Annotated in this window: 55 protein-coding genes and 1 tRNA gene (1 of these 56 only partly in view); 34 read left to right on the forward strand and 22 right to left on the reverse strand. The window is 70.9% G+C overall.

The window, feature by feature from the left end; translation table 11 throughout:
* Positions 1-585, reverse strand: partial view of a biotin transporter BioY gene (locus WFI00_RS12785; RefSeq protein ID WP_336633184.1) — the 5' portion only. It extends 48 nt beyond the left edge of the window; 585 of the gene's 633 nt are visible here — the first part of the coding sequence; it begins with the start codon at positions 583-585; the stop codon falls past the left edge of the window.
* A gap of 272 nt (positions 586-857) precedes the next feature.
* Here WFI00_RS12785 and WFI00_RS12790 point away from each other — a divergent pair, with 272 nt between their 5' ends.
* Positions 858-2,456 carry an ABC-F family ATP-binding cassette domain-containing protein gene (locus tag WFI00_RS12790; RefSeq protein ID WP_336633183.1) on the forward strand — a complete coding sequence of 533 codons (1,599 nt, stop codon included), beginning with the start codon at positions 858-860 and terminating at the stop codon, positions 2,454-2,456.
* A 12-nt stretch (positions 2,457-2,468) separates the two neighbouring features.
* Here the strand turns inward: WFI00_RS12790 and WFI00_RS12795 are convergent, their stop codons facing one another.
* From WFI00_RS12795 to WFI00_RS12810, 4 genes are all read right to left on the reverse strand, one after another.
* Positions 2,469-3,374 (reverse strand): SURF1 family cytochrome oxidase biogenesis protein, encoded by a 906-nt coding sequence (locus WFI00_RS12795; RefSeq protein WP_336633182.1) that lies wholly within the window; start codon positions 3,372-3,374, stop codon positions 2,469-2,471.
* Complete coding sequence (locus tag WFI00_RS12800; protein ID WP_336633181.1) at positions 3,371-3,601, reverse strand: hypothetical protein; 231 nt, start codon at positions 3,599-3,601, stop codon at positions 3,371-3,373. Before WFI00_RS12800 ends, WFI00_RS12795 begins: the two co-directional genes overlap by 4 nt.
* Entirely contained in the window at positions 3,598-3,960 is a 363-nt protein-coding gene (locus tag WFI00_RS12805) for a DUF3099 domain-containing protein (protein WP_336633180.1), read from the reverse strand. The genes WFI00_RS12800 and WFI00_RS12805 overlap by 4 nt, the downstream gene beginning before the upstream one ends.
* Positions 3,961-4,021: 61 nt before the next feature.
* The gene (locus tag WFI00_RS12810) at positions 4,022-4,609 is read right to left on the reverse strand and encodes a DUF4190 domain-containing protein (protein WP_336633179.1); all 588 of its coding nucleotides are present in this window, start codon (positions 4,607-4,609) and stop codon (positions 4,022-4,024) included.
* An 82-nt stretch (positions 4,610-4,691) separates the two neighbouring features.
* Here WFI00_RS12810 and WFI00_RS12815 point away from each other — a divergent pair, with 82 nt between their 5' ends.
* Positions 4,692-5,402, forward strand: a complete 711-nt coding sequence (locus WFI00_RS12815; RefSeq protein WP_336633178.1) for a beta-ketoacyl-ACP reductase — start codon at positions 4,692-4,694, stop codon at positions 5,400-5,402.
* A gap of 52 nt (positions 5,403-5,454) precedes the next feature.
* Here the strand turns inward: WFI00_RS12815 and serB are convergent, their stop codons facing one another.
* Both serB and glgC read right to left on the reverse strand, forming a co-directional pair.
* Positions 5,455-6,090, reverse strand: a complete 636-nt coding sequence (gene serB / locus WFI00_RS12820) for a phosphoserine phosphatase SerB (RefSeq protein ID WP_336633177.1) — start codon at positions 6,088-6,090, stop codon at positions 5,455-5,457.
* 57 nt (positions 6,091-6,147) lie between these two features.
* Positions 6,148-7,392 (reverse strand): glucose-1-phosphate adenylyltransferase, encoded by a 1,245-nt coding sequence (gene glgC, locus WFI00_RS12825; RefSeq protein WP_336633176.1) that lies wholly within the window; start codon positions 7,390-7,392, stop codon positions 6,148-6,150.
* Between the two features lie 47 nt (positions 7,393-7,439).
* On the opposite strand from glgC, the gene glgA reads away from it, so the two are divergent.
* The 3 genes from glgA (at position 7,440) to WFI00_RS12840 (ending at position 9,758) form a co-directional block, all read left to right on the forward strand.
* Positions 7,440-8,633 (forward strand): glycogen synthase, encoded by a 1,194-nt coding sequence (gene glgA, locus WFI00_RS12830; protein WP_336633175.1) that lies wholly within the window; start codon positions 7,440-7,442, stop codon positions 8,631-8,633.
* 9 nt (positions 8,634-8,642) lie between these two features.
* Positions 8,643-9,428 carry an ABC transporter ATP-binding protein gene (locus WFI00_RS12835; RefSeq protein ID WP_336633174.1) on the forward strand — a complete coding sequence of 262 codons (786 nt, stop codon included), beginning with the start codon at positions 8,643-8,645 and terminating at the stop codon, positions 9,426-9,428.
* Between the two features lie 78 nt (positions 9,429-9,506).
* On the forward strand, positions 9,507-9,758 hold the full coding sequence (locus WFI00_RS12840; protein WP_336633173.1) for a type B 50S ribosomal protein L31: 252 nt from the start codon (positions 9,507-9,509) through the stop codon (positions 9,756-9,758).
* 54 nt (positions 9,759-9,812) lie between these two features.
* Here the strand turns inward: WFI00_RS12840 and WFI00_RS12845 are convergent, their stop codons facing one another.
* On the reverse strand, positions 9,813-10,631 hold the full coding sequence (locus WFI00_RS12845; RefSeq protein ID WP_336633172.1) for an exonuclease domain-containing protein: 819 nt from the start codon (positions 10,629-10,631) through the stop codon (positions 9,813-9,815).
* A gap of 66 nt (positions 10,632-10,697) precedes the next feature.
* Between WFI00_RS12845 and WFI00_RS12850 the strand changes: the two genes are divergently transcribed.
* Positions 10,698-11,597, forward strand: coding sequence for an alpha/beta fold hydrolase (locus WFI00_RS12850; protein ID WP_336633171.1), 900 nt, complete (start codon positions 10,698-10,700; stop codon positions 11,595-11,597).
* On the opposite strand, the gene WFI00_RS12855 is transcribed toward WFI00_RS12850, so the two are convergent.
* Positions 11,557-12,117, reverse strand: a complete 561-nt coding sequence (locus WFI00_RS12855; RefSeq protein WP_336633170.1) for a CGNR zinc finger domain-containing protein — start codon at positions 12,115-12,117, stop codon at positions 11,557-11,559. The genes WFI00_RS12850 and WFI00_RS12855 overlap by 41 nt on opposite strands.
* Positions 12,118-12,209: 92 nt before the next feature.
* On the opposite strand from WFI00_RS12855, the gene WFI00_RS12860 reads away from it, so the two are divergent.
* Positions 12,210-13,268: a DMT family transporter gene (locus WFI00_RS12860; protein WP_336633169.1), complete on the forward strand. Its 1,059-nt coding sequence runs from the start codon at positions 12,210-12,212 to the stop codon at positions 13,266-13,268.
* Here the strand turns inward: WFI00_RS12860 and WFI00_RS12865 are convergent.
* Positions 13,216-13,689 (reverse strand): Lrp/AsnC family transcriptional regulator, encoded by a 474-nt coding sequence (locus tag WFI00_RS12865; RefSeq protein ID WP_336633168.1) that lies wholly within the window; start codon positions 13,687-13,689, stop codon positions 13,216-13,218. The genes WFI00_RS12860 and WFI00_RS12865 overlap by 53 nt on opposite strands.
* Positions 13,690-13,853: 164 nt before the next feature.
* On the opposite strand from WFI00_RS12865, the gene pdhA reads away from it, so the two are divergent.
* Genes pdhA through WFI00_RS12880 form a run of 3 tightly spaced genes read left to right on the forward strand, consistent with a single transcriptional unit; the run spans position 13,854 to position 17,420 of the window.
* Entirely contained in the window at positions 13,854-14,978 is a 1,125-nt protein-coding gene (pdhA, locus tag WFI00_RS12870; protein ID WP_442928324.1) for a pyruvate dehydrogenase (acetyl-transferring) E1 component subunit alpha, read from the forward strand.
* Position 14,979: 1 nt separating this feature from the next.
* Positions 14,980-16,005, forward strand: coding sequence for an alpha-ketoacid dehydrogenase subunit beta (locus tag WFI00_RS12875; protein WP_336633166.1), 1,026 nt, complete (start codon positions 14,980-14,982; stop codon positions 16,003-16,005).
* Positions 16,002-17,420: a dihydrolipoamide acetyltransferase family protein gene (locus tag WFI00_RS12880; RefSeq protein WP_336633165.1), complete on the forward strand. Its 1,419-nt coding sequence runs from the start codon at positions 16,002-16,004 to the stop codon at positions 17,418-17,420. Before WFI00_RS12875 ends, WFI00_RS12880 begins: the two co-directional genes overlap by 4 nt.
* Before the next feature lie 8 nt (positions 17,421-17,428).
* Here the strand turns inward: WFI00_RS12880 and WFI00_RS12885 are convergent, their stop codons facing one another.
* Positions 17,429-18,046 (reverse strand): TetR/AcrR family transcriptional regulator, encoded by a 618-nt coding sequence (locus WFI00_RS12885; protein ID WP_336633164.1) that lies wholly within the window; start codon positions 18,044-18,046, stop codon positions 17,429-17,431.
* Positions 18,047-18,182: 136 nt separating this feature from the next.
* On the opposite strand from WFI00_RS12885, the gene WFI00_RS12890 reads away from it, so the two are divergent.
* Both WFI00_RS12890 and WFI00_RS12895 read left to right on the forward strand, forming a co-directional pair.
* Complete coding sequence (locus WFI00_RS12890; protein ID WP_336633163.1) at positions 18,183-19,373, forward strand: acyl-CoA dehydrogenase family protein; 1,191 nt, start codon at positions 18,183-18,185, stop codon at positions 19,371-19,373.
* Positions 19,374-19,462: 89 nt separating this feature from the next.
* On the forward strand, positions 19,463-20,272 hold the full coding sequence (locus tag WFI00_RS12895) for an HpcH/HpaI aldolase/citrate lyase family protein (RefSeq protein WP_336633162.1): 810 nt from the start codon (positions 19,463-19,465) through the stop codon (positions 20,270-20,272).
* 11 nt (positions 20,273-20,283) lie between these two features.
* Here the strand turns inward: WFI00_RS12895 and WFI00_RS12900 are convergent, their stop codons facing one another.
* Both WFI00_RS12900 and WFI00_RS12905 read right to left on the reverse strand, forming a co-directional pair.
* Positions 20,284-20,895 carry a histidine phosphatase family protein gene (locus WFI00_RS12900; protein ID WP_336633161.1) on the reverse strand — a complete coding sequence of 204 codons (612 nt, stop codon included), beginning with the start codon at positions 20,893-20,895 and terminating at the stop codon, positions 20,284-20,286.
* Positions 20,896-20,940: 45 nt separating this feature from the next.
* Positions 20,941-21,792 carry a Sir2 family NAD-dependent protein deacetylase gene (locus WFI00_RS12905; RefSeq protein WP_336633160.1) on the reverse strand — a complete coding sequence of 284 codons (852 nt, stop codon included), beginning with the start codon at positions 21,790-21,792 and terminating at the stop codon, positions 20,941-20,943.
* A 59-nt stretch (positions 21,793-21,851) separates the two neighbouring features.
* On the opposite strand from WFI00_RS12905, the gene WFI00_RS12910 reads away from it, so the two are divergent.
* Complete coding sequence (locus WFI00_RS12910) at positions 21,852-22,661, forward strand: TrmH family RNA methyltransferase (RefSeq protein ID WP_336633159.1); 810 nt, start codon at positions 21,852-21,854, stop codon at positions 22,659-22,661.
* 6 nt (positions 22,662-22,667) lie between these two features.
* On the opposite strand, the gene WFI00_RS12915 is transcribed toward WFI00_RS12910, so the two are convergent.
* Complete coding sequence (locus WFI00_RS12915) at positions 22,668-23,537, reverse strand: SGNH/GDSL hydrolase family protein (RefSeq protein ID WP_336633158.1); 870 nt, start codon at positions 23,535-23,537, stop codon at positions 22,668-22,670.
* 85 nt (positions 23,538-23,622) lie between these two features.
* On the opposite strand from WFI00_RS12915, the gene WFI00_RS12920 reads away from it, so the two are divergent.
* The 11 genes from WFI00_RS12920 (at position 23,623) to WFI00_RS12970 (ending at position 35,875) form a co-directional block, all read left to right on the forward strand.
* Positions 23,623-25,488, forward strand: a complete 1,866-nt coding sequence (locus tag WFI00_RS12920) for a DEAD/DEAH box helicase (RefSeq protein WP_336633157.1) — start codon at positions 23,623-23,625, stop codon at positions 25,486-25,488.
* A gap of 89 nt (positions 25,489-25,577) precedes the next feature.
* The gene (locus WFI00_RS12925; RefSeq protein ID WP_336633156.1) at positions 25,578-26,663 is read left to right on the forward strand and encodes a VIT1/CCC1 transporter family protein; all 1,086 of its coding nucleotides are present in this window, start codon (positions 25,578-25,580) and stop codon (positions 26,661-26,663) included.
* 69 nt (positions 26,664-26,732) lie between these two features.
* Positions 26,733-26,817 (forward strand) — tRNA-Leu (locus tag WFI00_RS12930).
* A 221-nt stretch (positions 26,818-27,038) separates the two neighbouring features.
* A complete protein-coding gene (locus tag WFI00_RS12935) occupies positions 27,039-28,085 on the forward strand; it encodes a FecCD family ABC transporter permease (protein WP_336633155.1) in 1,047 nt (348 codons plus the stop codon).
* Complete coding sequence (locus WFI00_RS12940) at positions 28,082-28,885, forward strand: ABC transporter ATP-binding protein (RefSeq protein ID WP_336633154.1); 804 nt, start codon at positions 28,082-28,084, stop codon at positions 28,883-28,885. The genes WFI00_RS12935 and WFI00_RS12940 overlap by 4 nt, the downstream gene beginning before the upstream one ends.
* A gap of 14 nt (positions 28,886-28,899) precedes the next feature.
* On the forward strand, positions 28,900-29,922 hold the full coding sequence (locus tag WFI00_RS12945) for an ABC transporter substrate-binding protein (RefSeq protein ID WP_336633153.1): 1,023 nt from the start codon (positions 28,900-28,902) through the stop codon (positions 29,920-29,922).
* Positions 29,919-31,601, forward strand: a complete 1,683-nt coding sequence (locus WFI00_RS12950) for an ABC transporter ATP-binding protein/permease (protein ID WP_336633152.1) — start codon at positions 29,919-29,921, stop codon at positions 31,599-31,601. Before WFI00_RS12945 ends, WFI00_RS12950 begins: the two co-directional genes overlap by 4 nt.
* Positions 31,598-33,250, forward strand: coding sequence for an amino acid ABC transporter ATP-binding/permease protein (locus WFI00_RS12955; protein WP_336633151.1), 1,653 nt, complete (start codon positions 31,598-31,600; stop codon positions 33,248-33,250). Before WFI00_RS12950 ends, WFI00_RS12955 begins: the two co-directional genes overlap by 4 nt.
* Before the next feature lie 50 nt (positions 33,251-33,300).
* Positions 33,301-33,504: a hypothetical protein gene (locus tag WFI00_RS12960; RefSeq protein ID WP_336633150.1), complete on the forward strand. Its 204-nt coding sequence runs from the start codon at positions 33,301-33,303 to the stop codon at positions 33,502-33,504.
* Between the two features lie 216 nt (positions 33,505-33,720).
* Positions 33,721-35,031, forward strand: coding sequence for a M20/M25/M40 family metallo-hydrolase (locus tag WFI00_RS12965; protein WP_336633149.1), 1,311 nt, complete (start codon positions 33,721-33,723; stop codon positions 35,029-35,031).
* A 10-nt stretch (positions 35,032-35,041) separates the two neighbouring features.
* Positions 35,042-35,875 carry an undecaprenyl-diphosphate phosphatase gene (locus WFI00_RS12970; protein WP_336633148.1) on the forward strand — a complete coding sequence of 278 codons (834 nt, stop codon included), beginning with the start codon at positions 35,042-35,044 and terminating at the stop codon, positions 35,873-35,875.
* 10 nt (positions 35,876-35,885) lie between these two features.
* Here WFI00_RS12970 and WFI00_RS12975 read toward each other — a convergent pair whose 3' ends face one another.
* A complete protein-coding gene (locus WFI00_RS12975; protein ID WP_336633147.1) occupies positions 35,886-36,761 on the reverse strand; it encodes a PAC2 family protein in 876 nt (291 codons plus the stop codon).
* Between the two features lie 153 nt (positions 36,762-36,914).
* On the opposite strand from WFI00_RS12975, the gene WFI00_RS12980 reads away from it, so the two are divergent.
* From WFI00_RS12980 to lnt, 9 genes are all read left to right on the forward strand, one after another.
* Positions 36,915-37,583, forward strand: coding sequence for an HAD family hydrolase (locus WFI00_RS12980; protein ID WP_336633209.1), 669 nt, complete (start codon positions 36,915-36,917; stop codon positions 37,581-37,583).
* Positions 37,580-38,611 (forward strand): tRNA (adenine-N1)-methyltransferase, encoded by a 1,032-nt coding sequence (locus WFI00_RS12985; protein WP_336633146.1) that lies wholly within the window; start codon positions 37,580-37,582, stop codon positions 38,609-38,611. Before WFI00_RS12980 ends, WFI00_RS12985 begins: the two co-directional genes overlap by 4 nt.
* 4 nt (positions 38,612-38,615) lie before the next feature.
* Positions 38,616-39,542 (forward strand): peptidylprolyl isomerase, encoded by a 927-nt coding sequence (locus tag WFI00_RS12990; RefSeq protein ID WP_336633145.1) that lies wholly within the window; start codon positions 38,616-38,618, stop codon positions 39,540-39,542.
* Positions 39,543-39,586: 44 nt separating this feature from the next.
* The gene (locus WFI00_RS12995; protein WP_336633144.1) at positions 39,587-40,579 is read left to right on the forward strand and encodes a helix-turn-helix transcriptional regulator; all 993 of its coding nucleotides are present in this window, start codon (positions 39,587-39,589) and stop codon (positions 40,577-40,579) included.
* A complete protein-coding gene (locus WFI00_RS13000; RefSeq protein WP_336633143.1) occupies positions 40,576-41,535 on the forward strand; it encodes a helix-turn-helix transcriptional regulator in 960 nt (319 codons plus the stop codon). Before WFI00_RS12995 ends, WFI00_RS13000 begins: the two co-directional genes overlap by 4 nt.
* A gap of 82 nt (positions 41,536-41,617) precedes the next feature.
* Entirely contained in the window at positions 41,618-41,878 is a 261-nt protein-coding gene (gene tatA / locus WFI00_RS13005; protein WP_336633142.1) for a Sec-independent protein translocase subunit TatA, read from the forward strand.
* A 67-nt stretch (positions 41,879-41,945) separates the two neighbouring features.
* A complete protein-coding gene (gene tatC, locus WFI00_RS13010; RefSeq protein WP_336633208.1) occupies positions 41,946-42,701 on the forward strand; it encodes a twin-arginine translocase subunit TatC in 756 nt (251 codons plus the stop codon).
* Complete coding sequence (locus WFI00_RS13015) at positions 42,698-45,172, forward strand: DEAD/DEAH box helicase (protein WP_336633141.1); 2,475 nt, start codon at positions 42,698-42,700, stop codon at positions 45,170-45,172. Before tatC ends, WFI00_RS13015 begins: the two co-directional genes overlap by 4 nt.
* On the forward strand, positions 45,169-46,719 hold the full coding sequence (lnt, locus tag WFI00_RS13020; RefSeq protein ID WP_336633140.1) for an apolipoprotein N-acyltransferase: 1,551 nt from the start codon (positions 45,169-45,171) through the stop codon (positions 46,717-46,719). Before WFI00_RS13015 ends, lnt begins: the two co-directional genes overlap by 4 nt.
* 69 nt (positions 46,720-46,788) lie before the next feature.
* Here the strand turns inward: lnt and WFI00_RS13025 are convergent, their stop codons facing one another.
* The 4 genes from WFI00_RS13025 to WFI00_RS13040 form a co-directional block, all read right to left on the reverse strand.
* Positions 46,789-47,166 (reverse strand): RNA polymerase-binding protein RbpA, encoded by a 378-nt coding sequence (locus tag WFI00_RS13025; protein WP_336633139.1) that lies wholly within the window; start codon positions 47,164-47,166, stop codon positions 46,789-46,791.
* A gap of 91 nt (positions 47,167-47,257) precedes the next feature.
* Complete coding sequence (locus WFI00_RS13030; RefSeq protein WP_336633138.1) at positions 47,258-48,046, reverse strand: glycerophosphodiester phosphodiesterase family protein; 789 nt, start codon at positions 48,044-48,046, stop codon at positions 47,258-47,260.
* Between the two features lies 1 nt (position 48,047).
* A complete protein-coding gene (locus WFI00_RS13035; protein WP_336633137.1) occupies positions 48,048-49,160 on the reverse strand; it encodes an SPFH domain-containing protein in 1,113 nt (370 codons plus the stop codon).
* Positions 49,160-49,666 (reverse strand): NfeD family protein, encoded by a 507-nt coding sequence (locus tag WFI00_RS13040; protein WP_336633136.1) that lies wholly within the window; start codon positions 49,664-49,666, stop codon positions 49,160-49,162. Before WFI00_RS13040 ends, WFI00_RS13035 begins: the two co-directional genes overlap by 1 nt.
* A gap of 120 nt (positions 49,667-49,786) precedes the next feature.
* On the opposite strand from WFI00_RS13040, the gene WFI00_RS13045 reads away from it, so the two are divergent.
* The gene (locus WFI00_RS13045; protein ID WP_336633135.1) at positions 49,787-50,551 is read left to right on the forward strand and encodes an SDR family oxidoreductase; all 765 of its coding nucleotides are present in this window, start codon (positions 49,787-49,789) and stop codon (positions 50,549-50,551) included.
* 60 nt (positions 50,552-50,611) lie between these two features.
* Here WFI00_RS13045 and WFI00_RS13050 read toward each other — a convergent pair whose 3' ends face one another.
* The 3 genes from WFI00_RS13050 to WFI00_RS13060 form a co-directional block, all read right to left on the reverse strand.
* A complete protein-coding gene (locus WFI00_RS13050; RefSeq protein WP_336642367.1) occupies positions 50,612-51,163 on the reverse strand; it encodes an HdeD family acid-resistance protein in 552 nt (183 codons plus the stop codon).
* 103 nt (positions 51,164-51,266) lie between these two features.
* Positions 51,267-52,187 (reverse strand): AEC family transporter, encoded by a 921-nt coding sequence (locus WFI00_RS13055; protein ID WP_336633133.1) that lies wholly within the window; start codon positions 52,185-52,187, stop codon positions 51,267-51,269.
* Between the two features lie 631 nt (positions 52,188-52,818).
* On the reverse strand, positions 52,819-54,756 hold the full coding sequence (locus tag WFI00_RS13060) for a hypothetical protein (protein WP_336633132.1): 1,938 nt from the start codon (positions 54,754-54,756) through the stop codon (positions 52,819-52,821).
* Between the last annotated feature and the right edge of the window lie 358 nt (positions 54,757-55,114).

Consider the following 55,114-nt stretch of genomic DNA (forward strand, 5'->3'; position numbering starts at 1 on the left):
GGGGATCAGCACGGCGGCCAGCGCCGCCTTGACCAGACCGCCCACGATGAAGGGCCACAGGCCGAAGTCGAGGATCTGCGCGAACGCGTAGTCGCCGCCGCCCACGACGTTGAGGATGAGCGCCATGTACGGGATGCCGAAGGCGAACGGGATCGCGCTGGCGGCCACGAAGCCGACGAAGGCGAGCAGCGGCTTCCGGTCCCACGCGCGCTCGGCGAACCAGCCGGCGACGAAGGCGGCCACGACGAACCCGAGGATGAAGCCGAAGCTCGGCTTGGCCACGGCGGCGATCGAGCCGGTGAAGCCAGCGAAGACGGGGAGGCCCGCGAGGCCCGCTCCGAGGTAGGCGAGGAGGGCCGCGGCGCCGCGACGCGCGCCGAGGGCGGCGCCGACGACCACGACCGCGAGGGTCTGGCCCGTGATCGGCACCGGCCACAGCGGAACCTCGACCTGCGCGAGCGCGGCCACGAAGGCGGCACCGGCCGCCACGAGGGCGGCATCGAGGGCGAAGGCCCGCGCGCGACCCGTGGGTCGGGAGATGAGGTCGGCGAGGACGGGGCGGCGGGCCGGGACGGCGAGGGACATGGGGGCTCCTTGGCGATGTGTCGGTCGCGCGGTGCGCGATGAGCGGGGTACAGCCGCTCGGACGGACTCAGCCTAGGGGGACGGCGGCGGGAGTTCTTGGACGCCGTCCACTGAGGTTTGCTCCGGTCGTTGTGGAGGTCCCACCACCGCGCGGCGGAGGGCACGGCGAGCGACGGCGCCGCGACTCGTCGGACGCTCCGCCCGGGGCCGCTAGACTGGGGGGCTGGCCCGCATCCGGGCCGTTCCCACCCTTCGACGAACGGACGTCCGCTGTGCTCGCCGTGCACGACCTCGAGATCCGCGTGGGTGCCCGCACCCTCATGTCGGAAGTGTCCTTCCGCGTCTCGGACGGCGACAAGATCGGCCTGGTCGGACGCAACGGCGCCGGCAAGACGACCCTCACGAAGGTACTCGCGGGCGACCTCATCCCCGCCGACGGCAAGGTGGAGCGCTCCGGCGAACTGGGGTACCTGCCGCAGGACCCGCGCTCCGGCGACCCCGAGATGCTCGCCCGTACCCGCATCCTCGATGCCCGCGGGCTCGGCACCCTGGCTCTGCAGATGCACGAGGCCTCGCACGAGATGGGCGACGCCGACGAGAAGGTGGCGGCCAAGGCCATGCGTCGCTACGGCAACCTCATGGAGCGCTTCGAGGCGCTCGGGGGATATGCCGCCGAAGCCGAGGCCGCGTCGATCGCGCACAATCTCTCGCTCCCCGACCGCATCCTCGACCAGCCGCTGAAGACCCTTTCGGGCGGTCAGCGACGCCGTATCGAATTGGCGCGCATCCTGTTCTCGGATGCCCAGACGATGATCCTCGACGAGCCCACCAACCACCTCGACGCCGACAGCGTCATCTGGCTCCGCGAGTTCCTGAAGAACTACAAGGGCGGCCTCATCGTCATCAGCCACGACGTCGAGCTCGTCGGCGAGACCGTCAACCGCGTCTTCTACCTGGATGCCATGCGCCAGGTCATCGACGTGTACAACATGAACTGGAAGAACTACCTGCGCCAGCGGGTCGCCGATGAGGAGCGCCGCAAGAAGGAGCGCGCCAACATCGAGAAGAAGGCGACCGCGCTGCAGCTGCAGGCCGCGCGCTTCGGCGCCAAGGCCTCGAAGGCCGCCGCCGCGCACCAGATGGTCGCGCGTGCCGAGAAGATGCTGTCGGGCCTCGAGGAGGTGCGCCAGGAGGACCGTGTCGCCAAGCTCCGGTTCCCCAAGCCGGCGCCCTGCGGCAAGACGCCGCTCATGGCCAAGAACCTCTCGAAGTCGTACGGGTCGCTGGAGATCTTCACCGACGTCGACCTCGCGATCGACCGCGGCTCGAAGGTCGTCGTCCTCGGTCTCAACGGCGCGGGCAAGACGACGCTGCTGCGCATTCTGGCGGGCGTGGACGAGCCCGACACCGGCGTGCTCGAGCCCGGCCACGGGCTCAAGATCGGCTACTACGCGCAGGAGCACGAGAACCTGGACGTGCACCGTTCGGTGCTCGACAACATGATGTCCGCCGCCCCCGACATCACGGCCACCGAAGCGCGCAAGGTCCTCGGCTCGTTCCTGTTCACCGGCGACGACGTGCTGAAGCCTGCGGGTGTCCTCTCCGGCGGCGAGAAGACGCGTCTTTCGCTCGCGACGCTCGTGGTCTCCAGCGCGAACATGCTGCTGCTGGACGAGCCGACCAACAACCTCGACCCGGCGTCGCGTGAGGAGATCCTCGGTGCGCTCGCCCACTACGAGGGTGCCGTCGTCCTGGTGTCGCACGACTCCGGCGCGGTGCAGGCGCTCAACCCCGAACGGGTGCTCATCCTGCCCGACGGCGTCGAGGACATCTGGGGTCGCGACTACGTCGATCTCATCGAGCTCGCCTGAGCCCGCCCGGCCCTACCGCCGCCCGGCTTCGTCCAGGAGGGCGTCCTCCTCCTGCATGTCGCGGTCGCGCGGACGGCCGTCGCGGCGTGGGCGGCGTGCAGGCTCGACGGAGGCGGGCGGCGCAGCCGGCAGCGCGGGGTCGGCGCGCGTCGGCGCCTTCGCCGCGCTCTCGGCCGCGTCTTCCGCGTCCTCCCTGCGGTGGCGCAGCTCGGTGCGGATCATGTACCAGATGAACACGAAGCCCATCACGGCGAAGAGGATCCACTGGATCGCGTAGGAGAGGTGGGGGCCGGGATCCTCCGACGGCGACTCCAGCGGATTGGGTGCCGCCGCGGGCGCCGGGTCCTCCGTGACCATGAGCCCGTACGCGCCGTCGACCAGCTCGTCGATGCCGGTCGCCTCCGCGATCAGCGGGAGGTTGATGGTCGGAACCTGTCCTTCCGGTGCCGACTGCGTGGCGTTGCGCAGCACCTCGCCGGGCATGAGCCGCGCGACGACCGTCACCGTCCCGGAGGGGGGAGCGGGCACGTGGTCGGGGTCCGGCCGGTCGGCACCGGGCGGGAGCCAGCCGCGGTCGACGACGAGGACGGCGCCCGTGTCGACGCGGAAGGGCACGAGGACCTCGAACGCGGCGGTTCCCCCGTGCGCACGATTCCGGGCGAGCAGCGTGTGGTCGGTCAGGTACTGTCCCGTGACGAGCACCGGGCGCCACTGGTCCGCGGGATCCAGCGCGCCGTCCGGGCCGACGAGGTCGGCGAGCGGCACGGGGGCGGCGTCGTAGTTCGCGGCGATGAGCGTGAGCTGGCGCTCCCGCTCGGCGTTGCGGGTGAACTGCCAGTTCGACAGGAAGGCGCAGGCCACGGCGAAGGCGATCGCTACGGCGACCCACACGCTCCAGCGCACGGCCGTCCGGTTCATGCCGACGCCTCCTGCCCACGGGCGAGGGGCGCGGTGTCGACCGGGAAGTCGCGCGCGGCGAGGTAGTCGCGCAGGTAGTCGACGTGTGCGTCGCAGGCCGCCCAGACCTTCCGGCGATCCGCCGAGTGGATGCGCGGATTTCGCCAGATCACCTGCCACCTCGCGTCGGCGCGGCAGCCCGCGCGCGAGCACTGGGCGACGGGTGTCGGCGGGTCGGCGGGGCTCACGCGGGGTCCTCGTGCTCGGGCGCGGGGCGAGATTCCGTGATGCGGATCACGCCCGTCGGTGCGGGTCGGTCGGGAGGCGGAGCGGCATCGCGGGGCGCCTCGAGCGCACGCTCGGGGGGCACGGCTCGCGACGCCGGTGCCACCGCCACGTTGGCGATGACGACCGCGAGGTAGGGCAGGAAGATCGCGCCGATCGCGAACAGCCAGGTGTACCAGCTGTACGGCTGGACCACCACCATCAGCACGAAGCAGACGACACGGACGGTCATCATCGTGAAGTACTTCGTCATGCGCGTGTGGGCGTCGTCCCGCGGCGCACGCGGCAGCGACGTCGCGGACTGGGCGGAGGTCTTCTTCACGGTGCGTTCAGCCTACGCCGCCTCCGGCGCGAGGGCGCCCGTCCGGAGCGTCCGGAAAGGGTCAGGCGCCGTAGCGTCCCGACGATGCGGACGACCACACCCCGGCGAAGACGAGCAGGACGACGAAGGCGACGATGAGGGCGACCCCGGCCCAGCCGACGATGATGCCGGCGAGAGCCATCCCGCGGCCGCCCTCGCCCGTCCGGGCGATCTGTCGCAGGGCGAAGTGACCCATGATGGCGCCGATGAGCCCGCCCACGAAGGGGAGGATCCACACGAACCCGACGATCGAGAGGATCATCGAGGCGATCGCGAGGCCGTTGGTCTTCGGGGCCGCGTAGGCGCCGTAGCCGTACGGGGCGACGGGCGGGGCGCCGGGCGTGGTCTGCACCGGATACGAGGCGCCGTACGGCGACGGTGCGGCGTACGGCGATGCGGCCGGAGCGCCGTACGCGGGCGCCGGATAGGCGGGGGGAGCGTAGGCCGGAGGCTCGGGCGGGCTCGGATACGCCGCGGTGTCGTACGCGGGAGCCTGCGGTGCGACGTAGGGCGAGGCGTCGTACGCCGGCGGAACGGGGGGAACGGGGGGAACGGGCGGCACGTCGGGGGTGGAGGCGTCCTGCGGCGGCGTGTTGGTCGGATCGGTCACGGTGGCTCCTCTCGCCTGCCGTCAGCCTATCCGGATCGCCCCGCCGACTAGGCTGGGTGCCGTCCTCGAAGATCGGAGCAGCATGTCCAGCGAGAGAGTCGTCCTCGTCACCGGCGGGAACCGGGGCATCGGCCGCGCGATCGCGGAGCGGTTCGTCGCGGCCGGCTACCGGACGGCGGTGACGGCGCGCTCCGGTGAAGGCCCGGAAGGCACGCTGACCGTCCGCGCCGACGTCACGGATGCCGCGTCGCTGGACGCCGCCTTCGGCGAGGTGGAGCGCGAGCTCGGCCCCGTGGAGATCGTCGTCGCCAACGCCGGGATCACGAAGGACACGCTGCTGCTGCGGATGACGGAGGAGGACTTCGACTCGGTCGTCTCCACGAACCTGGGCGGCACCTTCCGCGTCGTCAAGCGTGCCTCGAAGGGGATGCTGCGTGCCAAGTGGGGACGGGTCATCCTCATCTCCAGCGTCGTCGGGCTCTACGGATCGCCCGGCCAGATCAACTACTCCTCCTCCAAGGCCGCGCTGGTCGGCTTCGCACGCTCGCTCACGCGCGAGCTCGGCGGACGCGGCATCACCGCGAACGTGGTCGCACCCGGGTTCATCGAGACCGACATGACGGCTGCGCTGCCCGATGAGACCCAGGCCGAGTACAAGCGCACCATCCCCGCCGGGCGCTTCGCGACCCCCGACGAGGTCGCCGGCGTCGTCACCTGGCTGGCGTCGGACGACGCCGCCTACATCTCGGGCGCGGTCATCCCCGTCGACGGCGGCCTCGGGATGGGCCACTGACGCGCGGACGCGGATGACGCCGCACGCGCGGTCGTCGCTCGCGCGGGCGCCGTCAGGGCAGGAGCGGCACGACCTCGCGCAAGTCCACGGGGCCGACGACGAGGTCGGCCTCGGCGCGGACGGCCGGCTTCGCGTTGAAGGCGAGCCCGAGGCCGGCGACGGCCATCATCCGCAGATCGTTCGCCCCGTCGCCGATCGCGATGGTCCGGGACTGCGGCACACCGAGCTCGGCGGCCCACGCGAGCAGCGACGCGGCCTTCGCCGCGGCGTCCACGATGTCGCCGTCCACGACGCCCGACAGGGCGCCCTCGGCCACGGCCAGCCGGTTCGCTCGCCAGCGGTCGACGCCGAGAGGCGGCGCGACGTGATCCAGGACCTCGTGGAAGCCGCCCGAGACGACGGCGGCGACGCCCCCGCGCTCGTGGATGGCGGCGATCAGCTCGGCGGCTCCGGCGGTGGGCTCGACACGCGCGCGCACGCGCTCGAACGACGTCAGCGGCACCCCCTCGAGGGCACGCACCCGCGACCGCAGGCTCGTCGCGAAATCGACCTCGCCGCGCATCGCGGCTTCGGTGGCCGCCGCGACTTCGGCACCGCGGCCGGCCTCGTCGGCGATCAGTTCGATCACCTCGTTGCGCAGAAGCGTGGAATCGGCATCGAAGACGGCGAGGAAGCGGGCGTCAGGCACGCGTCCAACCTACCGGTGTCGCCGACGGGTCCCTTCCACCCGCACGTTCCGCGGCGGTCAGCGGCTGACGCGTGCGTTCTTGCCGACGACGGTGATCCCGGTGTCGGTGACGGTGAAGCCGCGCGCCAGGTCGAGCGCGCGGTCCACGCCCACGGTGGCTCCCGGCTCGAGCACCACGTTCTTGTCGAGGATCGCCCGGTGCACGCGCGCCCCCGCCCCCACGTCGACGTGGTCGAACAGGACGGAGTCGGTGATGGTCGAGCCGCCGGCGGCCAGCGTCCAGGGCCCCACGACGGAGCGTTCCAGGTGCGTGCCGGACAGCACCGACCCGAGCGACACGATCGAATCGATCGCGTTGCCCATGCGTCCGACGCCGTCGCGCACGAACTTCGCGGGAGGCGAGTTCACGGCCTGGGAGTGGATCGGCCAGTCCATGTTGTACAGGTTGAAGACCGGCAGCGTGGAGATGAGATCCATGTGGGCGTCGAAGAACGAGTCGATCGTGCCCACGTCGCGCCAGTAGTCGCGGTCGCGATCGGTCGATCCAGGAACGTCGTTGCGCTTGAAGTCGTACACCGCCGCCTCGCCGCGACCGACGAAGTAGGGGATGATGTCGCCGCCCATGTCGTGATTCGATCCGGGCAGCTCGCCGTCCGCCTCGACGGCCGCGATGAGCGCGTCGGCGTCGAAGATGTAGTTGCCCATCGAGGCCAGGACCTCGTGCGGCGCGTCGACGAGACCGGTGGGGTTCTGCGGCTTCTCCAGGAACTCCCGGATGGTGACGTTGTCGGCGGGGTCGAGGTCGATCACGCCGAACTGGTTGGCGAGCGAGATCGGCTGGCGGATGCCCGCGACCGTCGCCTTCGCCCCCGACTCGATGTGCGCCTGCAGCATCTGGTCGAAGTCCATGCGGTAGACGTGGTCCGCACCGATGACCATCACGATGTCCGGCTTCTCGTCCTGGATCAGGTTGAGCGACTGCAGGATCGCGTCCGCCGAGCCGGAGAACCATCGCTTTCCGAGTCGCTGCTGCGCCGGCACCGAGGCGACGTAGGAGTTCAGCAACGCCGACATCCGCCAGGTCTGCGAGATGTGGCGGTCGAGGCTGTGCGACTTGTACTGCGTGAGCACCACGATCTGGCGAAGGCCCGAGTTGATCAGGTTGGAGATCGCGAAGTCGATCAGTCGGTACTGGCCGCCGAACGGAACGGCGGGTTTGGCGCGATCCACGGTGAGGGGCATCAGTCGCTTCCCCTCGCCCCCGGCGAGGACGATTCCGAAGACCTTTGGTGCTGCTGGCATGGCCCCACACTATGCCCCCCGCGCGCCGTTGTACTAGCGTTCCCGACATGCGCGTCGACATTGTCACCAAGGAGTATCCGCCGGAGATCTACGGGGGTGCCGGTGTGCACGTGACCGAGCTCGTCCGGGCGCTGCGCGGCGCCGTCGAGGTGCAGGTGCGCGCCTTCGGCGAGGGACGCGACGAGGCGGACACGACCTCGTACGGCGTGCCCGCCGAGCTGTCCGCGGCGAACCCCGCGGTGCAGACCCTCGGCGTGGACCTCGAGATCGTCGGCGACGTGGCGGGGGCGGACGTCGTCCACTCGCACACGTGGTACGCGAACTTCGCGGGCCACCTCTCCTCGCTGCTGCACGGGATCCCGCACGTCATCACCGCCCACTCGCTGGAGCCGCTGCGTCCGTGGAAGGCCGAGCAGCTGGGCGGCGGATACGCGGTGTCGAGCTACATCGAGAAGACGGCCTACGAGCACGCGGCGGCGGTCGTGGCCGTCAGCGAGGGGATGCGCCGTGACATCCTGCGCAGCTATCCGGACCTCGATCCCGACAAGGTGCGCGTGATCTACAACGGCATCGACGTCGAGTCCTGGCATCCGCGGGAGGACCACGCGCTGCTCGAGCGTCACGGCATCGACCCGAATCGTCCCTCGGTCGTCTTCGTCGGTCGGATCACGCGTCAGAAGGGCCTGCCGTACTTCCTCCGTGCCGCGGCCCAGCTGCCTCCCGAGGTGCAGGTCGTGCTGTGCGCCGGCGCGCCGGACACACCGCAGATCATGGCCGAGGTGGAGGGGCTCGTGCGGGAGCTGCAGTCGACCCGGGACGGGGTCGTCTGGATCGACGAGTTCCTGCCGCGCCCCGACCTGTGCGCGATCCTGACATCCGCGACGACGTTCGTGTGCCCGAGCATCTACGAACCGCTCGGCATCGTGAACCTGGAGGCGATGGCCTGCGGCGCCGCCGTGGTCGGCACGGCGACCGGCGGCATTCCCGAGGTCGTGGTGGACGGGGTGACGGGACGGCTCGTGCCGATCGAGCAGGTGCAGGACGGCACCGGTACGCCGATCGACCCCGACCGCTTCGTGGCGGACCTCGCGTCGACCCTCACCGAGGTGGTCTCCGACCCGGCGCGGGCGCGGGAGTACGGGATCGCCGGCCGGAAGCGGGCCGCGGAGGACTTCAGCTGGCAGGCGATCGCCGACGCCACGGAGGCGCTCTACCGCGAGGTGACCGGCGCGGCCCGATAGGCTGGACGCATGGCCCAGGTGCTCGAGTTCAGCGACGTCGTCGTCCGTCGGAACGCCCGCAACATCGTCGATCACCTGGACTGGTCGGTGGGCGACGAGGACCGGTGGGTGATCCTCGGACCGAACGGCGCGGGCAAGACGACGCTGCTGCAGCTCGCGGCGACGCTCCTGCACCCCACCTCGGGCACGGTGACGATCCTCGACGAGCAGCTGGGTCGCACCGACGTGTTCGACCTGCGCCCGCGCATCGGCTTCGCCTCGTCGGCGATGGCGCGGCGCGTCCCCCCGGAGGAGACGGTGCTCGACGTCGTGCTCACGGCGGCCTTCGCGGTGCTGGGACGCTGGAACGAGACCTACGAGACGATCGACGAGAAGCGCGCGCGGCGGGTGCTGGCGGAGTGGAAGCTCGATCACCTCGCCGACCGCACCTTCGGGACGCTGTCGGACGGAGAGCAGAAGCGCGTGCAGATCGCGCGGGCGGTCATGACCGATCCGGAGCTGCTGCTGCTGGACGAGCCGACCGCGAGCCTGGACCTCGGCGCACGTGAGGAACTGCTCGGGCTTCTGAGCGGATACGCGCAGGCGCCGACCACGCCGGCCATGGTGATGGTCACGCACCACGTCGAGGAGATCCCCGTCGGGTTCACCCACGTCCTGCTCATCCGCGACGGCGGCGTCGTCGCGGCGGGCCCGATCGATCGGACGCTCACGGCGGAAAACCTGTCTGCCACCTTCGGGATGCCCATCGCGCTGAGCTCGGACGGCGGCCGGTTCGCCGCACGGGCGAGCGCCTGATAGAATCGTCCGTTGGTGCACTCGCACCCCAGACTTCCCTCGTCCTGGCAAAATCCAGGACATCACGTAAGGAACCCCATGAAGACTGACATCCACCCCGAGTACCAGGCGGTCGTGTTCCGCGACCTCGGCTCCGGCGACACGTTCCTGACCCGTTCGACGGTCACGAGCGACAAGACGATCGAGCTCGACGGCGTCACGTACCCCGTCATCGACGTCGAGATCTCCTCGGCCTCGCACCCGTTCTACACGGGCAAGCAGCGCATCATGGACTCGGCCGGTCGCGTCGAGAAGTTCAACCAGCGCTTCAAGAACTTCGGCGGCAAGTAAGCAGCCTTCTCCTCGAGAGCCCCGCTTCGGCGGGGCTCTCGTCGTCGGTGGGGCTCAGCGGATGGGCCAGCTGCCGTCGAGCGCGTCCGCCGGGTCGATCCTGCCGATGCGGATGAAGTACTCGGTGAGACTCTCCGCCTGTGAGCGCGCCCAGCCGATCTGCTGCTCGTGCAGCCGGTCGAGCGGGCCGTCGATGCCGTGACGACGCACCAGCGCCTGCGCGAGGCGCCCGGCGGCGATCGCATCCGCGGCGGCGTCGTGTGCTCCCACGAGGGGCACGGCGTAGTGCGCGGCCACGACCTCGAGCGTGCGCTTGCCCTTGCGATACCGGTCGTGCTCCTTGTCGAGCACGAGGGGGTCGATCACGGGCGCGGGATCGCTCAGGGGATCGATGCCGTGTCGCAGGGCCTCGTGCTTGAGCAGGGAGAAGTCGTAGGGCGCGTTGTAGGCGACCACGGGGATGCCGCGCGCGAAGAGCTCCCTCAGCGCGTCGACGATCTCCGCGACCACGTGCGCGGCCGGGCGGCCGTGCGCACGCGCGTGGGCGGTCGTGATGCCGTGCACCGCGGTCGCTCCGTCGGGGATCTCGACCCCCGGGTCCGCCAGCCAGGACCGTGCGGCCAGTGCCGTCCCGTCGGGACCGAGCAGGCCGACGTGCGCCGTGACGACGCGATCGCGTGACACGTCGACCCCCGTCGTCTCCAGATCGAACACTCCGACGGTGTCGGCCCAGTGTCTCCCACGCGCCGGCGGTGCCTCACGCACCGGGAGGGCACCCTGCACCGGGGGAGGGCTCGCCTCGACGAGCGCGGGGGCGACGTCGCCCTCATCCGTCGGATCCTCCCAGAGGGGAACGGCCTGCCACTGCTGCATGCCTCCGACGGTATGACGAACCGCCGACAGCGGATGGTCGCCACGCGGGACTCGTAGACTCGGGGGATGACCGTGCTCTCCCCGTACGCCGAGCGGCTGGCGCGGATCCCCGTCGAGCGGCGCCACGTCGACGTCTGCGGCGGCTCCACCGCCTACTGGGTCTATGGGGACGATTCCGCCGCCACGACGCTCGTCCTCGCCCACGGCTATCGCGGCGACCACCACGGGCTCGAGCCCGTCGTGGCGCACCTGGACGGCATCCGCATCATCGCCCCCGACCTGCCCGGCTTCGGCGAGACGCCGCCTCTGCCCGGCCTGACGCATTCCATCGACGCCTACGCGCAGTGGCTGACCGCGTTCGCGTCCGCCGTCGCCCCCGGCGCGCCCCTGCTCGGGCACTCGTTCGGCTCGATCGTCGTGGCCGCAGCCGTCGCCGGCGGGCTCGCCACGCCGCGGGTCATCCTGGTCAACCCGATCGGCGCGCCGGCGCTCGAGGGCCCCCGCGGCATCCTGACGCGACTGGCCGTCTTCTACTACTGGGCGGGAGCGAAGCTGCCGCGCCGCCTCGGCGACGCGCTCCTGCGCAACCGGCTGATCGTGCGGGTGATGAGCATCTCGATGGCGAAGACACGCGACCCGGCGCTGCGCGCGTTCATCCACGACCAGCACGACCGCTACTTCTCGCTGTTCGGCGACCGCGACGTGCTGCACGAGGGCTTCGTCGCGTCCGTGTCCAACGACGTGCGGCGGTTCGCCGAGTCGATCCCTGTCCCCACTCTCCTCATCGCGGCGGAGAAGGACGACATCACGCCGATCGAGGCCGAGCGGCATCTGCAGACGCTGTTCCCCGACGCCGAACTGGTGGAGATCGCGGGGGTCGGACACCTCATCCACTACGAGACGCCGCGTGAGGCGGCATCCCACATCACTCGCTTTCTGCGGCCTTCCGCCGACGGTAGGCGATGACGTTCATGCGGTTGCCGCAGTTGCCGGTGTCGCAGTAGAGCTTCGAGCCGTTCTTCGAGAAGTCGACGTACACCGAGGCGCAGTCGTCCGCGGCGCAGATGCGGACCCGGTTCCACTGATCCGCGCGGATGACGTCGACGAACGCCATCGCCGCCTCCACGAGCATGCGCGTGGACAGGGGGGCGTCGGGTTCCGTCGCGTGGATGTGCCAGTCGAACCCGTCGTGGATGACCAGCTGGGGGAGCGCGCGACCGTCGCGCAGCATGGCGTTCACGAGGGGGACGGCGTTCTCACGGTCGACGTCCCACAGGGCGCGCAGGCGATCGCGGTTGGCTCGCACGGCGTCCAGTTCCGCACCGTCGCGGTGGATCGTCCCGGTGTACGCGAACTCCCGGAGATACGCGTCGATGTCGGCCTGCGTGACGAGGCGATCGACCCCCTCGGAGTCGGTGCCGGGCAGGGTGTTCACCAGCGCCGCGGCGGCGCGCAGCGACACTTCCGTGTCATGGATGAATACCACCTTGACTCCTGACTCGCGTGGGCACTACCGTCACCAGTGTAAACATCGATCACCCCTGACAGCCCGCTGTCGTGCCCCGTGGAGGACCGCCGGTGACGCAGACCGCCCCGCTTCGGATCGTCGTACCGGAACCCGCGGCGCACCCCGTCGTCCGTCGTCGTCGCACGAGCTCCCCGCGCGCCCACGCGGGCGCGGACCGGCGGGCCGGCGGCGTCGTCCTTGCGGTCGTCTCCGCGCTCGCCTTCTCCTCCAGCGGCCCGCTCGTCAAGCCGCTGCTGGAGGCGGGATGGTCGCTGTCGGCGGCCCTCCTGGTCCGGATGGGGCTCGCGGGTCTGGTCCTGGCGCCCGCCCTGATCCGCGCCGTGCACCGTGAACGCTCCTTCCTCCGCCGTCACGGACGATCCCTCCTCGTCTTCGGCCTCGTGCCGGTCGCCGGATGCCAGCTGCTCTTCTTCTCCGCGATGCAGAGGATGCCCGTCGCCGTCGCCCTGCTGATCCAGTACCTCGCGCCGGTCCTGCTCGTCGTGTTCGTCTGGGCGCGGACGCGGCGGGCGCCGTCCCGTCTCGTGCTCGTCGGCTCCGTGGTGGCGATCGTCGGGCTCGTCCTAGTCGTCGACGTCTCCGGCGCCCGGTTCGACCTGCTGGGCGCGCTGTTGGCGCTCGGCGCCGCCGTCACCGTCTGCGTCTACTTCGTGATGAGCGAGCGCACGGGCGACGACCTGCCGCCGCTGGCGCTCGCATCCGGCGGTCTCCTCGTCGGCGCGGTCACGATGGGACTCGTCGCGGCGGTCGGCCTCATCCCGTTCGCCGCACCGCAGGTGACGCTCTCCTTCCGCGGGATCGACGTCCCCGGCATCCTGTCGATCCTGTGGGTCGGTGCGGTCGGGACGACCCTCGGCTATGCGTTCGGCGTGATGGCGGTGCCGCGCACCGGATCGCGTCTGGCATCCTTCATCGGGTTGAGCGAGGTGCTCTTCGCACTGGGCTTCGCCTGGCTGCTGCTGGGGGAGACGCCCTCGACGATCCAGTTCGTCGGGGGAGCGGTACTCCTGGCGGGGGTCGTGCTGGTCCGTCTGGATGCCGGCCAGGAGCCGGTCGTCACTGCTCCCGTCGAGCCGATTCCAGGATCGGTCGGACCCGGTATCCGATGACCTCGCCCATGACGAGCGAGGTCTCCGTCCTCTCGACGCCCTCGATCGCCAGGATGCGGGCGTCGACGTCGAAGAGGTGCTGCGTGTCGCGCGCGGCGACCCGCACGAGCAGATCGACCTGGCCGCTCATGCCGTGAGCCTGGATCACCTCGGGGATGGCGGCGATCTCCGACGTGATGCGCGGGATCTCCGCCTGCCGGACGATGACGCTCACCATCGCCTCGATCGGGAGCCCCAGGGCGGCAGGCGACATCGCCCGCTCGAACGACTGGAAGACGCCGGAGCGCTCGAGGCGGGCCATCCGGGCCTGCACGGTGTTCCGAGAGAGTCCGAGTCTGTCGGCGAGGGCGACGACGGTCGCCCGATGGTCGTCGGCGAGGGCGCTGAGCAGCTCCAGGTCGACGCGGTCGAGGGATCCCATAGTGCACAACCCTAGCAGGCGGTTCTTGCGTACTCTGCGCAACATGCTCAAGGGCGGGCGGGATGCTTGAGCGAGGTGCGACAGCGACGTAGCCTCTGACGCATCGGCGACGAGGCCGACGACCGGACGCGCCGGGCCACCCTCACCCGGCGCATCCCGAAGGGATGACGACGATGCACACCCTGACCACCGACCCCTCGACACGGTCCGACACCGATCGCGTCGCGCAGCTGCTGACCCCTGCCGGGGATCGCGTCACAGACCCCGTGCTGGACGAGTGGGCGGCGGACATCGACACGACGGCGCTGCGTCGACTGTACGAGGACATGGCGATCACCCGCCGCGCCGACACCGAGGGGGTCGCCCTCCAGCGCCAGGGGCACCTCGGACTGTGGGCGCCCGCGCAGGGCCAGGAGGCCGTCCAGGTCGCGAGCGCCCGGGCCTGTCGCGGCGACGACTTCCTCTTCCCGACGTATCGGGAGCTGGGGGTGCTCGTCGTGCGCGGCGTGGCCCCGGACGAGCTCGTCCTGGCATGGCGCGGCGAGGTGCACAGCACGTTCGATCCGCGATCCCTCCACGTCGCGCCGCCGCAGATCATCATCGGCGCACAGACGCTGCACGCTGTGGGGTACGCGATGGGGATCCAACGCGACGAGGGCGATCAGGTCGCCGTCGCCTACCTCGGCGACGGGGCGACCAGTCAGGGCGACGTCAACGAGGCGATGGTGTTCGCCTCCTCGTTCACGGCTCCGGTGGTCTTCGTCTGCTCGAACAACCAGTGGGCGATCTCCGAGCCGGTCAGCGTGCAGTCCCGGTATCCGATCGCGGGACGTGCGCCGGGGTTCGGCATCCCGAGTCTGCGCGTCGACGGCAACGACGTGCTCGCATGCACGGCCGCGATGCGATGGGCGCTCGACCACGCCCGGTCGGGTCGGGGGCCCGTGTTCCTCGAGGCCGTCACGTACCGCATGGGGCCGCACACGACCTCCGACGACCCGACGCGCTATCGCGACGCGGCGGAGCTCGAACGCTGGCGTGAGCGCGATCCGCTCCGCCGCCTCGAGGCGCACCTGCGATCCCTGGGCGCGTTCGACGATGAGTTCGCCGCGGAGGTCGCGGCAGCCGGCGACGCCGTCGCGGCCGGGATGCGCGATGCCGCGCTGCGCGCGCGCACCCGGCCCGCCGTCGAGGTGCTCGACGACGTCTACGCCGAGCCGCACTCGGGCATCGCCCGTCAGCGCGAGCGGTTCTCCGCGTACCTCGCAGGCTTCGACGACGAGGAGGTGTGAGATGACGCGACTCACGATGGGCAAGGCGCTCACCGCAGGCCTGCGGCGCGCGATGACCGAGGACGATCGGGTCGTGCTGATGGGCGAGGACATCGGTCGGCTCGGCGGCGTCTTCCGGATCACCGACGGCCTGCTCGACGAGTTCGGCGCGCGCCGCGTCATCGACACGCCGCTTGCGGAGTCCGGCATCGTGGGAACGGCCGTCGGTCTGGCCTATCGCGGCTTCCGGCCCGTCGTGGAGATCCAGTTCGACGGGTTCGTCTATCCGGCGTTCGACCAGATCGTCAGCCAGGTCGCGAAGCTGCACTACCGGACCCGCGGCCGGGTGCGGATGCCGATCACGATCCGGATGCCGTGGGCGGGCGGCGTCGGGGCCGCGGAGCACCACTCCGAGTCGCCGGAGGCGTACTTCGTGCACACCGCGGGGCTGCGCGTGGTCGCGGTGTCCAATCCCCGTGATGCGTACACCGTGCTGCAGCAGGCGATCGCCTGCGACGACCCGGTCGTCTTCTTCGAGCCGAAGCGGCTGTACCACCACAGGTTCGAGGGCGAGGAGGGAGAGGTGGACCTCGACGCGCACGTGGCGGACGCGCCGCCGATGGGTCTGGCGCGGGTCGTCCGCGAGGGCACGGATGCGACGCTCGTCACGTACGGTGCGCAGGTGGTGACGGCCCTCGATGCCGCGGAGGCCGCGGCCGACGACGGCGTCTCTATCGAGGTCGTCGACATCCGGTCGCTCTCCCCGATCGACTACCGCACCGTCGCGGCATCCGTCCGCAAGACCGGGCGCGTCGTGGTGACGCACGAGGCCGGCGGCGAGGCCGGGGTGGGCGCGGAGATCATCGCGAGCATCACGGAGCAGTGCTTCCCCTTCCTCGAGGCAGCGCCCCAGCGGGTGACCGGCCACGACATCCCCTACCCGCCGGCGAAGCTCGAACGGCACCACGTGCCCGACCTCGATCGCATCCTCGACGCCGTGGACCGCGTCCTGGATCGCCCGAACAGCCTCACGGAGGTGACGCGATGATCGCGGAGTTCGCACTGCCGGATCTCGGGGAGGGACTGCCGGAGGCGGAGATCGTCCAGTGGCTTGTCGCGGAGGGCGACGACGTGACGCTCAATCAGCCGATCGCCGAAGTCGAGACGGCGAAGGCGATCGTCGAGCTGCCGTCGCCCTACGCCGGAACGGTGCGTCGTCTGCACGCCACCGAGGGCGAGGTCGTCGCGGTCGGCAGCCCGCTGATCGGGATCGACGTGCCGGGCTCGGAGACGCCGACGGGGGCGGCGGGCGGCGGAAGCGACGGCGAGCAGACGGCCGGCGTCACGGCGGACGGACGCGGCGCGGCGGACGACGCGCCCGCGAGCACGGAGGACCGCGCGACGCCGAACCTCGTGGGGTACGGGGCGGCGCCGCGGGGCCCCGGCCGGCCGCGACGCCGACCGCGGACCGGGCGCACGCCCACGGCACCGGGCGACGCCGAGGTCCGGGCGGCGGCGCCGCACGACGTACTCGACGCCGCACTCGACGCCGCGGGGTCGTCGAGCGAGGACCTGCCGCTCGAGCGGCCCCGCTCCACACCGCCCGTGCGTCAGCTCGCGAAGCGCCTGGGCGTGGATCTCGCCCTCGTCGCCGCCTCCGGCGTGACGGGGGTCATCGCGCGGGAGGACGTCGAGCGCTTCGCGGAGGGGACTGCCGCCGAGGCGGAGCGCGACGACCGGCGCTCGGAGCGCGGCGACTCCCGCCGCGTCACCCGTACGCCGATCCGCGGTGTCCGGCGGGCGACGGCGGCCGCGATGGTGCGCAGCGCGTTCACCGCGCCCCACGTGACGTGCTTCCTGGAGGTCGACGTCACGGAGACGACCCGGCTCGTGACCGAGCTCCGTGCGGATCCGCGGGTGCGGGACCACCGCATCGGGGTCCTCGTGGTCGTCGCGAAGGCGGTGTGCCTCGCCCTGCGATCGGAGCCCGCGCTGAACTCGCGGTGGGACGAGGAGGCGGGCGAGATCATCGAGCACCACTACGTCGACCTCGGGATCGCCGCGGCGACGGAGCGCGGCCTGATCGTGCCGCACGTCCGGGATGCCCACTCGCTCACCCTGGCGGAGCTCGCCGATGCGATCGCGGAGCTGACCGCGACCGCGCGCGCGGGGCGATCGACGCCGGCGGCGTTGAGCGGAGGGACCTTCTCCCTCACGAACTTCGGCGTGTTCGGCGTGGACGCGGGGACACCGATCCTGAATCCGCCGCAGGCGGGCATCCTCGGGATCGGGACCGTCCGCCGACGCCCGTGGGAGCACGAGGGCGAGATCGCGCTGCGCGACGTGCTGACCCTCAGCCTGTCCTTCGATCACCGCGTCGTCGACGGCGAGCAGGGCGCGCGGTTCCTGCGCGCCGTGGGCGACGTGCTGCGCGCCCCCGGCCGGGCGATGCTGCTGTCCTGAGGGAAAGGTCAGGGTGAGGTCAGGGCGGCGAACGCCATGTCGGCGAGGACGCGCTCGACGAGTGCGTCCTCGGGGGCGTCACGGAGGGCGCGCACCGAGTAGGGCGTCGAGTTGATCAGTCCGAAGCCGGCGTGGGCGCGCAGGCGCAGCTCCGCGGCATCCTTCCCGGGCAGCACGCGCGAGAGGACCTCGATCCACAGATCCAGATACTCGCGCTGGAGGCTGCGCACGCGATGCCGATCGTCCTCGCTCAGGCAGGCGAGGTCGCGGTCGTGCACGCGGATGACGTCCGCCCCGTGCACGGCGAAATCCACGTGGAAGCGGACGAGGGCCCGCAGCTGCTCGGAGGCGTCCGCCACCCCGTCGCGCACCCGGCGCCCGCCCGTGAGCAGATCCTCGCTCGCGCGCAGGAGGATCGCGCCCAGCAGCGCGCGCTTGCTCGCGAAGTGGCGGTAGACGCCGGGGCCGGAGATGCCGACCGCCGAGCCCAGGTCCTCGAGACTGACCCCGTCGAAGCCCTGCGCCGCGAACAGCCGGGCGGCCTCGCGCAGCAGCGAGCTCTGCCGCTCGGCCTTCGCCCGAAGGCGGCCGGTCGCTCTCGTGCGGTCGACGGAGTTCGTTGCCATTCCAGTTAATCCTCGCTAACCTGGGAGGGTCCGGTTAGGGAACACTAACCCGGCGCGCCGAGCGCGATCCAGCGGACGAGGATGCCCGTGATCGGATCGTGACCGGCGGCTCGCGACACGCATCGAAGGAGATGACATGGGCGTGCTCGATCCATCCGTCTACGACCTGACGGACGAGGAGCGCGAGCTCGCCGCGCTCGTCCGCGACTTCGCCGACGAGCGGGTCGCGCCACAGGCATACGAGGCCGATAGGACGGCGACCTTGTCGATGGGCATCGTCGACGAGATGGGGGAGCTGGGGCTGTTCGGCCTCCCGTTCCCGGAGGAGGTCGGCGGTCAGGGCGGAGGCCTCGTCGCCCTGGGCCTCGCGATCGAGGCGCTCGGACGGGTCGATCAGTCGATCGCTATCACGCTCGAGGCGGCCGTGAGCCTGGGTGCGATGCCGATCCACCGCTTCGGGACGGAGGAGCAGCGCGCTCGGCTCCTGCCCGACCTCCTGACCGGCCGCGCCCTCGCGGGGTTCGGGCTCACCGAGCCGGAGGCGGGATCGGATGCGGGTGCGACGCGCACGACGGCGCGGCGCGAGGGCGACGACTGGGTCATCGACGGCGCGAAGCAGTTCATCACCAACTCGGGCACGCCGCGGACGAGCTTCGTGACGGTGACGGCCGTCACCGGGAGACGCACCGATGCGTCCACCGGCGCGATCCGGGCGGAGATCTCGACGATCGTCGTCCCCTCCGGCACTCCCGGCTTCGAGGTCGGACCCGCCTACGACAAGGTCGGCTGGCACGCGTCCGACACGCACCCCCTGTCCTTCGACGGCGCGCGGGTGCCCGCCGACAACCTCCTCGGGGAACAGGGGAAGGGCTTCGCGAACTTCCTCAGCATCCTCGACGAGGGGCGCGTCGCGATCGCCGCCCTGTCGACGGGTGCCGCGGAGGGCTGCCTCGAGGCGGCCCTCGACTATGCGCGGTCGCGCGTCGTGTTCGGGGAGCGGCTCGGCACCCGCCAGGCGATCCAGTTCACGCTCGCACGGATGCAGCTGCGCGTGCACAACGCGCGTCTGGCGTGGCTCCACGCTGCACGTCTGCGCGAGGCCGGACGGCCCTTCGGCACGGCGGCGGCGATCGCGAAGCTCACCGCGTCGGATGCCGCGATGGACAACGCGCGTGAGGCCACCCAGATCTTCGGCGGCAACGGGTTCATGAACGAGTACCCCGTCGCGCGCCACTATCGCGACGCCAAGATCCTGGAGATCGGCGAGGGGACCTCCGAGGTCCAGCTGCTCCTGATCGCCCGCGCCCTCGGCGTGACCGCCCCCTGACCCCTGACCCCTGACCCCTCGCACCGCTCCCGCACCCGCACCCGATCCCGCGCAGGAGAGGGTGGCACGGTGCGGGGTAGCGTGGGGGGATGACGTTCGCCCTGGGGCCCGCACTGCTGTTCTGTCCCGCCGACCGGCCCGACCGATTCGCGAAAGCGCTCGACCGGGCGGACGGGGTCATCCTCGATCTCGAGGACGCCGTGGCACCGGCCGCCAAGCCGGCCGCGCGCGGGGCACTCATCGACGCGCACGTCGATCCCGAGCGTGTCGTCGTGCGGGTCAACCCCGTCGGCACGCCCGAGTACGAGGCCGACATCGCCACGCTCTCGCACACCGACTTCCGCACGATCATGGTCCCCAAGGCGCACTCGGCGAAACGCATCGGGCGGATCGACCCGCGCTTCGACGTCGTCGCGCTGTGCGAGACGGCGCGCGGCATCGTCGCGGCCGAGAAGATCGCCGCCGCCCCCAACGTCGTCGCGCTCATGTGGGGGGCCGAGGACCTCGTCGCCTCGCTCGGCGGCACCTCCAGCCGCACGCCGGCGGGGGAGTACCGCGACGTCGCCCGCGCGGCGCGCTCCCGCGTCCTGCTCGCCGCCGGGTCCGCCGGCGTCGCCGCCATCGACGCGGTGCACCTCGACATCGGCGACGAGCGAGGGCTGCGCCGCGAGGCCGCGGATGCCGCGGCGAGCGGCTTCCAGGCATCGGCGTGCATCCATCCGAACCAGATCGAGACGATCCGGGAGGCCTACCGGCCCGATGCGCGCACGCTCGTCTGGGCGCGCGCCGTGCTCGCCGCGGCGGAGGGGGAGCGGGGCGTCTTCCGCTTCGACGGTCGCATGGTCGACGAACCCGTCCTCCGCCACGCGCGGACCGTCCTCGGTCGCGCTCCCGAGTAGGCCGCCGCCGGTCAGACGCGCGCGGTCGACACCGCCGCGTACGAGAGGAGACCGATGCGGTCGCGTTCGACGCGGAACTCGTGCACCGAGGCGTTGGCGAGCCGCTCACCGGCGAGGGGCAGCGTGTCCCCGCTCGCGTGGCGGATCAGCTGTCCGATGAGCCCGCCGTGCGTGACCGCGATCACGGGCACGTCCACGGGTGCGTGCAGGCGACGTGCCTCGCGCACGACCCGGCGGACGGCGCTCACCGCACGCGTCCGGAGGTGCCCGTTCGTCTCCGCGTCGGGAACGTTGTCCTGTCCGAAATCGCCGTAGAGCTCCCGATACTCGGTGTCGGTGAGGCCTTCGGCCTGCCCGTACGCCCGCTCGCGCAGACCCGGGTACGTGTGCGGCTCGTCCACGCCGAGCGCTGCGGCCACGATGCTCGCCGTCTCCCGTGCCCGCGACAGGTCGCTGGAGACGACCACCGGTCGCTCTCCGGCGAAACGCGCGGTCAGGAGCGCGGCCGTCTCGCGTGCCTGCGCACGACCGGTCTCGTTGAGGGGGATGTCGGTGGAGCCCTGGATGCGACGAGCGGCGTTCCAGTCGGTCTCGCCGTGCCGCACGAGGAGGAGAGTGGTCACGAGACGACCCTACGGGACGGCGGCGCCGAGACCCTGGGCGTGCACTCAGCGCAGCGCGGGGAGCGCGTCGGCGAACGCCTGCAGCACCGGGGTCGTACCGGCATCGATCTTCACGGTCGCGCGGGCGTCACCGCGCGTCTCGCCGCGGTTCACGATGACGATCGGCAGCCGGCGCCGGCGGGCGCGGTCGAGCAGACGGATCCCCGAGTTGACGACGAGGGAGGACCCGGCGATGACCAGCGCATCGCTCGCGGCGAGCATCCGCTCCGCCTCCTGGAAGCGCGTGACGGGGATGTACTCGCCGAAGAACACGACGTCGGGCTTGAGCATGCCCCCGCAGACGCTGCAGGCGGGCACGGCGAAGCCGTCGCTCGTCGACGGCAGCACGTCGCCGTCGGGGCCGAGCTCGACCGCGTCGGGCACGGTGATCCACGGATTGTCCCGCTCGACGCGGGCGGCGAGGTCGCGGCGGTCGAACACCTGCCCGCAGTGCGTGCACAGCACCCGACGCATCGTGCCGTGCAGCTCGACCACCCGACTGCTGCCTGCCCGGATGTGCAGGCCGTCGACGTTCTGCGTGACGACGCCGGAGGCGATCCCCTCGCGCTCGAGCGCCGCCAGGGCGTCGTGACCCCCGTTGGGCGTCGATGCCGCGAACGCGCGCCACCCCAGGTGACTGCCGACCCAGTACCGACGCCTCGCCGCGTCGCTGGAGAGAAACTGCTGGACGGTCATCGGCGTGCGCGTCGGCGCGCCCTTCCCGCGGTAGTCGGGGATGCCCGAGTCGGTCGACACACCGGCCCCGGTGAGCACCGCGAGACGCCGACCGGCGAGTGCATCGATCGCCCGCTCCACGGCGGCCGCCGTCTTCTCGTCGGAGTCGAGGACCGTCGCCATGGTGCGAGCCTACGCCGGTTGGTTTTCGGGCAGGTTACGAGACGTGCCAGCATGGCCGCATGCCTGTCGTGAGGATCGAGGACCCGTCCGATGCCCGCCTGTCGGACTATCGGGACCTGACGGATGTCGCTCTGCGCCGACGGACGGAGCCGGCCGAGGGGCTGTACATCGCGGAGTCGGCGAAGGTCATCGCCCGCGCGGTCGCCGCCGGGCACGCGCCGCGGTCGGTCCTCGTGCAGGAGAAGTGGCTCGCCGACGCCGAGCACCTCGCCGGGGACGCACCCGTCTACGTGGTCGCCGACGACGTCGCGGCCGGCGTGACCGGATACGCAGTGCACCGAGGCGCGCTCGCGGCGATGCATCGACCGGCGCTCCCGTCGGTGGCGGAGGTGGTCTCGGGCGCGCGTCTGGTCCTGGTCCTCGAGGACATCGTGGACCACACGAACGTGGGGGCCGCCTTCCGCGCGGCGGCGGGGCTCGGCGCGGACGCCGTGCTGGTCACGCCGCGTTGCGCGGATCCGCTGTACCGGCGGAGCGTCCGGGTCAGCATGGGGACCGTGTTCCAGGTGCCGTGGACCCGGCTGCCCGAGGACGGTCTGGGCGGGTGGCGCACGGGGATCGACGACCTTCGCGCGGCCGGGCTCCACGTCGCCGCGCTGGCCCTCGCGGACGATGCCGTCTCGCTCGACGACTTCGCCGCGCGGCGCCCCGCGCAGGTGGCGCTCGTCCTCGGATCGGAGGGCGACGGTCTGTCGGCGCGCGCCCTGGCCGCCGCCGACACCGTCGTCACGATCCCGATGACCGGGGGAGTGGACTCCCTCAACGTCGCGTCGGCGGCCGCCGTCGCGCTGTGGGCACTGTCGCGCTGAGGGACCTCAGGCGAGAGTCCCGGGCCCGGCCGAACGGTCCTTCCCCGGCGCCTCGGTGACGACGGGCAGCGCGTCGGGCCGCTTGGCGCGGATGTGATCGCCGGAGGACTGGTGCCGCAGTCGGCGCAGGACCCACGGCACGAGGTAGGCGCGGGCCCAGACGAGGTCGTTGCCGCGCGCCTCGCGCCAGGTGAGGGTGGGCAGCGGGTCGGGCTGCATCGGCTGCAGGTCGTTCGGGACGTTGAGCGCGCGCAGCACCATGCGGGCGATCTCGTGGTGACCCAGGGCGTTGTAGTGCAGCCGGTCGTCGTCGAAGAACCGCATGTCCTGCACCTCCTTCAGGGCCCACTGATCGGCCACGATGCAGTCGTAGCGGTCGGCGATCGCGCGGATGTTCTCGTTGTAGATCGCGACCCGCCCGCGGATGCCGCGGAACACCGGGGTGAACTCGGTGTCGATGCCGGTGAAGACGACGAGGGTGGCGCCCTGCGAGCTCAGCCGCGCGACGGCGTCCTCGAACTGCTCGGCGACCAGGTCCGGGTCTCCGCCGGGGCGGATGACGTCGTTGCCCCCCGCGGAGAACGTGATGAGATCAGGGCTCAGGGCGAGTGCGGGCTCGATCTGGTCGGCGACGATCTGGCCGATGAGCTTGCCGCGCACGGCGAGATTCGCGTACGCGAAGTCCTCGACCTGCGCACCCAGCACCTCGGCGACGCGGTCCGCCCAGCCGCGATGGTCGTCCGTGCCCGGGATCGGATCGCCGATGCCCTCGGTGAAGGAATCGCCGATCGACACCATGCGGCGCCACGGGTGCGCCGACTCGTTCGGTACATAGGGCGAGCGGTGGTCGTCGGGGGTGGGATCGTTCCTGCGCATGGTTCTCCAGACTCTCCGCTTTCGAGGCTACCCGCAGCGGCACCGGCGCCGGGCGTGGGGGTGGCCTCGTTTAGGGTGGTCAGTCGTGGATGCGACGGACGAGCAGGGGCAGGAGCACTTCGGCAGCTTCGCCGCAGAGCACCTGTCGCCGTCCTTCCCGCAGCGCGCGCCGTGGGGAACGGCGCAGAACCTGCGCGCCTGGCAGGCCGAGGCGCTGGAGGCCTACTTCGGCGCGGACGGGCCCGACGGCGTCGGCAAGGGACCGCGCGACTTCCTCGCCGCCGCCACACCCGGGGCCGGCAAGACGACCTTCGCCCTGCGCCTCGCCTCCGAGCTGCTGCGTCGCGGCGTCATCGAGCGCGTCGTGGTCGTCGCGCCCACCGAGCACCTGAAGACCCAGTGGGCCGATGCGGCGGCGCGCGTGGGCATCCGGCTCGATCCCCGGTTCAGCAACCGGCAGCGGATGCATGCCCGCCACTACCACGGCGTGGCCGTCACCTACGCCCAGGTCGCCGTCAAGGCATCCGTCCACCGGCACCTCGTGGACGATGCGCGCACGCTCGTCGTCCTCGACGAGGTCCATCACGGCGGCGATGCGCTCAGCTGGGGGGATGCGCTGCGCGAGGCCTACGGACGCGCGACCCGCCGACTGCTGCTGTCGGGCACGCCCTTCCGCAGCGACACGGCGCCGATCCCGTTCGTCGAGTACCACCCGAACGAGAAGGGCATCCGCCTGTCGCGGACCGACTACAACTACGGCTACGGACGCGCCCTCGCCGACGGCGTCGTGCGACCTGTGCTCTTCCTCGTCTACGCGGGCAAGATGCGCTGGCGCACGAAGGCGGGCGACGAGCTCGAAGCCCACCTCGGCCAGGACAACACGAAGGACGTGACGGCCCAGGCGTGGCGGACCGCACTCGACCCCGAGGGGGACTGGATCCCCGCTGTCCTCCGCAGCGCCGACCGGCGGCTGGGCGAGGTGCGTCAGGACGTGCCGGACGCCGGGGGACTCGTCATCGCGACCGATCAGACCGCCGCTCGCGCGTACGCCGCGATCCTCCATCAGATCACCGGCGAGGCGCCCACGGTGGTCCTCTCGGACGACAAGGCCGCCTCGGGGCGCATCGAGACGTTCGCGCAGGCGACGACACGCTGGATGGTGGCGGTGCGGATGGTGTCGGAGGGCGTCGACGTGCCGCGCCTCGCCGTCGGCGTCTATGCGACGAGCGCGTCGACGCCGCTGTTCTTCGCCCAGGCGATCGGTCGTTTCGTGCGGGCACGCCGTCGCGGCGAGGCCGCCTCCGTCTTCCTCCCGAACGTCCCCGTGCTGTTGACCCTCGCGGGCGAGATGGAGCGTGAGCGCGACCACGCCCTCGACCGGGAGAGCGGCGACGACGACGGTCTCGAGGACACGCTGCTCGCCGAGGCCGAACGCGAGGACAAGGCCTCCGACGAGCTCGAGCAGGAGTTCTCCTACCAGGCGCTCGGTTCCGTCGCCCACTTCGACCGCGTGCTGTTCGACGGCAAGGAGTTCGGCCAGCTCGCCGTGCCCGGCACCCCCGAGGAGGAGGAGTTCCTGGGGCTCCCCGGTCTCCTCGAGCCCGAACACGTCCACGAGCTTCTCATGCAGCGTCAGGCGCGCCAGGGGCGTCACCGGAGACTGCGGGAAGCCCGGGAGAGCGCCGGCGGCGAGGACGGCACCGTCACCGCCGACGCGACGTCGGACGGCCCGCTGGACAGCGCCCTGCCGCCGGCGCTGCATCGCACGTTGCGGGAGCAGCGTCAGCTGCTCAACAGCCTCGTCGGCCTGTACGCGCGCCAGAGCGGTGAGGCACATGGACTCGTCCACGCGGAGCTCCGCCGCATCTGCGGCGGCCCCGAGGTGGCCCGCGCCACCGTGGCGCAGCTCCAGGCGCGGATCGAGGTGCTCCGCAAACGCGTCCATTCCTGAGCGGGCGCGGGTCGTTCGGAGTTCCGAAATGCTGGCAATGTCTCCGTTCCCGCGGTGACGGCGACGGCGCGCGGATAGCGTGGTCACACGTGAACACGACTGCAGAACCCACCGCGAAGGATCGCCGCCGCTGGGCCCGCTATCTGGTCGAGGAGCGCGCGGAGGCTCAGGTCTATCGCGACCTCGCACGGCGACGGGAGGGCGAGGAGCGCGAGATCCTGCTGGCCCTCGCGGAGGCCGAGGGACGCCACGAGGCGCACTGGCTCGAGCTTCTCGGCGGTGAGCCGGCGCGGCTGCCCGCCGCGAGCGCGAGTGCGCGCACGCTCGCCTGGATGGCGCGGCGCTTCGGCTCGATCTTCGTGCTCGCCCTCGCCCAGAACGCCGAGGGTCGATCGCCCTACGCGGACGACCCCCACGCGACGGCGCGGATGGCTGCGGACGAGCGGGTCCATCGCGAGGTCGTCCGCGGCCTCGCGGCGCGCGGCCGTCGGCGTCTGTCCGGAACCTTCCGCGCGGCCGTGTTCGGCGCGAACGACGGGCTGGTCTCCAACCTCGCCCTCGTGATGGGCATCGGCGCGACGGGTGTCGCGTCCCAGTTCGTCCTGTTCAGCGGCGTCGCCGGCCTCCTCGCCGGCGCGCTCTCGATGGGCGCGGGGGAGTACGTCTCCGTGCGTTCGCAGCGGGAGCTGCTGGATGCCACCGAACCGAGCGACTACGCGGACTCGGTCCTGCCCGACCTCGATCTCGACGCGAACGAGCTGGCGCTCGTGTACCGCACCCGGGGCATGGGGGAGGCGGAGGCGGACGCCCGCGCGCGCCGCGTCCTGGAGGCGTCCCGGCAGTCCGACGCCGCACCGATCACGGGCCCCGTGACCCTTCCGGCGGACCACGAGGTGGTCGGCAGCGCGCTGGGGGCGGCGGGATCGAGCTTCCTGTTCTTCGCCTCGGGCGCGATCATCCCCGTCCTGCCGTGGATCTTCGGTCTGCAGGGACTCGCCGCGGTCCTCCTCGCCCTCGTGCTCGTCGGCCTCGCGCTCATGGGCACGGGGGCGATGGTCGGGCTGCTCTCGGGCGCGCCGCCGCTGCGCCGCGGACTGCGTCAGCTCGCGATCGGATTCGGCGCGGCGGCGGTGACATACCTGCTCGGTCTCCTGTTCGGCGTGTCGATGGGCTGAGCCGATTCTTCGTTGCGCGCAGGACGTGGTAGTGTCGATCCTCGGTTGCGAAACCGAAAAAACCCACCTGCGCGGGTGGCGGAATAGGTAGACGCGCTAGCTTGAGGTGCTAGTGCCCGTATAGGGCGTGGGGGTTCAAGTCCCCCCTCGCGCACAGTGAGAAGGCCCCGGCCCTGAGTCATCGACTCGGGTCCGGGGCCTTCTTCGTTGGAGACAGGGCGTGGGGCACGCGTGCCCCCGCCGGGTGATCGCCGAGCACGCTTTTGTTATTGAGTATCGTTATCAGTAAGCTCGGGCGGTGTGCTGGACACCGAACAATCTCAGCCCGCGACGCACGTCGCAGGCGTCTCGCGCCGTCGTGGCGCTCGGCGTCGTATGGAACGACGCGCCTGGATCCTGTGCGCCACCCTGGCCCTCGCGATCGGTGCGCTGATCGTGCTCTCCGGCGCGATCGGCACGGTCGAGGTGAGCATCATCGAGGCTGCTCGGATCGTGACCGGACATCTGCTGCCGGGGATGCCGTGGATGTCGGACGGCTCTCTCACGCGCCTGCAGGATCAGGCGGTGTGGCAGTTCCGCCTCCCGCGCACTCTTCTCGCGGCCCTCGCCGGCGCGGGTCTGGCACTGGCGGGTGCGCTGATGCAGGTGACGGTTCGGAACCCGCTGGCCGAGCCCTACATCCTCGGCGTCTCGTCGGGCGCGAGTGTCGGCGCGGTACTCGTGATCGTGTTCGGATCCGCGGCTCTGGGCGGACTCTCGCTCAACGTGGCCGCGTTCCTCGGGGCCCTGGCCGCCTGCATCGCCGTGGCGGTGCTCGCGCGCAAGGACGGGACGCTGTCGCCGACCCGGATGAGCCTCGCCGGTGTCGCCCTGGGCGCCCTTCTGAGCGCGGTCACCAGTTACCTGACGATCTCGACGGATGCGCAGAACGTCGTCAGCGTGCTCTTCTTCCTCCTCGGCAGCGTCTCCGCGGCGACGATGCACAGTCTCATCGGTCCGACGATCGCGTTGGCGGTCTCGTGCCTCGTCGCCGCGTTCCTCGCCCGCTCGCTGAACGTCCTGATGACGGGCGACGAGTCCGCGACCTCCCTGGGCGTGAATGCGGCCCGACTGCGCGGGACGCTGCTCGTCATCGCATCGCTGCTCACGGGCGCGGTCGTGTCGGTCGCCGGCGGCATCGGGTTCGTCGGCCTGGTGGTTCCGCACATCGCGAGGATCGCCGTGGGTGCCGATCATCGCCGCATGCTTCCGGTGACCGTGCTGGGCGGGGCCGTGTTCCTGATGCTGGCCGATCTGCTCGCCCGTACGGTCGCCCAGCCCACGGAGATCCCGCTCGGTATCCTCACCGCCTTCGTGGGGGCCCCGTTCTTCCTGTGGCTGATGCGTCGCGGCGGATCCGATAAGGCGGGGTTCGGACGGTGAGGATCGACATCGAGGATGTCACCGTCACGCTCGGCGGACGCGACGTGGTCGCCGACGCATCCTTCTCGCTGCCGTCCGGACAGGTGCTCGGCCTCGTCGGGCCGAATGGGTCGGGGAAGTCCACCCTCTTGCGCACCCTCTACCGCACCGTCGATCCCCGCCGTGGCACGGTGCGCATCGACGGCACCGACGTGCGCGCCATGACCGGGCGACAGGCGGCGCAGGCGGTCGCGGTGATGCTGCAGGATCCACCGACGGACGTGGACCTCAGTGTCGAGGAGACCGTGATGCTCGGGCGCGCACCCCATCGCTCGACGTTCGGGCGCGACACGCCGGATGATCTGCGCATCGTCGACGAGGCGATGGCGCGCACCGAGATCACGGAACTCGCCGATCGCATGATCGCGACCCTCTCGGGCGGACAGCGTCAACGGGTGATGCTCGCTCGCGCGCTGGCCCAGCGGACTCCGGTGCTGGTGCTCGACGAGCCGAGCAATCACCTGGACATCAGCCATCAGCACGACCTGATGGCCACGGTGCGCGGTCTGGGGTGCACCGTCGTCGCGGCGCTGCACGACCTCAACCTCGCTGCCCAGTACTGCGACAGCGTGGTCGTCCTGGACGGCGGCCGCGTCGTCGCCGCGGGCTCGCCCGCCGAGGTGTTGACCACGGACCTGATCCGATGCACGTTCCGAGTCGACGCACGAGTCCTCGGCGGCCCCGCCGACCCCGTCTTCGCCTTCCGTCGGCGGGAATCGGCCGACGGATCCGTGCCTCTGCTCCACACCGCCACCAGATAGAGAGAACGATCACCATGCACACCCCATCCCACTCGAGCTCCCGTGCCCGAGGCGCCGTCGTCGTCTTCGCCGTGGCGAGCCTGCTCCTGACCGGGTGCGGCAGCGCCGTCACGACCACCCCCGCAGCCACCGATGCCCCCGGGGCCGTCACCGTCGAGAACTGCGGTTCCGAGGTGACCGTGAGCGGCGTGCCGACGGCGGCCGTGGGCATGCACCCCGCTCAGACCGAACTCCTGCTGCGCCTGGGCCTGGCCGAGCACCTGGCCGGCCAGGCCCAGGCGACGGCCGCGACACTCCCTCCCGACATCGCTGCGCTCGCCCAAGGCATCCCCGTGATCGGCGGGATGATGCCGCCCAGTCGCGAGGAACTGCTGAGCGTGGAGCCGGACTTCGTGTACTCGCCCACGACGTACGAGTTCTCCGCAGACCAGGGGTTCGCCAGCATCCCGCAGCTCACCGATGCCGGCGCCGCGGTCTATGTGGCCTCCGGCGGGTGTGCGGATCGGCGCATGAACGGGGAAGTCACCGACCTGTTCACGGATCTGGCCGACATCGGGGAGATCTTCGGAGTGCAGGCGCAGGCCGCCGAGTTGATCGCGGAGAACCGGGCCGTGCTCGACGAGGTCGCACGGGCGATCTCCGGTGTCGACAAGCTGCGCGTCGCTCAGGTCTACTACGAGGGCGGCACGCTGCAGGCGATCGGCGCGGGCATCGAGTACGACATCCTCAGGCTGGCCGGCTCCGACAGCGTCTACACCCCGGATCAGGATCTGTTCGCGCGCTTCTTCGCCGCGACCATCACCCCCGAGTCTCTCGCCGCGGAAGACCCCGACGCGATCGTGTTCTCCACCTGGGCGCCGGAGCACGAGGCGGAGACGCGCGACTACCTGCGCAGGACGTTCCCGGACATGCCCGCGGTGCGCGATGACCGTGTCATCGCCGTGTCCAGCGCAGATGTCTTCCCGGGCACGCTCGGGAACGTCGCCGTCGTCCGTCAGATCGCCGAGCAGCTCTACCCTGCCCAGTTCTCGCGGTGATCCATCGCCGCCTGCTGGAACTCGCCGGCGCGGTGCCGGGCGCGATCGCCGCACTCGCAGCCGCCGGGATACTGATCTCGGCGCTGCACGTCGGCTTCGCGCTCAGCCTGGCGGCGGTGATCACCGCACTCGTCGCCGGCACCGGCCCGTTCGTGCCCGCGGTCGTCGTGCTCGCGGCGATCACCGCGACCCGAGGCATAGCGATCTGGGCGCGAGAACTCCTCGCGTCCCGGGTCGGTGCGGCGGTGCGGATCCGTCTGCGGCGTCGGCTCCTCGACAGGCTGCGCGCGGTGCCCGCCGTCGAACGGGACTCCGGTGCGACGGCGACCACCGTGCTCGACGGCGTGGAGGGACTCGACCCGTACTACACCCGGTACCTCCCGCAGCTGCTGGTGACTCTGGTGGTGCCGGCGGGGGTCGTCGCCCTCGTGTGGGCGCACGAGGCGACGTCGGGGATCGCGCTCGCGACGGCGGTCGCGGTCGCGGTGCTCGCGCCGCGGATCTGGGACGCGCGCCTGCTGCGGAACGGGCGGCTGCGCTGGGAGCGACTCGCCCGTCTGTCCTCGGACTACGTCGAGGCGTTGCAGATGATCCCACTGCTGCGTGCATTCGGTGCGACCGGGCGCACCGCAGCGCGCCTCACCGCCGAGGCACACTCCGTGCGAGACCTGACCATGTCGCAGCTGCGCCTGTCGCTGGTCGGGACCGCGCTCAGCACCCTCGCCATGCATCTCGGAGTCGTCGTCGCCACGCTCGCCTCGATCATCGCCGTCGCGACGGGGAACGCCCCGATCACGACCGTCGTCCTCGTGCTGATGCTCGCGCGCGAGGCGTTCAGGCCCGTGCACGATCTCGGTTCGGCATGGCACGCGGGCTATCTCGGTCTGACCGCTGTGGACGGGCTCGACCGGGTCCTCTCCGCCCCACTCATCGCCACGGGAGCGCACGACACTCCCGCGCGCGTCGGCGCCGTGGAACTCGTGGATCTCTCCTATCACTATCCCGGCACGTCCGCCGGTCTCACCGATCTCTCGCTGCGGATCGAACCGGGGGAGAGCGTCGCGGTGATCGGACCGTCCGGATCGGGCAAGAGCACGCTCGCTCGCCTGCTCGAACGAGACGCGGATCCCGATGTCGGCTCCATCGCCGTCGGCGGCATCCCGCTGCGGGAGTTCACCGAGCGCGCGCGCACGCGCAGTGTGGTCGTCGTCGCGCAGGACCCGGTTCTCTTCGCGTGGTCGGTGCGCGAGAATCTCCGTCTCTACTGCGAGGATGCGAGCGACACCGAGATCGTCGACGCGGCACGCGCCGCGTGCATCCACGACGTCATCATCGAGCTCCCCGGCGGGTACGACGCCGTGCTCGCCGAGAACGGCGGGCAGCTGTCCGGTGGCCAGCGGCAACGGCTCGCGCTCGCGCGGGCCCTTCTGTCGCCGGCACCGGTGCTCGTACTCGACGAGTCGACCTCGGCGCTGGACCTCGACACCGAGCGCCTCGTCATGGATGCCCTCGCCGCGCACGCACGGCGGCGGACGCGCACGATCCTCGTCATCGCGCACCGTGAGTCCGCGTGCACGCACGCGACCCGCCGGGTCGTGCTCCGGGACGGCCGACTCGCGGCGGTGGGCGACGCCGCACCGGCCGTGCGCGAGGCCCCGGGTCGGGGGGAGGGGCGATGAAGACCATCCTCCGTCTGCTCCCCGTCATCGCGACCCGCCGGGCGCTGTTCGCCGAGACGGTGGTGTGGAGCGTCGTCTCGCACGCCGCGGCCCTCGCTGCGACCCTGGGTCTCGCTCTGATCGTCGGATACGCGATGACCGGCACGCCCTTCCCCCTCCTCGGGGCAGCGATCACCCTCGTCGTGCTCTCCGTGCTCGCTGCGCTTGCCGCCTGGCGGGAGTCGTGGGTCTCGCACGACCTCGCCTACCGGCTCATCGCGACTCTCCGCGGGCACGTGTTCGACGCGCTGCGCCGCGCCCTGCCGGCACGCGTCCGGCAGCGGCGGACAGGCGATCTCGTCACCACCGTCGTCGCGGACATCGAGACGCTCGAATGGCTCTACGCGCACACCGCCGCGCAGACGCTCAGCGCCGCTCTCGTGCTCGCCACGAGCGTGGCCGTCTCCCTCCTGATTACCCCACTGCTCCTGCTCGTCTGGGTGCCCCTCCTGATCGTCGGCGTCGTCATCCCCGTGCTCACCGCGCGACGGGCGCAGCGCGACGGCGCCGCGCTCGCGGCGGGCGCGGCGGCACTTCGCTCCGACGTCCTCGACACGATCCGAGGCATGCGAGAGCTCGCGGGGGCGGGGCGGTTCCCCGCCCAGGTGGAGCGGCTCACGGACGACACGCGCGCGCTCGCCCGCCTCCAGACGCGCGAGGCGTCCCGTCTCGGCGCCGAGCGCGCCGTCGGAGACGTCGTCTTCGCCCTCGCCGCGCTCGGCTCCATCGCCGCCGTGCTGCTCGAGGGCTCCGCCGTCCCGCCGGAGCACATTCCGCTCGCCATCATGGTCGCGGTCGCCGGGCTCGGGCCAGCAGGGCAGATCGCCGATCTGCTCCGCAGCGCCGGCACTCTTCGATCGGCCGCGGAACGGATCACCGCCGTCCTCGACCACCCGGCGTCGGTCTCCGACGGGGCTCCCGGGCGGCACCCGCGGACCGCCGGCGAGTCGGGGCTCGTCTTCGACCGCGTGCGCTTCGGGTACGATCCACGAAGCCCGGCTCCGGTGCTCGACGACTTCTCGCTCCACGTGCGGCCGGGAGAGGTCGTCGCCCTCACCGGCCCGTCGGGAGCGGGCAAGACGACGGCCGCACAGCTCGCGCTGCGCATGTGGGATCCGGATGCCGGCAGCATCCGCATCGACGGAGCAGACATCCGCGCTCTCACCGACGACGAGCTCCGGAGCGGTGTGTCGACCGTCCCGCAGTCCTCCCCGCTGCTGCGGGGCACGATCCTCTCCAACATCCTCGTGGGGGATCCCCTCGCCACCGAGGCCGCCGTGGTCGACGCCGCCTCCTCCGTCGGCCTGCTCGATCCTGCGACCGGCCTTCCGGCGGGACTCGACACACCCGTCGGCGAATACGGGGCGGGGCTCTCCGGTGGGCAGCGCGCTCGCGTCGCGCTCGCCCGCGCACTCCTCGTCGACCCCCGCATCCTGATCCTCGACGAGCCGACGGCATCGCTCGACCCGGACGCCGACGCGGTCGTCATGGAGTTCTTGAGGCGGCGCCGGGACTGCGCGACCCTCGTGATCGCCCATCGGCCCGAGACGATCGCGGCGGCGCACCGGGTCGTCCGCCTCGGCCCTTTCGTTGACAACGGCAATAGTTGAGTGCATCTTGTAATCTGGGGGTCGCCACAGACATTCGAGGGAGAACGTCGATGCGGACCACGATCGAGCACGGTCGGACGATGGTGAGCGGCTATCTCGGGCCGTCGACGACGTCGGAGCACGCGTCTGACCTGGTGGCCCTCGACACCCCGCACCTCACGGCCACGATCACGTCCTGCGCCCTCGGCGCGACGCCGGTCGCGGTCATCGAGGATCCGAACGGGAGCACGGTCACGCGAGGTAGAGCCGGGTGAGCTCGACGGGGCTGATGTCGCGGCGACGGATCGCTGCGGCGATGTCGACGACGGGGGTGAAGGGCGACAGCACGGCGGGTTCCTCCTCGTTGAGTACTGACCGCTCACGCTAGGGCGACGTGCAGTCCGTCCGATCGGCCGTGCGCGCACACCCGATCGTCCGGGAGCGCACGGTCGGCGACGTGGGACCGCGTCGGCGGGCGCTAGCGTGGAGGGATGACCGATCGGGACCTTCCGGAGGTGGTGCGCCTGGCGCGCGACCTCATCCGCATCGACACCACCAACTACGGCGAGGGGAGGGCGCACGGCGAGCGCGAGGCCGCGGAGTACGTGGGCGCGTTCCTGACGTCGCTCGGACTCGTCCCCGAGTACTACGAGCCCATCCCGCGTCGCACCAACGTGATGGCCCGCGTCCCCGGGCGCGATCGTACGAAGCCCGCACTCGTCCTGCACGGCCACCTCGACGTCGTGCCCGCCGTCGCGGAGGACTGGAGCGTCGATCCCTTCGCGGGAGAGATCCGCGACGGAATGCTCTGGGGCCGCGGCGCCGTCGACATGAAGGACATGGACGCCATGATCCTGGCATCCGTCGCCGACATCCTGCGCGCCGGCGAGCGTCCCGAACGCGACCTGATCCTCGTGTTCTTCGCCGACGAGGAGAACGGCGGCGTCGAGGGCTCGCAGCTCGTCGTGCGCGACCGCCCCGAGTGGTTCGCCGGGGCGTCCGAGGCGATCAGCGAGGTGGGCGGATACTCCGTGCCCGTCGGCGATCGCCGGGCCTACCTGCTGCAGGTGGGCGAGAAGGCGCTGCTCTGGCTGCACCTGCGTGCGCGCGGGGTCGCCGGTCACGGCAGCCGGGTGCATCCCGACAACGCGGTCACCCGCCTGGCCGAGGCGGTCGCGGCCCTGGGGCGCACGACCTGGCCTATCGAGCTCACGGCGACCACGCGCCAGACCGTGTCGGACCTCGCGGCGCTGTGCGGCCCTGCCGGGGAGGATGCTGCCGAACCCGACCCCGACGCCGTGGCCGCGCACACCGGCTCCGCGGCCCCGTTCCTCAGCTCCACGTTCCGCACCACGGCCAATCCGACCGGGCTCGAGGCGGGATACAAGCACAACGTCATCCCCGATGCCGCGAGCGCCGCCATCGACGTGCGCACCCTCCCCGGGCAGGAGGACCGCGTGCTGGCGGAGATCCAGCGCATCGTCGGCGACGACATCGTCATCGACGTGGCGCACCGCGACATCGGCCTGGAGGTTCCCTTCGCGGGCGCCCTCGTGGAGGCCATGGTGTCGGCGCTCGAGCGCCACGATCCCGGGGTCCCGGTCATCCCGTACCTCATGGGCGGCGGCACCGACAACAAGGCCCTGGCCGAACTCGGGATCGCCGGCTACGGATTCGCCCCGTTGCGCCTCCCGGCGGACCTCGACTTCAGCGGTATGTTCCATGGGGTGGACGAACGCGTCCCGCTCGACGCGTTGGTCTTCGGGCAGCGCGTGCTCACCGATCTGATCCGGACGTACTGAAAGGCCGCGCATGCACCTGTTCGAGGCGATCATCCTGGGGCTCGTACAGGGGCTGACCGAGTTCCTGCCCATCTCCTCCAGCGCCCACCTGCGGATCTTCGGCGAGTTCCTCCCCTCGGCGGAGGACCCCGGCGCCACCTTCACCGCGATCACCCAGATCGGCACGGAGCTCGCGGTCCTCGTCTACTTCTGGCACCGGATCGTCCGCATCATCGGTCGCTGGTTCGGCGCCCTCACCGGCAAGGTGGCGCGCGACGATCCGGACGCGCGCATGGGCTGGATCGTCATCATCGGCACGATCCCGATCGGGATCGCGGGCTACTTCTTCCAGGACGCCATCCGTGGGACGTTCCGCAACCTCTGGCTCGTCGCGATCGTGCTGATCGTGTTCGGCCTGCTGCTGGGCGCGGCGGATGCCCTGGGTCGACGCGTCCGCACCGAGAAGGACCTCACGCTCGGCCACGGCCTCGCCCTCGGGCTCGCCCAGATGCTCGCGCTGATCCCCGGCGTCTCCCGCTCCGGCGCGACCACGACGATGGGCCTCGCCCTCGGCTACACGCGCCCGGCGGCCGCCGAGGTCGCGTTCCTGCTCGCGGTGCCCGCCGTGTTCGGGAGCGGGCTGTACGAGCTCCTGCAGGCGATCAAGGACCCGGGCGACCAGGTCTTCACGATGCTGGAGACCCTGGTCGCGACCGTCGTCGCCTTCGGCGTCGGGCTGGCCGTCATCGCCTTCCTCATGCGGTATCTGAAGCGCGGCAGCTTCCTGCCGTTCGTCCTCTACCGCCTCGCGCTCGGCATCGTGCTGATCGTCCTGCTGAGCTTCGGCGTGCTGCAGGCCTACTGACCCGGCCGGATCAGCGGCGCGGACCGTCCGGGCCCTGTCCGGGTCCGAGCCCGCGCGGGCCGTCGCCGCCTCGGCGGAGGTATCGCTCGAACTCCTGCGCGATGGCGTCCCCGGACGCCTCGGGGGAATCCCACGTGTCGCGGGTCTGCTCGAGCTGGTGGATGTACTCGGTCATCTCCTCGTCGTCCGACGCGGCCGCGTCGATCGACGCCTCCCACGCGAGGGAGTCCGCCGGCAGCTCGCCCCGCGGGATGACCGCGCCGGTGAGATCGCCGAGCCGGTCGAGGAGGGCCAGGGTGGCCTTGGGGGACGGCGTATGGCCCGCGACGTAGTGCGGCACGCTGGCCCACAGCGCCGCGCAGGGGATGCCCGCCGCCTCCGCGGCGGTCGCGAGCACCGTGAGGATGCCTGCGGGGCCCTCGTAGGTCGGCTTCTCGAGACCGAGCGCCGCGCGCAGGGCGTCGTTGTCGCTCCCGGCGAAGACGGAGATCGGTCGCGTGTGCGGCACGTCCGACATCATGGAGCCGAGGGCGACGATCCCCGTGATGTCCTCGCGCAGGGCGGCATCGATGAGCTCGCTGACGAAGGCCTGCCAGGCGCGCGCGGGCTCGAATCCCGACAGGAGCCACAGCCGTGTGCCCTCGACCGGGTGCAGGGGCCGCCAGACGGTCGCATCCGGCCAGACGAGGCGGCGTGCCCCCTCGGCGTCCAGGCGTACCTGCGGGCGGGTGTACTGATAGTCGAAGTAGAGCTCGGGGTCCACCGCGAAGACCTCGCGATACGCCCCCGACTCGCGGATGTGGGCGACGGCCGCGGAGGCGGCCTCACCGGCATCGTTCCATCCGTCGAAGGCGACCACCAGCACCCGCTGACCCAGTTCGTCCACACCGCTCCTCATCGTCCCTGAACCGTTCCCCCCACGATACGCGTCGCCCGCGGCGCGCGGGCGGCGACCGCCTAGCATGGAACGATGACCTGCGCGCCGGCCGACCCTTCGCACCCCGGCGCCGAGACGGCCCCCGCCCCGACGCGCGCAGCGATGCCCGCCGCGGTGCTGTGGGACATGGACGGCACCCTGGTCGACACCGAGCCCTACTGGATGTCGGCCGAGGGCGCGCTCGTCGAGCGCTTCGGCGGCACCTGGACGCACGAGCAGGCCCTCACGCTGGTCGGACAGGGCCTCGAGACCTCGGCCGGCATCCTCCAGGCCGCGGGCGTGCGCATGGGGGTCCGCGAGATCATCGATCACCTCACCGAGGAGGTGTCGCTCGCGCTGTTCGAGCAGGGCCCGCCGCTCCGGCCGGGCGCGCGCGAGATGCTCGTCGCGCTGGGGGAGGCGGGCGTGCCGTGCGCCCTCGTGACGATGTCCCTGCGCCGGATGGCGGAGGTCGTGGTCGCCTCGCTCCCCGAGGTCCGCTTCCCGGTGATCGTCGCCGGTGACGACGCCACGCGCCCTAAGCCGTTCCCGGATCCGTATCTGCAGGCGTGCGCCGCGCTGGGCATCGACCCCGCCCACGCCGTCGCGATCGAGGACTCGCCCACCGGCGTGCGCTCGGCCGTCGCCGCCGGGGTCACCACGATCGGCGTCCCCCTCATGGTCTCCCTCGTCGGCACGGGCGCGCACGTCCTGTGGCCGTCCCTCGCCCACCGCACCCCCTCCGACATCGCCGAGGTCTTCGCGACCCACGGCGCGAAAGGCCGCCCATGAACACCGACCTGCGCCCGAGCGGCCCCTTCCGCCTCGGCGACCGCGTGCAGCTGACCGGTCCCAAGGGCCGACTGCACACCGTGACGCTGCGCGACGGGGGAGAGCTCCACACGCACCACGGCGTGCTCCGGCACACCGAGATCATCGGCAAGCCCGACGGCTCCGTGGTCACCAACTCCGGCGGCCACGAGTACCTCGCCCTGCGCCCGCTCCTGCGCGACTTCGTCATGTCGATGCCGCGCGGCGCGGCCATCGTGTACCCGAAGGATGCGGCGCAGATCCTCGCGGCCGCCGACATCTTCCCCGGCGCGACCGTCGTCGAGGCGGGCGTGGGCTCGGGTGCGCTGTCGCTCTGGCTGCTGCGCGCCATCGGGCCGGCGGGACGCCTGGTCTCCTTCGAGCGCCGAGACGAGTTCGCGCAGGTCGCCCACGCGAACGTGGAGACCTTCCTCGGCCACGAACCGGACACCTGGTCGGTCGTGGTGGGCGATCTGGTCGACGAGCTGCCCGGCGCCGTCTCCCCGGCGTCCGTCGACCGCGTCGTGCTCGACATGCTCGCCCCGTGGGAGTGCATCGACGCCGTCGCCGAGGTGCTCGCCCCCGGCGGAGTCGTCCTCTGCTACGTCGCGACGGCGACGCAGCTCAGTCGCGTGGCCGAGTACCTGCGCGGAACCGGCCTGTTCACCGAGCCGGAGGCGAACGAGACCATGGTGCGCGGCTGGCACGTCGAGGGTCTCGCCGTCCGGCCCGACCACCGGATGGTCGCACACACCGGGTTCCTGATCACGGCGCGCCGCCTCGCCCCGGGTGCCATGCCGCCCGATGTCCGCAAGCGCGCGCTCAAGAAGCCCAGCTACGCCGACGAGGACGTCGAGATCTGGACCCCCGGCGCGGTCGGAGACCGCGAGATCACGGACAAGAACCTGCGCAAGCGCGTCCGCGAGGCGCAGCGCGCGGCCGACGGCGCTCGGCTCGCGGGGGAAGGGCCCGACGACGACGTGGCTTCCGCGACCGGCGACGTAGACTGATCCGGTGCATCGCGTCCCCGCCGTCCTCGCCGTCCTCGGGCTGTCCGTCCTGACCCTCGCGGCCTGCTCGTCCGCCCCCGCCGGTACCCCCGGCGCCTCGTGCGACCGCCCGCAGTCGGATGCCACCGTGCTCGACTTCGCCCAGACGTCGGGCGACTTCGGCACGCCCGCCCTCGCGCTGGACGCACCGGTGTACGTCCCGCAGACGACGTTCACCGATGTGACCGTCGGCGACGGGATGCGCGTGACGAGCGATGTGCAGGACGTGCAGTTCTCGATCGCCCTCGCCAACGGGGCGACGGGCCAGGTCATCGGCGAGTCGGGCACCCAGGTGCAGTCCGTCGCCTCGTGGGGCACACGCTTCGCCGGTCTGGCGACGATGCTCATGTGCGCGACGGAGGGCTCGCGCATCGTGGGGGCGATCCCCTCCTCGGACATGTCCGACGAGGCCGTCCAGGGCCTCGGACTCACCTCCGGCCAGACGCTCGTCGTGACGGTCGACCTGCAGCGCGTCTACCTCGGCGCGGCGGACGGCGCGCCCCAGTACAACGACCGGGGCGGAATGCCGTCGGTGGTCACCGCCCCCGATGGGCGGCCGGGCGTGATCGTGCCGGACGGCGCGGCGCCCGACGGTCTCGTGGTGGAGACGCTGAAGAAGGGCACCGGCCCCGCCGTCGGCGCAGACGACACCGCACGGGTCCAGTACCTCGCGGTCGACTGGAAGACCCGCGCCGTGAACGACTCGACGTGGCAGAGCGGCGCGTCGGCACCGGTCGCCCCCGGCAGCAAGGTCGCCTTCGCGTCGCAGCTCCAGGGCGCCACCGTCGGCTCGCAGCTGCTCGTCGTCGCGCCGGCGACGACCGACGGCGGTTCGGCGACGATCTACGTCGTCGACATCCTCGGTATCGACGACCCCGCCCCGACGCGCTGAGGCCGAGCGGCCCCGGCGGCACGGCGGCATCCTAGGATGGGCGGGTGCCCACCGAGACCCTTCGCACCGCCCCCGAGGAGCGACTCGTCAACCTCGTCGTCGCCCTCATGGCGACCGAGCAGGGTCTGACCAAGGACACCATCCTGTCCTCCGTCGCCGGGTATCGCGAGCAGAGCACCGCGGGCGCGTCGAAGGACGCGCTCGAGAAGATGTTCGAGCGCGACAAGCAGACCCTTCGCGGGCTGTCGATCCAGATCGAGACGATCGGCGACTACGCCGATCCCGACGATCTCCGCGAGGCGCGCTACCGCATCCCGACCGCGGAGTACGAGCTGCCCGCGGACATCGACTTCACGCCGGCGGAGCTGGCTCTGCTGAACCTCGCCAGCGGCGTGTGGAGCGAGAGCTCGATGTCGGCCGACGCGCGCAGCGGCCTGCGCAAGATCCGCGCGATCGGCATCGACGTCGACGCGCCGATCATCGGATACTCGCCGCGGATCAACCTGAGAGAGCCCTCGTTCGGTCCTCTCCAGCGTGCCATCGAGCAGGGGAGGGTCGTCGGCTTCACCTACGTCAAGCCCGGCGACGGGGCGGCTCGGCGCCGACGCATCCGGCCCCTGGCCCTCATCGAGTACGAGGCGCGCTGGCACGTGTACGGGTTCGACCTGGACCGCGACGACGACCGGACGTTCCTGCTGTCGCGGATCGCCTCCGACGTGGAGATCACGACGGCCCGCTTCGACCTCGCCCAGCGCGAGGGCGCGGGCGAACGCGCACTCGCGGGGCTGGACGAGCTCGCCTCCCGCCAGCGGGCGCTGCTGGAGGTGACTCCGGGGACGGAGGCCGCCCTGCGGCTGAGCCGTCGCGCGGCCCCCGCCGATCAGGGCATCCACGTCCCCTTCGTGGACGTGCACATCTTCGCCGACGAACTGGCCTCCTACGGCCCGGAGGTGCGCGTCGTGGAGCCCGCCGCGCTGCGCGACGAGGTCATCGCGCGGCTGCGCCGCGTGCTCGAGGTCCACGGAGGAACGTCGTGAACGAGCGCAAGCCCCTTCTGGCGACCGATCGCGCCGCGCTCATCCTGCAGCTCGTGCCCTATCTCATCGGGCAGGGCGAGGTGTCGCTGGCCGACGCGGCGGACGAGTTCGACGTCACGCCGGCCCAGATGCGTGCGATGGTCGAGAAGCTCACCGTCATCGGGCTGCCCGGCGAGGGCGGCTTCTGGCAGATGGCGAACGATCTCTTCGACATCGACTGGGACCTGCTGGACGAGCAGGACCTCATCGTCATCACGAACGCGGTGGGACTCGAGCGCACCCCGAGGCTGAGCGCGCGCGAGGCGGCGGCGCTGCTGGCCGGCCTGCAGCTGGCCGCGTCCCTCCCGGGCGTGGGCGACAGCGACGTGGTGCAGGGCCTTCTCGCGAAGCTCGCCCGCGGCGCCTCCAGCGCACCCGCCGACGTGATCGTCGCCTCGGCCGCGGTCGACGACGTGCGCATCGCCGTCGCCGAGGCGCTCCGGCGCGGGGTCGCGCTGTCCTTCAGCTACCAGGCGCCCGATGCACCCGTGACCACCCGCACGGTCGACCCCGTCAAGGTCCACATCGCCGGCGGGCAGTGGTACCTGCAGGGGTGGTGCCATCTGCGCGAAGCGGTGCGGACCTTCCACCTCGACCGCGTCTCCGACGTCCGTCTCACCGAGATCCCCGCCGCCCACGCGACCGAGCCGCTCCCCGGGCTGTTCGAGCCCGCCGACACCGACGTCGAGGTGGCCGTGCGCTACCGGGAGACCGTCTCCGCGCTGCTCGCCGACTTCGTCGTCGAGGACCGCGGCGGAGCCGACGGCGTGCGCACCGCGGGGATGCGCGTGGGCGACGCGCGCAGCCTCAAGCGTCTCGCCGCACGCCTGGGCGGCGACCTCGAGGTGGTTGGCCCCGCCGACGTGCGGGCGGCCACGGCGGACTGGGCGCGCGCGGGACTCGAGCAGTACCGCTGATCGCGACGCGTCCGGCGTGCACTCACCGTGCCCGGGTCGCGGGCGGTTACACTGGGCAGGACGCTTCTGACAAGGGGATGCAATGGGAAACCTGTTCGCCGGTCCGCACCTGTGGATCCTCCTGATCGTGATCCTGCTGCTGTTCGGCGCGGCGAAGCTTCCGGCGCTCGCCAAGAGCATGGGTCAGTCGGCACGGATCTTCAAGGGCGAGATGAAGGCGATGAAGGACGACGACGCGCCCGCCGCGGCCGCCGAGAACACCGCCGCCCCCGCCCCCACTGTGCAGCCTCCCGTCGCCGCGCCCGCGGACCCGGCCCCCGGCGCGCCCGACGCCAAGTCCTGACCCGGCGGTGGCCACGGCGGAGCATCCGCCGCTCGGAGCAGACGACCTTCCGCGCGGCGACAAGCGGATGTCGCTCGGACAGCATCTCGTCGAGCTGCGCAAACGGGTGATCATCGCGTTGGTCGCCCTCGTCGTCGGCATGGTGATCGCCTACGTGCTCACCGACTGGATCATCGCCGCGATGACCGAGCCGATCCGCATCGTGGCGGAGCGGCGGGGCGATGAGGCGATGGTGAGCCTCATGTACTCGACCATCACGGGGCCCTTCGATCTCAGGCTGCGGATCTCGTTCGTCGTCGGCATCATCCTCTCGGCGCCCGTGTGGCTTTGGCAGCTGTGGGCGTTCCTCATGCCGGGGCTGACGCGCAAGGAGATCCGCTACACGATCGGCTTCGTGTCGGCGGCGGTCCCGCTGTTCTTCGCGGGCTGCTTCGTCGGCTGGTGGGTGATGCCCCACATCGTCGAGATCATGGCGACGTTCTCCGCGCAGGGCGCGGACAACCTCTATGAGGCGAAGTACTACTACGACTTCGTCTTCAAGCTGATCATCGTCGTGGGCGTCTCGTTCGTCGTCCCGGTCTTCCTCGTGGCACTGAACCTCGCCGGGATCATGACCGGCCTCGCCATCGTCAAGGCGTGGCGGGTCGCCGTGCTCATCGCGGTCGGCTTCGCGGGGCTCGCCACCCCTGCGGCGGACATCGTCAGCATGCTGCTGCTCGCGGGCATCCTCATCGTGCTCTTCTTCGCCGCCGCCGGGCTGTCGATGCTCTTCGATCGGCGACGGGCGAAGCGGACGGCTGCCGAGCTGGGGCCGATCACGTGAGCGATCCCGCCGCACGCTACGCGCAGGCCCAGGCGCGGAGGTCGCATCCCGTGACGGCCGAGTTCGCGGCGGCCCAGCGATTCGATCTGGATCCGTTCCAGATCGCCGGATGCCAGGCGCTCGAGGACGGCCGGAGCGTCCTCGTGGCCGCGCCCACCGGCGCGGGGAAGACCATCGTGGGCGAGTTCGCCATCCACCTCGCGATGCTGACCCCGGGGGAGAAGGCGTTCTACACGACCCCCATGAAGGCCCTGTCGAACCAGAAGTTCCGCGAGCTGCAGGAGGTCTACGGCGAGAGCGAGGTCGGGCTCCTCACCGGCGACACGAACATCAACGCGGGCGCTCGTGTGGTCGTCATGACCACCGAGGTGCTGCGCAACATGCTGTACGCCGATTCGTCCGCGCTGCGCGGGCTGCGGTACGTCGTCATGGACGAAGTCCACTACCTGGCCGACCGCTTCCGTGGAGCCGTGTGGGAGGAGGTGATCATCCATCTCCCCGCCGACGTCCGACTCGTCTCGCTGTCGGCGACCGTCTCGAACGCCGAGGAGTTCGGCGACTGGCTCGACACCGTGCGCGGCGACACGGAGGTGATCGTCTCGGAGACGCGGCCCGTCCCGCTCGAGCAGCACGTGCTCGTGCGCGGCGATCTGCTTCCCCTCTTCGACGACCGGGCCGGCATCGCGACCGCGCAGGTCAACCAGGAGCTCATGCGGATCCGCGGTGGCTCGGGAGCGCGCTACGAGAACAACCGCCGCGCGCAGGACTTCCGTTCGGGCGGCGGATACGGCGCCGGGCAGCAGCGCCCGGCGAAGGGCGGACGGCGCCCGGTGCGCTCGGCGAACGTGCAGCGGATCGAGCGGCTCGACCGGCCCGAGGTCGTCCAGCTGCTCGAGCGGGCCAACCTGCTGCCCGCGATCTTCTTCATCTTCAGCCGGGCCGGATGCGACGGCGCGGTCCAGCAGGTGCGTCGCTCGGGTCTGCGACTGACCTCGCGCGAGGAGCGCGACGAGATCCGCCGCGTGATCGACGAGCGCACCCGCACCTTGAACGAGGACGATCTCCAGGTCCTCGGCTACTGGGAGTGGCGCGACAACCTGGAGCGCGGCGTCGCCGCCCACCACGCCGGTCTCCTCCCCGCGTTCAAGGAGGTCGTCGAGGAGCTCTTCCGCCGCAAGCTCGTGAAGGTCGTCTTCGCGACCGAGACGCTCGCCCTCGGCATCAACATGCCCGCGCGCACGGTCGTGCTCGAGAAGCTGGAGAAGTTCAACGGCGAGGCCCGTGTCGCGATCACCTCGGGGGAGTACACCCAGCTCACCGGCCGTGCCGGCCGCCGCGGGATCGATGTGGAGGGCCACGCCGTCATCCAGTGGACCGAGGCGCTCGATCCCCAGGCGGTCGCGGCCCTCGCCTCGCGCCGCACGTATCCGCTGAACTCGAGCTTCCGCCCCACGTACAACATGGCGGTCAACCTCATCGACCGGTTCGGCCGTGAGCGCGCGCGGGAGATCCTCGAATCCTCCTTCGCGCAGTTCCAGGCGGACCGCGCCGTCGTCGGCCTGGCCCGCGAGGTCAAGGACGCCGAGGAGTCGCTCGCGGGCTACGTCGCGGCCATGACCTGCGACCGGGGCGACTTCGTCGAGTATGCCCAGGTGCGCAGCGACCTCAGCGACCTGGAGAAGCTCAACCGCGCGGATCGCACGGCGCCCGCACGGATCCGCGACCAGCGGCAGCAGGAGATCCAGGCGCTCCGGCGGAAGATGCAGCGCCATCCCTGTCACACCTGCCCCGATCGCGAGGCCCATGCCCGCTGGGGCGAACGCTACGCCAAGCTCCGGCGGCGCGTGGACAAGGTGAGGCAGCAGATCCAGACCCGTACGGGTACCGTGGCGCGCGTGTTCGATCGGGTGGTCGACGTCCTCGTGGCACTCGACTACGTCCGGGTCGCCGCGGACGGGGCGGCGACGCTGACCCCCGCCGGCGCGACGATGAAACGCATCTACGGAGAGCGCGACCTCCTCATCGCCGAAGCCTTGCGCCAGGGACTGTGGACCTCGCTCGACGCACCCGGCCTCGCCGCCCTCGCGTGCTGCCTCGTGTACGAGCCGCGCCGCGACGAGGCGGGCCCGGGCGAGCACGGACTGCCGCGCGGCCCGTTCCGGCAGGCGCTGAGCGTGACGCAGGAGCTCTGGGCGCGGCTCGACGACCTCGAGCAGGACCACCGTCTGCCGGGGAGCGACCCGGTCGCGACGGGTCTGGCCACCGCGATGCACTCGTGGGCGCGCGGTGCGTCGCTGGACCGGGTGCTCGACGAGGCCGACCTCGCGGCGGGGGACTTCGTCCGCTGGGCGAAGCAGACGATCGACCTCCTCGACCAGCTCTCGCTGGTGGCCGAGCCACCCGTGGCGGCGACGGCGCGCGCGGCGCTCGAGTCCGTGCGACGCGGCATCGTGGTGTACGGGTCGCTGTGAGGGCACCCGCTGTGCCGCGGCCCCTCCTGCCGCTCTGGCTCGCCGTGCTGACCGCTGCCGGCGGCGGGTTCGTGCTGACGCTCGCCTTCCCCGCCCTGGCGTGGTGGCCGATGGTGTTCGTCGCCGTGCCGCTGGCCCTGATCGCCCTGATCGGCCGGCGCGCCGGCGGCGCGTTCCTGGTCGGCTTCGTGTTCGGCGCCGCGCTGTTCTTCGTGAACCTCTCCTTCACGGCGCGCTACCTCGGACCCGTCCCGTGGGTCGCACTCTCCACCCTCGAGGCCCTGCTCACCGCGGCGATGGCCGTTCCGATCACCCTGGCGTACCGCTGGATGCCGCGGGTGGCTCCGGGCCCCGCCGGGCGGCTGCTCGCCCTTCCCGCCCTCGTCGCCGGGCTCTGGGTCGCGCGCGAGCAGCTGCTCGGAAGCTTCCCGTACGGCGGCTTCCCGTGGGCGCGGATCGGTGTGACGCAGGCTTCGTCCCCTCTCGCCGATGTCGCCTCCTGGACCGGGATCAGCGGATTGTCGTTCCTCATCGTGTTCGCGTGCGCGGCGGGTGTCGAGGCCGTGCGGGGTGGCGGCGTGCGCAGGGGGAGGGCGAGGCTGTCGGGCGCGGTCCCCGCCGTCGTGGCGCTGGTCGTGCTGTTCGCCCTGCCGGCGTTCCCGACGTCCGACGCCGGTGCGATCCGCGTGGGGGCCGTGCAGGGGAACGGCCCGGCGGGCTACTTCGACGAGCGTGCGCCGTTCGACGTGCTGCGCGCGCAGGTCGCCGCGACCCGGCCGATCGAGGGACGGGACGTCGATGTCGTGCTGTGGCCGGAAGGGGGCGTCGACGGCGATCCGACGCGTAACCGATCCGTGGCCGCCGTGCTGGACGACGTGGCGGAGCGGACGGGGGCGCCGCTGCTGGTGAGCGCGGTGCGGCAGAGCGGCGACGAGTACCTGAACTCCTCGCTCGTCTGGGAGGCGGGCGAACACAATCCGACCCAGACATACGACAAGCGGCACCCCGTGCCCTTCGGAGAATATGTCCCGGATCGACCGTTCTGGAGGCAGTTCGCCCCCGATCTGATCGATCTCATCCAGCGCGAGTACACCCCAGGGACCACCGCGCCGTTCGTGACCGTCGGAGGTGTCGGAATCGGTCTCGCGATCTGCTTCGACGTGATCTACGACGACGTGGCGTGGGACGGCGCGCGAGCGGGCGCAGAGGTCTACATGTTCCAGACCAACAACGCGGACTTCCGCGACACCGACGAGAACCTGCAGCAGCTCGCCTTCGCGCGGATGCGGGCCGTCGAGACCGGACGGTCCGTGGTGAACCTGTCCACCGTCGGGACGAGCCAGGTCATCGCTCCCGACGGATCCACCATCGACCAGCTGCCCGCCGACGAGCCCGGTGCCATGGTCACCGACGTCCCCCTGCGAACCGGGCTCACGCCCGCGGTGGTCGCCGGCGGCGCCATCCAGCTGCTGCTGGGGTGGGGGAGCATCCTGTCGCTCGCCGCCGTGGGCGTCGCATCGGTGCGGCGTCGACGCCTCGGTCGCTGACGGGCCCGGACACGACGAAAGACGTCGGCCCCCGATCGAGATCGGGAGCCGACGTCCGAGGTTCGTCGCTCAGGCGCTCAGGCGCGCCGCGTCCTCGCCGGAGCCGCGCCGTGCACGCAGCAGGGCGAGGCGCTCCTCGAGGAGTTCCTCGAGCTCGGGGACGGTACGACGCTCCAGGAGCATGTCCCAGTGCGTCCGGGCGACCTTGTCGCCGGAGTGGTCGACCTCGACCACGGTGTCGCCGATGCGGCGCACCGCCTCGGCGCCGCACGTCCGGCACTCCCACGCTTCGGGGAGCTCGGCGTCGGCCGCGAACGTCATCACGGTCTCGCGTCCGCACTGCGTGCAGACATAGGTGTGGTTCGCGCGCTCATGGAACACGACGCCTTCCTCGCTCTGTAGGCTGGAAGCGCCGAGTCGGATGCCGCGCAAGCTGCGATCTGCCATTGTGTGGTCCTCTCGTCCAGTCAGGTATAACGCGTCGACCTGTGCGCAGCATCCGAACCTCCGGGTCGATGCGGCCTTTCACAGGCGATGCTCAGGACGCCCGCCGCCGGACCACCCCCAGGGCGAGGTCGGCACGGTCGGTGACCAGTCCGTCCACGCCGAGATCGAGCAGGCGCCTCATGTCGTCGGGGTCGTTGACGGTCCAGACGTGCACCTCCGCGCCGGCGGCGTGCACGAGTCGGAGGAGGCGACGGGTGACCACGCGCACGACGCCCGCCCGCTCGGGGACCTGCAGCGCGTCGACGCCGCCGAGCGCGGCGCGCACGAGCGCCGTCGATCCCGTCGTCACCGCGGCGAGCACACGAGCGACCGTCGCCTGACCGCCCGAGGTCGCGGGCCTCCCGCCCGCGGCGTGCGCCGCTTCGAGCGCTTCTCGGCGCCGGCGGTCCGAGAAGCTCGTCAGAAGTGTGCGGTCCGCGTGGCGCGCCACGATCCGCCCCAGCGGCAGCGCGGCCGCGGCGGCCTTGACGTCGAGGTTGAAGCGCAGCGTCGGGAACGCATCGAACGCCTCCGCCGCCGTCAGCAGCCCGCCGCGGTCCGCCATGATTCGCGCGAGCTCTCCGTGCCGCACCGCCGCGACCGCGCGAGGGTCGCCCGTCACGCGGGAGAGGTCGTCGTCGTGGAACAGCACGACGACGCCGTCCGCCGTGAGGTGGCAGTCCGATTCGACGTACTCCGCGCCGACCGCGTGCGCGGCGGCGACAGCGGTGAAGGAGTTCTCCACGGCGCCGTCGGACGCTTCATCCGGAGGCAGGAAGCCCCGGTGAGCGAGGACGCGGGGGCGGGAGCGGGAGAAGTAGGGGTGTCGTGCCGCGGACACCTCAGGCGTCGCCCGGGCCCGATGCGTCGCCGGCGAGCGGCGGCACGATGGCGTCCACGCCGGTATCGGTGGCATGGGCCGCGCTGGCGATGTCGTCCGCCGCGGATGCCGCCGCACGGGCCGCGGCGACCGCCTCACTGGCGGCGTCCGATGCGGGGGCCGTGGGCGCGGTCGTCGCCGGACGCGGGGCGCGGGCACGTGCCGCACCGACATCGGCGACCCGGCCGCCCAGCGCATCGCCGATCCCGTGCAGCGCCTCGGTGAGCTCGCTCGGGATGATCCACAGCTTGCTCGACGGGCTCTGCGCGATCTTGGGCAGCGTCTGCAGGTACTGGTAGGCCAGCAGGCTCTGGTCCGGCTCGCCCGCGTGGATCGCGTGGAAGACCATCTGGATGGCCTCCGCCTCGCCCTGCGCGCGGAGCACCGCCGCCTGCTTGTCGCCCTCCGCGCCGAGGATCGCCGCCTGGCGACGACCCTCCGCCTCCAGGATCTGCGACTGCTTCGAGCCCTCGGCGGTCAGGATGGCGGCACGACGGTCGCGCTCTGCGCGCATCTGCTTCTCCATCGAGTCCTGGATCGAGTGGGGCGGATCGATCGCCTTCAGCTCGACGCGCGACACGCGCAGCCCCCATTTGCCGGTCGCCTCGTCGAGGACGACGCGCAGCTGCCCGTTGATCTCGTCGCGGCTCGTCAGCGCCTCTTCGAGGTTCAGCCCGCCGACGACGTTGCGCAGTGTGGTCGTGGTCAGCTGCTCGACCGCGGAGAGGTAGTTGGCGATCTCGTAGGTGGCCGCGCGGGCATCCGTGACCTGGAAGTAGACGACCGTGTCGATCGACACGACGAGGTTGTCCTCGGTGATGACGGGCTGAGGCGGGAAGGACACGACCTGCTCGCGCATGTCGACCAGGGGGCGGAGGCGGTCGATGAACGGCACGAGGAGGTTGAGCCCGGGGGAGAGGGTGCGCTGGTAGCGGCCGAGCCGCTCGACGACGCCGGAGTACGCCTGCGGGATGATTCTGATCGATCGGAAGATGACGACGATCACGAAGACCGCCACGACCACGAGCAGGACGATCACGAAGATCTGTCCCGCGAAGGCTCCGATGTCGACCATCAGTCTGCGCTCCTGTCGGTGAGGGGAGTGGGGGAGGAGGGAGGGGCGAGCGGCGCCGGCGCGATCTCGACCATGGCGCCGCGCACGGCGGTGACGACGATGCGCTCACCGACGGGGATCCGGACGCCTTCGGGCGTCGCCGCGACCGACCACAGCTCGCCGTTGTCCAGGCGCGCCGAGGCGACGTCACCGGTGAACGGCGCGACCAGTCGTCCGCCGAGGCCCGCGATCGCGTCGACGTTGGTCGGATGCAGGGCGCTGGAGCGATGGAGGGCCCGGAGCAGAAGGGGCCGGATCGTGAACAGGAGCAACGCGGAGACCGCGGCGGCCGCGAGGACCTGGAGCCACCACTCGCCGCCCAGGAGGTTGACGCCGAGACCGCCGATGAGCGTCCCGCCCGCGAGCATCAGGAACGTGAACTCGAGAGTGAGCAGCTCGATGATGATGAACAGGAGCGCGAGGACGAGCCACGCGATCCACATGTACTGCGTCAGATCCGGAAACATGCTCGGCTCCTTCGACACCTCTGTCCGCACTCTAACATTCCGGATGCGGACCGAGCCGGTTGGTAGGGTCGGAGGGTCGTCGGAGCCCGCCCGACACCTCGTAGCGATGTAGGAGCACGCATGTCCCAGCCCATTCCCGCCGGATCCCTCACCGGGAAGACGGCCCTCGTCACCGGCTCGTCGCGGGGCATCGGTGCGGACACCGTCACCTACCTCGCCCAGGCGGGCGCCAACGTGGTCATCAACTACCGCAACAAGGCGCCGCGCGCCGAGAAGCTGGCGACGCAGCTGCGCGAGCTGGGGGTCGACGTGCTCGTGGTCGGAGCGGACCTCACCGATCCGGCATCCGTCGCCGACATGATGACCCAGGTGCGCGAGACCTTCGGACGTCTCGACCTGCTGGTGCTCAACGCCTCCGGCGGTATGGAGAGCGGCATGGGGGAGGACTACGCCCTGGTGCTCAACCGGGATGCGCAGCTCAACGTCCTGGATGCCGCACGTCCGCTCCTGCACGACGGATCCCGCGTCGTGTTCGTGACCAGCCACCAGGCGCACTTCATCCGCACGACGCCGACGATGCCGGAGTACGAGCCGGTCGCCCTGTCCAAGCGCGCCGGCGAGGACGCGCTGCGCGAGCGGATCCCGGCACTCTCGGCGGAAGGCGTCGATTTCGTGGTCGTCTCCGGCGACATGATCGAGGGCACCATCACCGCCACCCTGCTCGAGCGCGCCAACCCCGGCGCGATCGCCGAGCGCCGCGAGTCGGCGGGCAAGCTCTACAACGTGTCGGAGTTCGCCGCCGAGGTCGCCCTCGCGGCGGTCGAGCCGATCCCCGCCGACAACACGCGCCTGGTCGGGGACGTCAGCTCGTTCGGCGGCGCCTGACCCGCAGACCACGACGAAGCGCCCCGCGGCCGAGACCGCGGGGCGCTTCGTCGTGACGGGCTACTTGCCGAACGAGAAGGCGCGTCCGATCTGGATCGCACCCAGGACGACCGCGCCGATGCCGAGGAGCCACCACAGCGTCGCCGCTCCCCAGATGGGGGAGAACAGCAGTGTGAGGCCCGCGACGATCGAGATGATGGCGAAGAAGATCGTCCACCCGCGCGAGGCGGCGAGTTCGAGCGTGGACAGGGCGACCACACCTTCGACGATCCACATGATACCGACGAGGATGCCGAGGAAGGCCGCGAGCCACAGGGTCGTGGCGCCGAGGTTCGCGAACGCGACGATGCCCGCGATCACGAACAGCACGCCCAGGAGCACGTGGCCCACGCGGGACCACCCGCCCTTGCCGACGGCGAAGATGCCGATGCCGACGTAGACGAGTCCGGCCGCGATGGCGTAGATGGCGACGATGGCCGCGACGACCATCGCCGTCTTCGCCGGCCACACGAGGATCAAGATGCCGAGGATGATGGACAGCACGCCGCCGATGCCCAGAGCAGTGCGGATGCTGCTCTTGGCGGCCTTGCCGAAGTCCGTGTCAGCGGTCATGGGGGAACCCTTTCTGGTAGACTGCTGTGAACTGTGTCACGATCACTGTAGACCCCCGACGTGTCGGCGCGTGACACGACGCGCAACATGCGCGCCGCGGTGCTCAGCCCAGGACGAGCGTGATGCCGAGCAGGACGGGCACGCAGCCGAGCGTCGTGAGGAACACGCTGTCGCGGGCGATCGTCTCACCGACATCGAAACGCTGGGCGTAGTTGAAGACGTTCTGCGCCGTGGGAAGAGCGGCCAGCACGGTGACGATGAGCACGTCGTGGGCGTCGAGGCGGAACAGGAACGTCGCGACCGTCCACGCGACCATGGGCATGACGACGAGCTTCAGCCCGGAGGCGAGGAGCACGTCACGGCGTCGGCCCGGCGCGCCGAGCACCCGCTGGCCGTGCAGGGAGATTCCGTAGCCGATCAGGAGGACGGGGACGCACGCGTTCGCGATGAGCTGCAGCGGATCGATGACGATGGGCGGCATCCGCCAGCCCGAGAGCGACACGAGGACGCCGAGCACCGAGCCCACGACGATCGGGTTCGTCAGCGTCCGGCGCAGGATCGGTATCGGACGTCGCTTTCCCGTGGAGATCGACTCGAGGATCGCCATCGCCACGGGAGTGAACGCCAGCAGCTGCAGAAGGATGACGGGCGCCGGGTAGGCGGCGCTGCCGAGCAGATACAGCGACAGCGGGATGCCGATGTTGTTCGAGTTCACCTGGCCGGCGGAGAGGGTGCCGATGAGCGTCTCCGCGATGCCGCGACGCCAGACGAACCGCGCGATCGCCGCGTAGACCGCGAACACGATGACGGCGGCGATCGCCGAGACCGGGAGCAGTGCGGAGAACAGCGTGTGGACATCGGCCTGAGCGAGGACGACGAACAGGAGGAACGGCGACAGCACGAAGAAGGTCAGGCGGCTCAGCACGTGACGGGCGTGCGGGCCGAGCAGGTCGATGCGTCCGAGGACGTAGCCGACGGCGATGGCGACGCCCACCACGACGAACCCGGTCAGCGTCTCCCACATGATTCGACCCTATTGCCGGTGCGGGAGGCTCTCCCACGTAACACCGATAATGCACATTATGTCAGCTTAAGTGGTCATTATTCCATCGGATGCAATTCAGCCGCTCCCCGACGAGCTCTTGAACCTCAAGGTAGTGCGCGGCGCCAGTTGGTGCTAATGGCGCACTCCTGACCTCCGATGCGCGCGCACCCGCACAGCGCCCGTTGATGCCAACCCTTAACCTCTTCCCCGGAGCCCGCGCAGGTCGTCACGTAACGCGTGAACAGCTGAAGAAGGAGCTCAACGACCTCGGAGTGAGCATCCTCGCCGGTAAGAACACCGCTCTCGACGAACTCGTTGCATCGATTCCCGGGCCCGTGGTCGCGGATAGCTTCGGGTTCAGTTACACAGCGATGGGAGCGCACGAGCACTACACAAATGTGAGATACCGCGGGTACGTTCACGGTCGTGTGGATGAATGACTCTGCGATGAGCCTGCGTGCCTGGAGCACCACCACTCCCCCGCCGATCCGCGCGATGCGGCCACACGCCTACTTGGCGGTCGAATCCGGCACCTGAGACGGAACTACATCTAGCTGGCTGATCCTCATGAAAGAGGCAAGGCGTTCGCTCGACGAAGGAACAATCATGCTCAAGGCGCCTCTGAAGTGTCAACCTCGCGGCCGAGCCCGAACAGTCCCTTTCGTTTGATGGGGTACCCGAGCTTGCGAAGCGAGTCCTCGGCCTTCTTAGCGACTGCGGGGAATCTCCCTCCAGATTCGACCATCGCTTCTCCCAACCTCCTTCGGACCCCGCTGGGGATGGGCTTCCCCAACCGAACGGCGTACTCGAGAGCGATGTCGGCGGCCGACGTGTTCAACGACAGCATCGGCGCAATCACCTCGAGCAGGATGCGTTTGCGCGCGGAGGGAGTTGAGAAGTTGGCCATCTGCGTGATCTGCAACACCGCGCGGCGACCCTCGTTGTTCGTGCAACGGCGATACCGGTCGACAAGCAACGACGCGACGCTCGACTCATCCACCTCGTTGAGTCCCACCGCAGAGAGCAACCGGGCGGATTGAACGGCCGCTGCTTCACTGGAGATGAACGACTCCAACAGCGAGAACTGTTCGGCGGGAGCGAGCTTCGCGCGCCAAGTAGCGACGGCGGACAACAACGAGGACGACGCGGTCGGAAGGTCGGGCCTCAGCACTGCGAGTACGTCCGCGAGCGGAGCGTCTGTACCCTTCAACCATCGCTGCTCAAGATCAATGAAGGCGGGCCCGGTTAGGTCCGCGCGGCTCGCTGCCACCGCGTCAGCAGACACAGGAGGAACAGTCGCGACATCGAGTTCGGGGTGCTCAAGGAGGCGGACTCGAAGACGAGCTTCATCGGGCTCGCTCAGCCAGGTTTCGCCGGACCCGGCAGCGATGAGAGACGCCAGCGCGTCTTCAGCCAGATCAGAGTCGAGTAGCGACGTGACCTCTTTCAATACCCATTCCGCCAGTTCTGACTCAGGCTCCTCCTCAACAAGATCCTCACCTAGCGCAAGCGTGAGAAGTTCCGCCCGCTTGGTGTCAAGAGCCAATCGCGGGATAACCCCGGCGCGCACGAATACGTCAGCGACTGCCGTACGATGCTTGTGCGCGGCGAGCTCATCGTCGCTCATAGGAACATCATCGAGCGCGACGATGTCTACCACCCGGGATCGAAGTTGCGCGTTGCAATAGTCGAGCAAACGCGCGACTGAGATCGCTCCGGGCATCAACTCCTCTTCATCGAGAGTGTTCACGTCCACCGCGGCGCGTTGCCACATCGTGTCAACAAGCGCCAGGAGCGCCGTCTCACTACGGGAGTCGTCAGCAAACTCTTCGGCGGGCCACGAGTCCAACCACTTCGGCCAAAGACGAGTGACGCGCCAGTGTGCCTGCTCCAGTACTAGCGCAGCGACCTCGCAGTCTCGAACGAGAGAAGCATTGAGGTGCCTCTGCACGATCTCTCGAGTTTTTATCTTGTCGACCTTTAGCAGGATTCTTAGAACGACTGCCGCGCTTTCGTTTTCTGGACTGACAGACTTCAGCAGTCGGTCCAGAGCGGCGAGGACGTTCACCGGGTCGTAGGGTTCCTCAGAGTCGTCATCGTCGGCCGGGGCAGCGACTGCTCTGCCTGCCGCACGAGCTGCTGCTGCTTCTTTCTCGCGCTTTTCGCGGGCAGCCTTTGCTGCCGTGAACTCAGTGATGGCCTCGGCGACCTTTGCAACGAGAGCCTCTTCGCTGGCAACGAGGACGGCGGTTCGTTGAGGGTCCTCTGCGCTGAGAAGAGCGTCGACGAACACATCGGGATCTTCCACCATGAGGCGATGGGTTACTAGCTCCGAGACCTTCTTGGGCGAGAGCGTCACCGACCGCGCTCCAGAACGTAGAACACGCTGGAGAAGGTTGTCGTCTGTGGTGGCCAGGTCGCTCGATAGCACCAGATGGCCCAGGGCTTCAGCTTCAGGTCGGCTACCGACCGTTGCAACCTCCCAAGCGCCACTAGCTGTGACGCTCGTGAGGGCAGCCGCTTTGTCGCCGAGGGCGGTCAAGGTCACGAGAGCAATCTCGTTCGCGAACGGCCTCGCGACTTCTGGATCCGTTGCCACTACGGCCAACAAAGCAGAGGCAACGTTGGGCGCTTCCAATCCGACAGCGGCGCGAGCCTGTTGAATTAGAAGCTGAATGCCTGCCGCCTTCGCGTCGGATCCCAAACCGGCGAACGTTTTGGTGAGGGCAGCCAGTGAAGCATTCTGAGCGTCTCGCTCAAACTTCTCGGCAACTGCTGCAGGGAGCCCGAAAAGAGGCTCTGCGCATTCTGGGTGGGGTGAGGCGCTCGGGCGTGGCGTGACGGGGTGAGGTGGGTCGAGGCCCGGAGGATCGGTAGCGACCAAGCAACCTGTTCGTCCGGAGACC

The sequence above is a fragment of the Microbacterium sp. MMO-56 genome (assembly GCF_037146215.1).
Classification (GTDB): domain Bacteria; phylum Actinomycetota; class Actinomycetes; order Actinomycetales; family Microbacteriaceae; genus Microbacterium.

What these genes read in the sequence shown, in the direction of transcription:
- WFI00_RS12970 (WP_336633148.1), top strand. Translation starts at nt 35,042, where the DNA reads ATGCACCTGTTCGAGGCGATCATCCTGGGGCTCGTACAGGGGCTGACC.
- WFI00_RS12910 (WP_336633159.1), top strand. Translation starts at nt 21,852, where the DNA reads ATGCCTGTCGTGAGGATCGAGGACCCGTCCGATGCCCGCCTGTCGGAC.
- WFI00_RS12965 (WP_336633149.1), top strand. Translation starts at nt 33,721, where the DNA reads ATGACCGATCGGGACCTTCCGGAGGTGGTGCGCCTGGCGCGCGACCTC.
- WFI00_RS12895 (WP_336633162.1), top strand. Translation starts at nt 19,463, where the DNA reads ATGACGTTCGCCCTGGGGCCCGCACTGCTGTTCTGTCCCGCCGACCGG.
- glgC (WP_336633176.1), bottom strand. Translation starts at nt 7,392, where the DNA reads ATGCCAGCAGCACCAAAGGTCTTCGGAATCGTCCTCGCCGGGGGCGAG.
- WFI00_RS12945 (WP_336633153.1), top strand. Translation starts at nt 28,900, where the DNA reads ATGCACACCCCATCCCACTCGAGCTCCCGTGCCCGAGGCGCCGTCGTC.
- tatC (WP_336633208.1), top strand. Translation starts at nt 41,946, where the DNA reads ATGTCGCTCGGACAGCATCTCGTCGAGCTGCGCAAACGGGTGATCATC.
- WFI00_RS12905 (WP_336633160.1), bottom strand. Translation starts at nt 21,792, where the DNA reads ATGGCGACGGTCCTCGACTCCGACGAGAAGACGGCGGCCGCCGTGGAG.
- pdhA (WP_442928324.1), top strand. Translation starts at nt 13,854, where the DNA reads ATGACGACGATGCACACCCTGACCACCGACCCCTCGACACGGTCCGAC.
- WFI00_RS12850 (WP_336633171.1), top strand. Translation starts at nt 10,698, where the DNA reads ATGACCGTGCTCTCCCCGTACGCCGAGCGGCTGGCGCGGATCCCCGTC.
- glgA (WP_336633175.1), top strand. Translation starts at nt 7,440, where the DNA reads ATGCGCGTCGACATTGTCACCAAGGAGTATCCGCCGGAGATCTACGGG.
- WFI00_RS12840 (WP_336633173.1), top strand. Translation starts at nt 9,507, where the DNA reads ATGAAGACTGACATCCACCCCGAGTACCAGGCGGTCGTGTTCCGCGAC.
- WFI00_RS12960 (WP_336633150.1), top strand. Translation starts at nt 33,301, where the DNA reads ATGCGGACCACGATCGAGCACGGTCGGACGATGGTGAGCGGCTATCTC.
- WFI00_RS12845 (WP_336633172.1), bottom strand. Translation starts at nt 10,631, where the DNA reads ATGCAGCAGTGGCAGGCCGTTCCCCTCTGGGAGGATCCGACGGATGAG.
- WFI00_RS12815 (WP_336633178.1), top strand. Translation starts at nt 4,692, where the DNA reads ATGTCCAGCGAGAGAGTCGTCCTCGTCACCGGCGGGAACCGGGGCATC.
- WFI00_RS13050 (WP_336642367.1), bottom strand. Translation starts at nt 51,163, where the DNA reads ATGACCGCTGACACGGACTTCGGCAAGGCCGCCAAGAGCAGCATCCGC.
- WFI00_RS13055 (WP_336633133.1), bottom strand. Translation starts at nt 52,187, where the DNA reads ATGTGGGAGACGCTGACCGGGTTCGTCGTGGTGGGCGTCGCCATCGCC.
- WFI00_RS13025 (WP_336633139.1), bottom strand. Translation starts at nt 47,166, where the DNA reads ATGGCAGATCGCAGCTTGCGCGGCATCCGACTCGGCGCTTCCAGCCTA.
- WFI00_RS12885 (WP_336633164.1), bottom strand. Translation starts at nt 18,046, where the DNA reads ATGGCAACGAACTCCGTCGACCGCACGAGAGCGACCGGCCGCCTTCGG.
- WFI00_RS12955 (WP_336633151.1), top strand. Translation starts at nt 31,598, where the DNA reads ATGAAGACCATCCTCCGTCTGCTCCCCGTCATCGCGACCCGCCGGGCG.
- WFI00_RS12865 (WP_336633168.1), bottom strand. Translation starts at nt 13,689, where the DNA reads ATGGGATCCCTCGACCGCGTCGACCTGGAGCTGCTCAGCGCCCTCGCC.
- WFI00_RS12880 (WP_336633165.1), top strand. Translation starts at nt 16,002, where the DNA reads ATGATCGCGGAGTTCGCACTGCCGGATCTCGGGGAGGGACTGCCGGAG.
- WFI00_RS12875 (WP_336633166.1), top strand. Translation starts at nt 14,980, where the DNA reads ATGACGCGACTCACGATGGGCAAGGCGCTCACCGCAGGCCTGCGGCGC.
- WFI00_RS12915 (WP_336633158.1), bottom strand. Translation starts at nt 23,537, where the DNA reads ATGCGCAGGAACGATCCCACCCCCGACGACCACCGCTCGCCCTATGTA.
- WFI00_RS12835 (WP_336633174.1), top strand. Translation starts at nt 8,643, where the DNA reads ATGGCCCAGGTGCTCGAGTTCAGCGACGTCGTCGTCCGTCGGAACGCC.
- WFI00_RS12795 (WP_336633182.1), bottom strand. Translation starts at nt 3,374, where the DNA reads ATGAACCGGACGGCCGTGCGCTGGAGCGTGTGGGTCGCCGTAGCGATC.
- WFI00_RS12935 (WP_336633155.1), top strand. Translation starts at nt 27,039, where the DNA reads ATGGAACGACGCGCCTGGATCCTGTGCGCCACCCTGGCCCTCGCGATC.
- tatA (WP_336633142.1), top strand. Translation starts at nt 41,618, where the DNA reads ATGGGAAACCTGTTCGCCGGTCCGCACCTGTGGATCCTCCTGATCGTG.
- WFI00_RS12890 (WP_336633163.1), top strand. Translation starts at nt 18,183, where the DNA reads ATGGGCGTGCTCGATCCATCCGTCTACGACCTGACGGACGAGGAGCGC.
- WFI00_RS13035 (WP_336633137.1), bottom strand. Translation starts at nt 49,160, where the DNA reads ATGGTCGACATCGGAGCCTTCGCGGGACAGATCTTCGTGATCGTCCTG.
- WFI00_RS12980 (WP_336633209.1), top strand. Translation starts at nt 36,915, where the DNA reads ATGCCCGCCGCGGTGCTGTGGGACATGGACGGCACCCTGGTCGACACC.
- WFI00_RS12985 (WP_336633146.1), top strand. Translation starts at nt 37,580, where the DNA reads ATGAACACCGACCTGCGCCCGAGCGGCCCCTTCCGCCTCGGCGACCGC.
- WFI00_RS13045 (WP_336633135.1), top strand. Translation starts at nt 49,787, where the DNA reads ATGTCCCAGCCCATTCCCGCCGGATCCCTCACCGGGAAGACGGCCCTC.
- WFI00_RS13040 (WP_336633136.1), bottom strand. Translation starts at nt 49,666, where the DNA reads ATGTTTCCGGATCTGACGCAGTACATGTGGATCGCGTGGCTCGTCCTC.